We start from the raw sequence: 57671 nt of genomic DNA, 5'->3' as shown, positions 1-57671 counted from the left end.
GTTTCTTCTTTGGCTTCGGCTACCTTTTCTTCCTCGGTGTCCGAAGCGGATGGAGTCTCCGAGTCTGCGTCGGTTTTCGCTTCGGCTTGCTTCTCTTTAGCCTCGTCCTCTTCCTTCTTGTCCTTCTTCTTTTTCTTGGCAATTTCTTCGTCGGCAAGCAGAGCAAGGCTCCAGTTCATGCGGGCAATTGCCAGATCAAGATTCTTGCCACTGGCGGCCATGCACAATCCGTTCTTTTGGCTGACTTGGCCGAACAGACCGTCGTATTCATCGTCGCCCAACAGCGATGCATCGGCTTGAGCCATGGCGTAACCGGCCATCGGACCACGTGCCTGGCGGGCGTGCTCGATTTGCAAACGTGCACTGTCTTCGGGACGAGCAAAGCGAATGCGTGGATCCCAGTTCGGATGTTTCGCTAGCCACGCAAGCGTTTCGGGGCTGGTTCCTTCCATCGCCAATTTCGGCATCAGATCGTGATAGTTGAAATTGAAGTGACGAATCCAACCGTCGGTCAAGATAATGTCGGCGTCCAAAATTTGGCCGGTTTCGGGATGCACGCGGCTAGGGCCGATCGCAGTGCCGACGTCGTTGTTCAACCAACGAATGAAGTTGTATCGTACGTCCTCGGGCGCTTTTTCCATGTGCGCGCCGCTTTCGGCGTCTTGATATTCGATCACAATCGCGTCGACCAAACCAACTTTCTCAAACGCCTTGTTCCAATAGTCGACACCGGTCTTGATCCAACGACGGTAACGTACCGGTGTGGTGTGCTCGACGTAAAACCGAATCGGTTCTTTAGGAGGGCTGAGTTTCAGTTTGGGATCGCGTTTTTCCAGATTCCATCGGTTGATGTAACGGACACGTGTGTCGTCGTCTTCGTATTTGCTGAGGTCCGAGAATGCGGTGGTGAAGTACCCAATTCGCTCGTCCGCTTTGCGAGATTTAAACCCTTCCTTGGCGTCGGGAACTTCGCTAAAGGAATAATGAATCGTTTGCAGCTTTCCACCATTGCCGACGATTTCGAAAGCGACTTCGACGTTTTCAGGGAACACCTTGGCGGTGTCAATCTTCTGCAAACGCGAATTAGTGATGCGTACCGATGATCCAAAGAAACGCGTCGCGTTGTTGACCAACAATGAATCCATGTCGATCACGGGACCGCCATTGGGACCGGTCGCTAGGATCGATACATCCAACAGCACTTCGTCGGTGAACAATCGCTTGACCGATGCTTTGGACTCGGCGTCGCCGGTCGCACGAATGTCGAGGTTGGGCGAAATCAACGCCAATCGGTCGCCATAGCGACGCCACTGAACGACCCAGTCGCCCGATTGCAACCCGGCGTAGCGGTCACCGCTGCCGACCGTCAACGCAATAAAGTAACTCTTGCCCGCAAACGCTTTGGGCAGCTCGCACAACAGTTGAGCGTCCTTTTCGCGTTGCCACAGATTGAACAGTCCTTTGGGGTTCTGCTGGTCCGACACCGGCACTGCGGTGTAGCCTTCGCTGACTTTGTCAAACGGGGCTAGGTCAGCATAACTGCTGGGGACAACCGTCACTGCAAAAACGGCGGCTGCAAGATACTGAATTGGTTTCATTCCGATCACTTCGGCTCTCTTTGATTATTGCCAGAAAACAGGAACACTGAAAAAGGAGGGCGAGTGGTTCGTGGAGCCCCAAGTCACTCGATTTTCATCGCAGGTAGGCTGCGTCCGTGCGTAAGGTGAATACGTTCTATCTAGGATAGTTTGCGTAACAGCCTCGTTCGTTCATTATGGGCCAGTCATACCAGATGGTTCATCCAACCGCCCCGCTTTATCCACTTTACCCGATAAATCGATATAGGCTATATGCGAAAAAGCTAGAAATTGCAGCGAGAAACCGTAGAAATGCCCGTGGCGGGGGGACGTGCTATCGCCACTCTCAGGTGCGCCGCACGGCAATGAGGTTGGGGGGCACGTGGACTCGAGACTGCTCTACTGGTCGATCGACCGCGTCGTTTTCGAGTTTTGGGGAATCAACACGCCGTAGATCTCGATCGTCTTTCCGTCGTCGTCAAAAATGGGTTGGCCGCGAACGATCAAGTGACGATAGTGGCCGCTAGAATCCCGGATCCGGATTTGAATCTCGTAGGCGGCGCGATTGACCAGCGCCGTGCCAATCGCCTCTTTCATCTTGCGACGATCCTGCGGATGCAGCATCTCGATAGACTCTGTGCGGCTGGGCACACCCTCGGCAGGATCGCGTCCCGCCAAGCGAAACACTTCGTCGCTCCACGTGACCTGTTTGGTTACGGCATCGTAGGACCACGTCGCCAAGCCGGCGAGTGCCTGCAAATCCTTGAGTCGACGCCGGCTGCGTCGCAGATCATTCTCGGTCTGTTTTCGAATCGAGATGTCACGAATGGACGAAATCAGCATCGTTTCGCCGGCTAGTTTCGTCACACGACCGCTGATCAACACGTCGATCGGATGACCATCTCGATGCCGAAATTGGCCTTCGAAGTTATCAATGCGTTGATTGCGTTGCAGTTCTGCGATCAGTTCGTCGCGTCGTTCGGGGCAAACCCAAAGATTGAGTTCGGTCATCAATTTGCCGACGATTTCATCCTCGTCATACCCCATCAACTCACGGAACGTCCGGTTCGCTTCGACAACACGCGAGGATGACATCCGAATCAGCAGTCCTGCATCGGGCGAGTGCGTGAACAGCGTCGAATAACGGCCTTCACGCTCGACATTGGCATTGCGTTGGTCTCGCAGACGGCGGGTTCGTGCGGCGGCTTCGCTATCGCCATGGCCGGCGGATTCATATAGTGAAATCGCGAGGTCCAAATCGCCTTGATCCGTGGCGGCGCGAGCAAATTCAAGATTCAGCTCTCTCCCCAAGTCGCGTGCACGTCGGTTTTCGGGCCACACCTCCAATGCTTCCATGATCAACGCATCGGCTAAGCGAAACCCCTCGTAGTGGTTCGATGCGTTGGCGGATTTCAAATGCCCTTGCGCCCGTTTGACCAATCGCGCGCTCTCTTCGTGTTCGCGTTGTTGATCGAGTGCCTCTAAGAATTGATCGACCGTCCGGTAGCGATCGTTGGGATTGGTGGCCATTGCGATTTTCGCGATGTCCATCAATTCGCCTTGCACATTGGTCGGACGAATCTTGTTTGTTGCTGCTGCCTGGATGCACTCCAACAACGTTTCGCCGTGATGCGGCGGATAGCCCGTCAAAATTTGAAAAAGGGTCGCGCCCAACAAGTAAACGTCGGTTGCAAATGAAACGTGTCGATGGTCCCCGGTCGCCAATTCAGGAGCCATGTACGCCGGAGTGCCGCCGATCGTGTGATCGATATTCTCGGCCGACTCTTTGGGATCATGGCTGATCGCAAGCCCCCAATCGGCCAACAAGACTTCGCCGAAGCGACCGAGCATCACGTTTTCGGGTTTGATGTCGCGATGAATCAACCCACGTGAATGCGCGTAGCGAATCGCGTCGCCGACTCGCATCAAGGTTTGCACGTTGTCCGACAGCGACATCTCTTTGATCTGCTGGTCCCAACTTGTCCCGTCGATCCGTTTCATCGAATAGAACAATCCGCCGTCTTGGTCGATGCAGACTTCGTGCAGTGCGATGACGTTGGGGTGGTCCAGTCCCCCGATGACCCTCGCTTCGGTCAAAAAGCGATTACGCGACGTGGCGTCTTGTGAAAGGTTTTTACGCAAGACTTTGATCGCGACTTCGCGGTCAACCGCGCGTTGATGCGCCTGGTAGACAATGCCCGTACCGCCGGCGCCGAGTTCACCGACCAAGCGATAGTCGGCGTCACAAACCTTGCCGCCGCCGATCATTGCGACGCCACGCAGAGGAACGAATCCTGAATCCATGCGATCCACCGGCGCAGCGGCTGCCGCCGGTAACGCAATCGTGTCCATGTCGGCGCTCGGCGGAGTGTCGCGTGCTGCATGGAATCCTTCGGAATCCCATTCTTTCCACGCGGGATGGGCCAACTGAGTGGCGTTTTCTTCGTTCGACAAGACCACGGTCTTCTCGTCGGCTGGCATCGCGGCCAAACGAGATTTTAGACGTGCATTGGTCAACACAGCTGTAATCAAGTTATGGTCACTCGAAATGACGTTGGCAGCAGCGGTGGCAGATTTCAGTGCCATAGATCTCGATTGCACAATGAAGAACGGACTCGGTACCAGTCGCCGGTTGGAGCGAGTCGAAGACGAAATTTCGTCCCCGCTTCCACCAAGCGGACCACACATCATCTTAGCCGAATCGGCAATCCCGACGAGCCGATTGACGGACCACTGCGGCTTTGTGCGGCATATTCTTCCGACAGCTTGGGGCCTTTGTGACGGATGTACCAATAACCACCCAGGGTGCGGCTTTCGTGGTGCTCGCGATGCTCCGCTATCAATGCCACCCGTTTGGGAGATCGTGCCGGTTGGATCGTGACGAAACCGTGGCGAGCGCCAAAACGAGGACGCTGTGAATCATTTTCTCGTAACTACCTTCGCCAAAAGTCGTAGCTACCTTCGCTAGAAGGTGGTGATTCGTATTGGCCGGCAACCATCCACACTCTGGCGAGCGTCGCTACACCTAGAAAATGCTTCACCGCGTTGCCCAAAACGACTAGCGAGATCAGCGATCCACAGATGGGGGGCAGCCTAGCGATCGCTCTGAGCCGCCAGCCACTTTCGGGCGTCCATCAAGACCAATCCGTTGCTCTCCGCCACAATCGCATTGTCCTGAACGTGAGACGCCAGCGGGGTTTGCCGCGAAACCAGGATGTAGCGAACCGCATAGCGATCAATCAGTTCACGTTGTTGCTCGATGGCACGTTGTTGTTCGGTGGATTGCGTGGCAAAGAATCGCTCAGTCTCCTCGAGTCGCTCGCGTTGCCCATGGCTGAAGAGTTCGAGATGGTTTGCCGCTACGATACGGCCGCCAAACGAAGGGACGGGCCACCCGGTTGCCATATCACTCAAAACCACCTCGCCTGGTTCTACCCCCGCGAGCACCGTTTGATAGGTGGACCAATTTCGCGGCTGTTTGTCTTCACGCTTCAGCAGCGGAGCGATCAGAGGGCGAGCCAGATAAGGTTCCGACAAGATAGCATGAAACTGCGGCAATGTTCCATACAACAAGGCGACAATGAACAACACCTGAGTCAGCGATTGAGCGTTGCGGCTCGCCGATCGAGACAGCAGTCCGCTCAGCACTTGCGTCGACCAACCTCGCAGCCCCGGTGCTACCGATTTGATCCAGTAACCCACGGCGATACACGCCACCGGAGTGGCCGCCAAAGGCAATCGGGCCAGCGAAGCCGACTGGGCGAGCCAAGAGACGATCCCCAAAACGATCACCACCCCGCTGACCGACAACGACCATCGAACCAGCGGCTCGCTGCGATACGGCAACGCCAACAACGTCGCCAAATAAACCGGAGCACACCACAGGAAAAACATCCGCTTCAAGATGGTTGGATTGAACCAGTACCACGGATCGTGGCCACCGGTGGCGGCATCGATAAACCGGTACCAGGGCCACGCTACGGACAAGGTGAGCGAAAGCACGCCGACGCTGATCACCATCATCAAGACTCTTGTTCGCTGGGACGCGTCCACTGCAATGACCAACAAAATCACCCCGATGGCCCCGAGCACCCCCGTCATGCCGTGGCTGAGTACCGAAAGGGCAAGCGAAACGGCGGCGGCGACGACCGCGATCACCGTCGGCGTGATGCTGGACGATCGGACCCGCCACAACAGCCCCCAGCAGAAAAAATTCAACATCAGCGAAAACGCCGAGGGGTTGACCATGTGCCAAGGCAAATCACTTAGCGCAAAGGAATTGGCATAACCCGGTGCCTCGCCGTATAGTAACACGATGCATAGGCCAGCGGCCAGCGAAATCGACGTCATCGCAAATCCACGCAGGAACCACCAAAACACTGCAAAGAAACCGAGTGTATTGAGCACGGCTGCAATGCTGAGCGCTGTGTAGGGCGTGATGCCGGTTTGCTGACACAAAATCGCCAGTCCGACCGAATAGGGCGAGTAGCGGATCGATGGATCCTTGGTGGCATAGGTCGGATTACCGGGCGTCCACAGGTTGTCGCTCAACGTCAACACCGCAGCGTGATGCTCCCAGGCATCGGCGAGCAACATTTCGGAGCGAAACGGAGTGATGCACGCGACATAGATGGTCAGCACGAGACAAAACGCGGCGTAAGCAAGCAATCCGAATCGTGCATCGCGTGAAGGTGAGTTTTGAAGGGATGTTTTCATTCCGCTCAATCTACCGAAATCTGAAACAGTGGTGGTTGATTCTCGTAGAGTGAGTGGCCGACAAGGCCGTAGTGCGAGGATACTCCAAATTTCATCGACCAGTATCGAGTCGGCAGCCGTGAATGGGATGGCTGTAAACGCTGCAATTGCAATTCGTCGGGATCCATTCGCCGCCAAACTTTGCCGGGCACGTACAGCCATCCGTCATGCAGCAATAACTGGTCAACATAGGGATCAATGGTCGACAGTTTTTGTCGACGAACCGCCGTATTGTCGTCGGCGACAGTGTAGTGCATCAAGCTGTTGCCACCGAGCGAGGCAATCAGATTGCCATTGTGACTGAAGAAGGCTTGGCGGCCGAAGGAGGATGTATTCAAGAAGTTTGAAACCGAAACTTGACGCGTTTGCAAATCAATTTCCAGGGCACCCTTCAATCCGCTACGCCCAACAAACACAGTGTTATTTCCGCCGACAGAATCAAAACGATGAATCCAATTCGGTCGAAACGCGGTTAGCGGATCAGCGGCCGATTCGGCTGCCGGTCGACCTTCCGCCGCCAATTTGGCTTCAAAAAAGATGTCGACCGATGGCTTCCCCTGTGCGTCGATCTCCAGCACGCCACACCACGCCCGACTGTTTTCTCCGAAACTGCCCACCGCCAACGCGCGGCGTGGCGACAACCCAAGTAAACAGACGCCGCGGTCATAGCCCGGCAAATGATCGCGAGCATTGAAGGTGGCCAATCGCTTACCATCGGGTTTGAATGCCACAATTCCCTGGCCATGAGCAAACAACCAGATGCACTCACCGTCCCAGCTGACCTCGCTAAATAACGGATGTTTCCATGTCGCGTCCGTTAGCTTGATTTCTTGCAGCACTCCTGGTTCGTGCATCACAAAGAATTGGTCCTGCGTCCAGAACGCATCACAGTGTTCGCCGCACTGTAGCATGCCTTTAATTTGCGGCGGCGGATTCGAACTTGGTTCACCTTGCACCGTTAGTGTAACAGGATCGAAACGCATCTGTCCCAGTGATGGCTCGACGCCTTTCCACGCGGATGTTGGAACAGCAACGGCTTGATACCGCCTTCGCGTCATCGCAAGGTTGGTTTCCAGCGGTTTCAGCTCGCGATCGTGAATGCGGCCAAGTGACTTGATCTCAGCGAGCTGCGATTCCAGTGCATCGATGATGGGCAAGGGGTTTTGCTTCCCGAGAATCTTCAAACGTCCGTAGTGCCCATACAGCCGGACCACGGCACGATCCGACTCGGTCAGCCGTGCTAAGAACGTCGCCCATTCGCGTTTCGCTTGATCCACATGATGATGGAAATCGTTGGGCGAGACACGGTGAAACTCGTTGTTCGTCGATGCTTTCGTCTGTGGATCGGTGGCTTCGCGGATCGATGTTTGCAGCGATTGCCGGCGGTCCAGGAACTCGGCATGGTCCGCTCGCGTTTCCGACGCAAAGTCGCGACTCATCACCCCCATGACCAACGAGGAAACCTTGGCATCGTCTGGCAGGACATGGCTGATCGTGTCCCACAGCGATTCGAGTGAATCCGGGGTGTAATGATTGAAAATGACGTCGTTACAGGTGTGCAGTACCAGCGGATATTGCCAGCCATAAAACGGGTCGCTTAGGTGGGGCGGAAGCACGCGGCCTGGTTCGAGTTCATTGACGGCTGCGTAGACTTCACGGATGAATCGACGCTGCGCAAGACAAGCGGGTTGCAGTGCACTGTGTCGCGAGACGTCGTCGGGGATCGGCCCCACGGCGCCCTGTTTGTACCACAGCTGTGATTGAAACAACCCAATCGCATCGACACGACTGATCCGTCGATTCTGGATCAAGAACTCGAGGTGATCGAGTGCTCGAACGTAGTCGTCGGCAGCACGCTGCAGAATCGCTTGGCGATGTTCTGCAGCCGACTGTTTCTTGAACCATTGTTGATCGATATCACGAGTGAATTGATATTGCAGTTCACCGATCACAAGTCCACGCTGCAGAGCGTCTTGGGGATCCAGTACAAGCGCCGCTTCGCGAAGCGAGCTCGATCGGTCCCAGTCACCAAGTTCTGCGAACCGCTCTGCATGCCGCACCAAAATCGCTTTCTGTAAATCTGGGGTCAATTCAGAGTCGTTTTTACGTCCCCTCGTGGCTAACTGTTTTGCAAACGTCTTGACTAACCAGTCATCGACGCGTTGGAGTTCGATCGTCTTGTCGATCATCTCCAAATCGGCTGCGTCTTTCGTCAATTCAAGATGCAAGATGACTTTGCGTGGGCGGTCCGGCTTCGTCTGCTGGATGGTGTAGCTGCCTTTGACGATCATCGCGATCGGTCGCCGCAGTCCGCCGGAAAGTGTCACTTGTTGCTCCTGCAAAATCGCGTTGGCTTCTTCGATCTCGACAACGGCGACGCCTGGGTAGGTTGCCAGCGAATCGCTTAGCAGGTTGCTGAAACGAGATTGCAGATAGGCAAATCGTTGGCTGAAGTCTTCGGACAGAAACGCAGGCACCGCGACGATCGTGTGGATTCCGCCCATGAACCGCTGGTCGATCTCGTCAACACTTGCCGCCAAGCGCTCGGTCAATTGCGAAAGGTTCTCCGAGAAAGCAAACGTTTGATGAGCCAATCGCACGCCCAAATTGGCATCACAAACGACGACTCGCAGCATTGGTTTGCCTTGTTCCTGCAGCATCGAGAGCAACAACAATCGGTCTGCGTTTAACGTTTTTCCCAACTGCAAGCGGAGTTGGGGATGATCGGCTTGCAGGATCTTGGCGAACTGCAGTTCCCGAGTCGCATCGCGGAGTCGTTCGCGATCGACCAAAACAATCGATTCATTTTTGGATAGATCAACGTTCAGAAAATCGGCCAAACCACTCTTGAGCACCTCGCCCGATGCAATCACAGCCCATCGCGAACGCGTGTTGGAGGCAGGATCGTTGGGCGATGTTTCCGCAAACACGCTGGTCAGGAAGACCAAATTCGCAGCGACCGCTATCAGACCATTTAAATATTTCACGCTTTTACCCCCGCTCGGAACATTCTCGACCATTTTAGCCGAGCCAGCAAGCAAAATGCGGTGTAACCAGACGTGTTAAGAATTTGGGGCTTTCGGACGCAATGACGCTTGGGGCTTGTTGCCGCAAACGAAATGCAAAATGCTGCAATCGTGGGCTATCAGGCAGCGAGTCATGCGTGGAACCCGTCCGCTTCCGCGACAGCGACTGACTAAATCAACACAGGCCAATGACGCCGGTAAACGCAATGCAGGTGATGACCTGTGCTTCAGGGCATCAGCGGATCCATCGGATCAATCGTTTTTCGACGAGTTCATAGCAGCTGATGCCACCAAGAACCGCAATGAAGCTGATGCAGCAGAGTGTCATGGTCAGATGGTTTGTACAAAGACTGGGCATGTACCGTTTGGTAAGTTTGACAAGATGAAAGATTGCCGATGAATGGACCAAGTAGATCGAATACGACGCGTCGCCGAGATAAACAAGCAACCGTGGCACTCGTAGATTCATCGTTCTTTCGGACCAGATGCAAAGGCCCACCATCGCGGCTAATCCAAGCGACATGGTTAAATGAAAGCTGAGTTCATCCACTGCGTCTCCGAGGATGCCGACGACGACCGCCGTAGCAATCAGCAGGCCAAACAGGCTTCCAGCAAACTTTTGTGCAGCAGTGCCGGCCTGCTGCTCCGTTGGGTCGGTCAACAAACATGCCAAGCCAAGGCCACTAATGAAGTACCATTTCTGAGTCGCGAAAATCCAACCGTAGATCGACTCGCTTGGCCCCGTTGTCCACTGTGTGTAGATCGCAATCAATGCAAAACAAGTGACCAACCACATGCCGAATTTTCGTCCGCCCACGATCGCGATGCCAAACAGGACGTAAAAGAATGCTTCGTGGACGAGCGTCCAGCCGACATTGACGATCGGTTTCACTTGCAAAAACAACAAACTCGAAACGATCTCGGCGCCACTGACTTGGTTGCTTCCAATCACGAACAGCACGCCGCAGTTAGCCAACGTGATCAATGCATAAAGCGGCCATACTCGCGAAAAGCGTCTCCACGTGTAGCGACGTGCCTGTTCGGGTAGTCCCAAGTCTTTGGCGTGAATATAAAAGATGATGAAACCACTCAGCACAAAGAAGAGGTTGACTCCCAAGTCGCCCAGGTGCATCAAGATGAAGTGCGGCGTTTCTGTCAACTTCAGAATGTAAGCAATGTCGTTGGCATGGAAAACAACCACGCACAAGGCTGCAACCGCTCTTAAAACCTGCAGCGTTTCAAGCTTTGGTTTTATCGTTGGGGGGATGGGCTCGCCCGCTGTATTCAGATGCCCGGAAAGTTGCAAGTTGCATGCGAGTGTCAATGTAGGAAGCTCCCCCTAAAATCGTCCAAGCAAGTCTTATGGAACGATGGGAATTGTAGTCCGAAGATTTTTGAAGGAGTAACTTTTCAGTAGGAATCGTGGGAAGGCGGCGCCCATGGACTATCAGCAGATCAAATTGATGGCAGTTTGTGGCCCACTGGGTCACACCTCGCCGGAGGGCGATCGGATCAGCTGCAAGCCGATTGCTGAAAAGTTCGGACTTGGAATCCGCTTCGCGACGCGTAACTTCATCCATCCGCCAAACAAAGGTGAAGACACCCAAGGTTCAACAAGACTGAAAAATGCTCATCCCGAAATGCGGCATGATCATTTTCCTGTCAACCATTTTCCTGTATTCCTCTGACTGCGTGACAAATCAGTATCATGAGTAACGCCTCAATTGAATGCGTCTGAAGCATTGGGTTGCAACCCGCGTCTCGAGTTCGAAGACATCAACCAAAGTGGTTCTAGCGATCCCGCCGCATCTCGCCCCGTAGCGACTCACCTAAAACATGGGCTTGGGCGTCGACTCGACTACGCTTGGGCTTCAATTTTGGCGAGTACCTTACGCGCCATCTCACGAACCGATTGGTTGCGATCATTTGTGGCCGCCGTGATGACGGCGATGGTCGCGTCGTCCGTCGCGTTTGACGTACCGAGACCGCGAATGGCGATACGTCTGATTTTTCCCTTGGAATGCGATGCGAAACGATGGAAGCATCGGATGGCAGTCGTTGACCCATTTGCGAGATCAACGAGGGCCAGCAATGCAGCATCAAGCAGTGTTTCATCGTCGCAGGCACGTATCAAAGCAAGAACGGAGCATTCGGTGTCATGTGAGCCGATGCAATGAAGTGCCCCAATCGCAACTCGCCGGATCAATTCATCGTCCGATGAGACATGTTTCGCGACCAACGGGACAAGTTCAGCCAATGCGTCTGTTTCGTCGAACGCGCCGCGAATCCGTCCCGCAGCGTTCATGCCGCGATGCAGTACCTTCACGTCAGGATTAGTCAACAATTCCTTGAGCAAGGCCAGGACCGAGTGACGGTGTTCTGCATCGTGGCGACACCGATACAGTGCGTCCCCGTTATCGGCTTCGAGAGCGTCGAGTGATTCGGTCGGATTCATGTTTGACCTGCGGCGAACCACGTAGGATATGCGACTGGGGGTCCCGCCCAAGGGACGCGAGGCTCCACGCTGAAAACTCGCTTCTGATTGCCCCGATTCTATTCCAATGTTGCTGGCAAGGTACTGTGGGGGGCTAAACAGTTCAGTATGTCGGAGTTGGCTTCGGGATACATCGCATCAACGATCAATCAAGCAAAGGTGGATTTACAGGAAGATGAAGGACAGGAAAATAGTCAGCCCCGAAATGCAGCATGATCATTTTTCTGTCACCCATTTTCCTGTATTCCTCTGGATGCAGCACTTCATCCCGGGCACTGCGATGCATCGAGTTGCACTCCCCACTAGCGTTCGGTAGTGACAAACGACGTCGCTTTAACGATCCAGCCGCCTCCCGCCACGAACCGGCTCGCGCTGAACCTGGGTTGGGGATCAGGCTCGTCCCTCGCTGCTCCCAAGCTCTAAGAAGTTGTCCGCCGCTACGCGCCGGGACGTCACCATGCGATCACATCGCTGCTTGTGGCGATGACCAACGAACGTCCGGTGGTCGAAAAGCCAAAAGCTCGCAACTCCGATTCGGCGCCAAGTTTCCAAAGTTGGCCATTGATATCGTACGGCCATGAAAACGGGCCGTTGAGAAGCAAAGTGTGGTGTGGCCATTCGAGTGTGAAATCATCGACAGTCCATCCGTCCGAAGTGCCGCCGGATAGACCACCGCCATTGAGGCCTGCCATCGGCACCGAGATGCCATCTAGCGTGCCAATTCCATCGGCGAGCAGACGCGATGCATCATGGAAGTCCGTTTCAACGTCACCATCACGTGCGACGCGTTCACCAGTGGTGCAGTCAAAGAGGCCGCGGCCTCGCGAGGAGACGACGAGTAGCAAATCGGTGTCGGGGCCGAAACCGACGTCGGTTAGCCCACCAATCCCGAATTGCACTGTGAGACGCCACGGTGAAGGCGGAGGAGAAACGGCCAACGCCTCAATGCGTTTGACGACAGGAATCAAGTGCTCTGGTAAAGCCATGAGTGATCTGCGGCGGACAACGGAAGATTTCTACGCCCCCCCTAAACGTAGCGAGCGAGTCTGAATTACGACAGATTGTACCAACGCCAGCCCGCGTGACCAACCAACGAAGGTGTGCCGAGGGCCTAGCGTAAAAACCATGTTGTCCGCCCCGGGGCGTTACTGGGAAAGTTGGTGATCGGCCATGAAAGCCCAAGCTTCTGCGTTGTGTTGAGTTGACCATTCGTGACCAAGCCCGCGCACGATAATCAACTCGGCATCATGTCCAGCGGTCCGATAGTAGTCGAGGTTGGATTGCATTGAACCAGACGCGAAATCGTCGCTTCCTACGATCAACAGAATCGGAAACGTATGTTTAGCATCGTTGAGAGCACGAGGCCTTGGGCCGGAACATGCGACAACCGCTGCAACATCAGCCGATCGAGCGTTGGCGAGAAGTTGGGCGAACGACGCACCGTTGGACATTCCCGTCAGGTAGATGCGTTTGCGGTCAATCGCATGTTGCGCAGCGACGTTCTCGAGGATGGTATCGAAAAACCGAACGTCACGGTTATCATCAAGCGTGTCAGGATCGACGTCAATCGCGGTCCACATCGCGTTGAGTCCTGCTGGATAGACCAAGAGGCAGCCATGATCGGACGCCAAGCGATCCAGTTGAGAGTACGTTGCCATCGAATCGGGAGAATCGCCAATGCCGTGAAACGCGAAAATGACGGGTGCGGTCTCAGGAAGTTCATGTGGCAATGCGATGCGGTAAGAACGTTCAATGTTGTCTACGACGATGGCATGTGTTGTAACGTTGACAGCCGGTGGTGCGGGTGACAGCATGAAATACGCAGCTGTTCCGAGAACGGCGACCAAAGCGAGAGCGGTGATGAGACGGCGATTCAAACGGTGGCAACTCGACGACGGGCGGACAACGGAACGCATGGTCGACGCCGCCCCTGAACGAAGCGAACTACATCGGCCAAGCAGACGATTATACAACGAGTGCCCGCGTGGATTGAAGAAGGAAGGCGTTTGCGGCATGGAAGCCGCAACTCAGCGGCCACACATTGTTGGGCGGCCAACGTAGGATTCAACGCGACCTTTTGACTGCATTGAAAACTTCCACTTCGCTTTCGGGGCACTTCTCAACGCAGATGCGGCAGTAGTCAATGTCAATTGAGATGTTGCCGCAATCACATTCGTCGTACTTGGAGCGATCAACGAAGTATCCACAAAGCGGGCATTTGTAATACTGTCCGATCCAGCCGCGATCGGTAGGTCCCTTGCTGACCAATTTGAGATCGTAGTCACGCAGAAGGACGTCTTGGTCAGTCTTGTCTGCCACGGGTAAGCCGAGTTCGCCCAACGGAAGGTTTTTACGACACCGCCCTGAACGAAGCGGACGATGCCCGAATTACGAGAATTGTACCAAGGCCAAGGCCCGTTGCCAAAGAGCCAAGGTGTGCCGCAGGCCTAGCGTAAAAACCATGTTGGGTGAGTCTGCGCTACGAAGTCGCGTTGCCCCACGCTAAGTCAAAATCTGCCTGCGAAAGGGATTCCCACGTATCTTGACGCATGAATTCGAGCGGGTGCAGCCACATGGAGATCGGATGATCCCAACGTGGAGTTGCACGGCCGTTGGGGTGCGATTTACCAATGGTCACGTACCGGGCAAGCCAATCGGAGCGGAATTCAAGCAGGTAAGCGTCAGTTTGATAGGGCAGAATAAAAAACCGTTTTGCACGCCTCGGAGGAATGCGAAAGCAGGCGATGCGGTCAGCGCGAAGGCCGTATTCGGCGTCACGATCAAATGCAGCGTCAAACGAATTGCAAAGGTATTCGTAGTGTTCGTCACACCATCCACCAGTGTAAGGGAGGTGGTCGGGGTGATGGCACGAATGACCGGGAGAACCGCAGATCAGGCAAGTGCTACAGAAACCAGCTGGAACGCGGCGAGTCGGTTTCCGATCGGGGCGGCAATAGCAATTGCGTTGTTCTACGTGCAAACTTGAGTCGCCCAACGGGTTGTGTGGCCGACGCCGCCCCGGACCGAAGCGAAAAACGTTGGCCAACCGAATGATTATACAACGAGAGCCCGCGTGGAATGAAGAAGGAAGGCGTTTGCGGCATGGATGCCGCAACTCAGCGGCCACACATTGTTAGGCGACCGGTCAATACCATTTGATTTTGCCTGAGAGTTCCCCCGTCCGCGCCAATTCGATAAACGCATCCATAGCAGCGTCGTACTCGATACAGTGCGAGAGCGGAAAATCGTCAAGCTGGCCATTTTCGAGAACGAATGGCGCGAATTCGTCCTCGGAGTTTTCGGGGTTGTGCGACCATGCACCATCTGAGTCGCGGTAAACACAGGCGTGCTCGCCGTTGTGGAAGAAGGCACCAATCATTTCGTCGTCGATGAAAAGCCAGTTGGTTGCCTCGGCTATAGATTCGACCGCGTCGCGCAGGTGATCAACCGATTCAACGTCGTGGAATCCAGCAATCGTTTGCAGTCGAATTGCCAAAACGGTAGGTCGCCTAACGTAAGGTTTTTACGACACCGCCCTGAACGAAGCGAGCGATGCCTGAACTACAGAAATTGTACCAAGGCGAGGCAACGTCGCCAAACAGGCAAGGTGTGCCGAAGGCCTAGCGTAAAAACCATGTTGGCCGTCACCAGACCCAGAATTGCCACCATTTTCTACGATAACGCCGTTCTAGCCGGATGAAGTTTTGAACGCTCGAATATCGTTTGATAAATGGAAATTGTGGTTTCGATTCCGTGTGCCAAGTGAAGTGCACAAGAACCACGGGCGCATCGGGGATATCGGTCAAAAACAAGAATTCCTTGGGGCAGTTAGCATCGTATGCAATCGGAGTGCATTCGCGTCCGTAAAGCGGGTGTTCGTCGCATATTTCGCGGTGCAATTCACCGAGAACGGTGTCGGCAATTGGTTGTTTGCCCCATCGACGGCCAAAGGCCAGCGCTTCGTATTCGTCTTCAATTGGGCGCCAAGGCGACGGCCACCGAATGGAATCAATGGTTGAGCTACCCATACGCGGTGACGGCCAACGGGTTGTGTGGCCGACGCCGCCCCTGATCGAAGCGAAAGACGTTAGCCTACGAGAAGATTATACAACGAGAGCCCGCGTGGAATGAAGAAGGAAGGCGTTTGCGGCATGGATGCCGCAACTCTGCGGCCACACATTGTTGTGTGTCTCTACGCTGGGTTTGATTTCGACAACACCGGTGGGGTGTCAGGATTGTCAGGAGAGAAGTGGTAGTAGTTCCCGTCTGCGGCCTCTACCGTCAGTCGCCCGCATTCGGGGCAATGCCAGATGTCGCGGAAAAATGGAACAGTGTCGTAGATCGCGTACTGTTGAGCGGTGCCCGTGTTGTCGTGAGCAGCGACAGCGTTTTCAATCGCGCCACAGAAATCATCAGTGGATTGGTCAGGCAAGATTTCAGCTTTGAATGGCCGGTTGTCTAGGAAGTCGCTCATGACATGTCCACAGGGGCATTCAATGCGGATGGCCATGGGATAACTCGGAGACACACAACGGGTTGTGTGGCCGACGCCGCCCCTGATCGAAGCGAAAGACGTTGGCCAGCCAAATGATTATACAACGCGAGCACGCGTGGAATGAAGAGGAAGGCGTTTGCGGCATGGATGCCGCAACTCCGCGGCCACACATTGTTGTGTGACGCTGAACTACGAGATCGCGTGCCACCAGTGTGAGCACCCTCCGTTCACCTGGCACAGTTCGTATCGTTCGGACTCGTTGATAGCGAAAAAGGCCGCCGCCAGCTGAAACGCATCTAATTGATGGGCCGCATTCAGTGAGGGCAACCACGGGAACAGTTTAGTGAAAAGGCCGTCCCATTTGTCGCTGCGTAGTGACCAGATGTAAGTGGCGACCTCCGAGTCGGGCGCAAGACCGACAGCATCCAGAACGTCGCCCCATCGTGAACCGTCGTTGTATTCTGTGCCGAAGCGAAAGAGCCAGTCGGTCAATGCATGTCGATCGCGAGTGTTGAGTTCGGCATGCCATTCGAGGAAACCGTCGACAGACGGAGCAAGGCGCGCGAGTAGATTGGCGCGGATCGTCTCATCTCGATCGAGGCGAAAGCAAGGATAAGGCTCTTCGTGAGACCATTCCATTCAATTAGCCCGCGTCACACAACGGAAGGTTTTTACGACACCGCCCTGAACGAAGCGGACGATGCCCGAATTACGAGAATTGTACCAAGGCCAAGGCCCGTTGCCAAAGAGCCAAGGTGTGCCGCAGGCCTAGCGTAAAAACCATGTTGGGTGAGTCTGCGCTACGAAGTCGCGTTGCCCCACGCTAAGTCAAAATCTGCCTGCGAAAGGGATTCCCACGTATCTTGACGCATGAATTCGAGCGGGTGCAGCCACATGGAGATCGGATGATCCCAACGTGGAGTTGCACGGCCGTTGGGGTGCGATTTACCAATGGTCACGTACCGGGCAAGCCAATCAAAGCGGAATTCAAGCAGGTAAGCGTCAGTTTGATAGGGCAGAATAAAAAACCGTTTTGCACGCCTCGGAGGAATGCGAAAGCAGGCGATGCGGTCAGCGCGAAGGCCGTATTCGGCGTCACGATCAAATGCAGCGTCAAACGAATTGCAAAGGCATTCGTAGTGTTCGTCACACCATCCACCAGTGTAAGGGAGGTGGCCGGGGTGATGGCACGAATGACCGGGAGAACCGCAGATCAGGCAAGTGCTACAGAAACCAGCTGGAACGCGGCGAGTCGGTTTCCGATCGGGGCGGCAATAGCAATTGCGTTGTTCTACGTGCAAACTTGAGTCGCCCAACGGAAGGTTTTTACGACACCGCCCTAAACGAAGCGAGCGATGCCCGAACTGCCAGAAATTGTACCAAGGCCAGCCCGCGTTGACAAAAATGGAAGGTGTGCCCGAAGGGCCTCAGCGTAACAACCATGTTGGGCGTCACTTTGAGTTGGCCCAGCGGAGGAAATCGTCGATCATCGTTGTGAGCATCAACGCGCCGCCAGCAGCATGATATTCGTTGTCGGCAACCCATCGCACGTGCCACCCGTCGTCAGTGTCATGGTCACCGACTGAAGTACGTTCAAGCGCCCGCCCTTCACAGGGCGTGCCGGTAAGCTCGATTTTCAGCGACCAGCCCGGATTGTCGAGCGTGGCAATAGACACACCGTATCTGTGTTCCCAGTCACCATTGCAATTGGCCAGATACCATTGCTGTAGTTGTGTGAGAGAATCGGTCACCTGTGACGCCCAACGGGAAGATTTTACGTCGCCGTTCTCAACCGAAGAGAACGACATTGAAGTAAGAATGATTCTAACAACACCAACGCCCGTCGCCAAACAGCGAAGGCGATCGCGGGCTGGCGTTAGACGGAACGCGACCGAAGTGACGGACCGTTGCGCACCAAAAGATTCCCCAGCTACGACAACCGCGACTTTGCGTAAAAACCATGTTGTGTGACCCGATGAAGCAGGGTCAAAGTTGACCATCTCGAATCTGTTCGAGCACAACCGCCCACCAGTTCTCTGGGGCAACCAAGCACTCGGGATCAATTTTGAGAATTGCGTCAGCGAAGGTTGCAGCCGCCACGCCACCATCATCGACAGCCACGGATTCAGCATAGGCCCGATGGGCGTGTATGCACGATTGCAATTGAGCAATGGATGAGTTCACGAAACGCAGAGGGAATTCACCATCGTGGTCATGCGACACAATGCGCTCGCCAGCCATTTCGAGTCGACCACCGGCATCGCTGCCGATCAGGGTTGCGCCGTCAACGACGCGAGGTTCGTGAAAAGTGAGCAGCAGCGGTTCGTAATCGTCAGGGATCAATTCGGCAGGGTCACACAACGGGTTGTGTGGCCGACGCCGCCCCTGATCGAAGCGAAAGGCGCTGACCAACGAGACGATTATACAACGAAAGCCTGCTCTGAAAGAAGAAGGAAGGCGTTTGCGGCATGGATGCCGCAACTCTGCGGCCACACATTGTTGGCAGATACTGACTCGTCCTTACGCGTCAGAATCTTGAAAGTGGACGTAAGCCGCGGCTTCGAGTTCACCATCGCCCGAGATTCTGTCACCGGTTTCGTCGCGCAGGTCGTAATCTTGCTGGACGCCGTCCAGGGACGCCGCGCCATCGATGGCAAGGAGTAGCGTGTACCACGCGTCGGTTAAAACGCCATTGACGATCTCGCGGAGCACACCGCATTCTTCGTCGGAAAGGGAAAGTGACCGGATACGCGAACCGACGGCCGTCTCCTCAGTGGCATCGAAGTACGTCCGGACGAGCGAGTCTTTCTCAGCACGGCACAGCCGAGCGAATTCGTCTGCGTTCATGTTCGATCTGTGTCTGCCAACGGAAGGTTTTTACGACACCGCCATGAACGAAGCGAACGATGCCTGAACTACTGGTAATTGTACCAAGGCCGGCCCGCGTTGACAAAGTTGGAAGGTGTGCCGGAGGCCTAGCGTAAAAACCATGTTGGCCGACCTATGATTCGCCGAGTGAACCGATCCATTTGTCAAAGAATGCACGCTGGTCAGCCACCGAAACAGGTTCAATATCATCACCAGTGTCGAACATGTGAATCAGGTCGTCCATCAGAGCCTGTTTGCCGAGCGTTAGACGGTAAAGTTTGACGCCACCGCCCATGCTGCGAGACATGCCGGACGGAAATGCGCGACGATGAGCGGCGTAGCATTGCGGTAGCAAGCCAAGCGGTTCGAGTTGTTCGCGGATTTGGCAGAACGCGTCAAACAAGTCATCACCAATGCCAGTGAAGGCATTGCCATCAAAAGACAGCTCGATGAGTGAGTCGTCAGAATCGTCATGAAGGCGGACAGCGCCGATCTGCGGCGAGCGAGTGTCCGAAACGAGCATGACCTTGTAGTGTTCCATTTGTAAACGCTAGGTCGGCCAACGGAAGGTTTTTACGTCGCCCGTCCACAACGAAGCGGACGATTCAAGTGCCGCCGAACATCTTACCAACAGTTCGCCGCTTGAACAAAGAGCGAGGGTGTCCGCGGGCTGGCATCAGAAGGCTCGTCAACGAAGCGATCGACGTTCACCTCCAAAAGACTTTCCAACGACGACAGCCGCGGCATTGCTTAAAAAACATGTTGGGCGACCGACCACGCTACGAGCCCGTGAGCAGTGAGGCCATGTGTGACACTGCGTCCGCCATTGAACCGGCGAAAGGCGTCACGGAAAAATCCGCAGCGAGACATTCAAACGTTGAATCGTGAAACGGAAAGATGAAGTGGCGAAGGTGAGCGAACAATGCATCCGAGTGTTGACGATGAACGCGATTCATTGCAATGCGAGCGTCGAGCCAAGACGAATTGTGAACCTCGGCCGCGGTGTAATGTCGAAGGCCGCGTTTCGCCAAAGGATGCGCGCCGAAGGATTCGTCGTTTGGCGGGCCGAACATATGAGTCGAACACCGAGCGAAGGTGATGATGGTGACGGTTTCATCAGAGCAGAGAAACGCCAATAGAACGGTGTGTTCGTCAGCAACGACGGTAGGCATCGGCGCGCCAGCATCGCAAAGCGGTGCAGTGGTCAGTTTCGTAACGCGATCACGTGGGCCAACGGTGTACATCAGCGAAAACTTAGGTCGCCCAACGGAAAGTTTTTACGACACCCGTCCTAAACGAAGCGAGCGATGTTTGAACTACGAGAAATTGTACCAAGGCCATGGCCAATTGCCATACAGCCGAGGTGTGCCGAAGGCCCTTGCGTAAAAACCATGTTATGTGACCGTTGTGGCTACTTGCGGCCCCGAATGAAGTACGGCGAATCAGGGGCAACCGGTAGCAATTCGATGAAGTTGTGCGCACGATCCATCGCGACCAAAACGTATCGTGGAGGTTTGACGCGAACATTTGGTGCGGAATAGAAGACAGCTACAACGTACCGTTGAGCCTCGTCGGCGCGGAGTGACGCCAAGCCAGTGAAGACATCCCAGTCAGGATGAAGCGAACACACCGCAGCAACGGCGGATTGGCAGGCGGGGTGACGCGAAGCGAGCGAGGTGAATGCGAGAACACACAGTCCAGTGCCGACGATCCATGCGGTTACGGACAGGATGATCGACGTTAACAACGTATAAGCGATGACACCCGCGAAGACGCCAACGATCAAGCAAACTGGCGTTGCGATTCGATTCATGGAGGTCATATAACGGAAGGTTTTTACGGCACCGCACCGAACGAAGCGAGCGACGTCTGATCTACGAGAAATTGTACCAATGCCAGCCTGCGTGACCAACCAAAAAAGGTGAGCCGAAAGCCTAGCGTAAAAACCATGTTAGCGGACACGGCCCATCATCAATCATCGTTTGGTCCACGATAGATGTCATGTGCATTGGCGTCCCAATCGGAAGATGCCAAGCCAACGTCTACAAGGTCACGGATGCTGGCATCGTAGTCATCCACAAACCACACTAGATGGAGCCAAGAACCAAAGCTGTCCGGATCATGGAGTGGCGTCGAGTTGAAGCCAGCAACACAGATGTATTGGAGCCACGTGTCGCCAATGACGTGAAAGTCACCAACCGGAAAGACACGGCGAACAGCCGGCAGCACTTTGTCGGCAAGCGATTTGTGGGAATGGTCGACCCATGAGTTGGTTTCACCGGTGAAGAAGCCAGTGAGAACGACTTCACGGCCAGTTGAGAGCTTGAATTCCAATATGCTAGTGTCCGCTAACGGAAGGTTTTTACGACACCGCCCTGAACGAAGCAGACGATGGCTGAACTGTAAGAAATTATACCAAGGGCATGGTCCGTTGCCAAAGAGCCAGGGTGTTTCCGAAGGGCGTCAGCGTAAAAACCATGTTGGCCGACCTACGCCCGGTAGAAAATGTCAGATCGAAGGACATATTTGCGGCCTGAGATTAGTGCAGAACCTTCGTGTCAGCGTTCGTGACGGAAGAGCAATGCGGAACCAGTGACAAGCGTGATGACATGTTCGATTTTACGCCGTGAGTCCCCCCTGCCGTCATAGTCGCGAAACGTGGTTGAGCCGCCGTCAAAGTCACCATTGAGGTAGATCAGGTAGGATAGTTTGCTGACGTGGCCATCGTCGTTGGTCACGGAACCATCTTTGTGGCGTTTGAATTCCTGGCCGGGTTCGTATCGGTAGAAACGTAGGTGGGAGTCAACGCCGACCGCGTGCTGATCGTGGAGCGACGGTAAGACGTGCGAAATACGAGCCCACATCATAGCGGCGAGTTCGGGATCATCGAGGTTGACACGATCGTTGTTGCGAATGTTGGTCATCATTTTCGGGCCGGAGTGTGTGCGCACAGATGCGGCATCAAAACCGATGGACTCTGCGCGATCGATCAACGCGGAACACTCGGCGACGGAGAAAACGCCCGCTACGGTGAAAATGTCCGGATCAACGAATTCGGCAACCAATGGCATGGTCTAGGTCGTCTAACGGAGTTATGTACGACTCGATGTCGTACTTTTTGGAGAGGTGACTCCACGCTGGAGTCTCGCTTCTAATTGCCCCGATTCTATTCCAATGTTGCTGGCAATGTACTGTGGGGGGCTAAACAGTTCAGTATGTCGGAATTGGCTTAGGGATGCATCGCTTCATCGATCAATCAAGCAAAGGTGGATTTACAGGAAGATGAAGGACAGGAAAATGGTCAGCCCCACGGTGCAGCATCTTCATTTTTCTGTCACCCATTTTCCTGTATTCCTCTGGTTGCAGCATTTCATCCCGGGCACTGCGATGCATCGAGTTGCACTCCCCACTAGCGTTCGGTAGTGACAAACGACGTCGCTTTAACGATCCCGCCGCCTCTCGCCACGAACCGGCTCGCGTTGAACCTGGGTTGGGGATCAGGCTCGTCCCTCGCTGCCCTCAACCTCTAAGTCGTTAGACGCCGATTGCAGCGGATTATTGTCCACCATCACGCAACGCTTTCCGGGTCTCCATCAGGAGCTTACCAAGCATGCTTTGCCCACCACCGAGTTGACCGCAGCCCCAAAAGTAATCGGTAGGCGCGTTCTCGATGAGCTCTTCGTCTCCGGTGTCGAGCAAGGCGTCACGTAAATTAGCATGGGTTGTGAATTTGGCCATCAGTGCCGAACGCCAATCAGATCGCCCCAATCCCCGAGCGGAATTGCACAGACGGGACACAGCGGATCGCGGATGTTGCAACCGCACGTCAAGCCCGTTTCATGTGACGAAGAAAGCTCGATTTGCACAAAGTTTCTGCTGTCTTGTGGCGGCAGTTCAGTAAGACCGTCGTCAGTCGTTTTGAGTTCGATGACGTCGTGCGTGCGGTTAAAACGGATCAGGTCAAAGAACGAAGCGCCGGGACGAAAACGGATATCGCCGAAGTAGTCGAATTCGTCACCGAGAAAGTTGAGAATGCGCAGTTGGTCTGCAAAATCGGGTGGCGGAGAGAAGTCGGGGGCAGCCGGATGCAGAGACAACGCGTGAATCGACATGATCTCGGAGCGGCTAACGGAAGGTTTTTACGACACCGCCCTGAACGAAGCGGTTGACTCTGAGTTACGAGAGATTGTACCAATGCGATCGCCCGTTGCCAAAAGGCGAAGGTGATCGCGGGGTGGCAGCGGTGAACACGCCACCGAAGCGATAGACTTTGCCCGACAAACGATTCTCCAATGACGAAGCCGCGACTAGCGTAAAAACCATGTTAGCCGCCGCTTGAATCGCCGGTGCGGTCAACAACTTTGTCACGGTATGCCTGAAATCGTGACCAACTCTCCGCGTCGGGGGAATCAAGGTCGATGAAATCACCAGACGAGCAATCGACCGCCATCCAACCAAAGTGTCGGCACATCTGGACGAGTGGAGTGACCGCATCGCCGCCGCCACGAACATGGAGCATGAAAGTCTCAACGGGGCCAGATGCCGAGAAGTTGAATTCGTATGAGAAATATTCGCAACCGAAGATGCCCCAAGCAGGGTCAGACCAGTCGATTTGGTCAGCGAAAAACTGCGAAAGCTGAGGACGCAGTTCGTCGGCGTCACCGAGCGGCTCCGGCTGGTAATCCTTCGGCATGTCGTGGATGGCGGTCTTGCCATCGGTTTTCATGATGAGGACGTCCCAGCTCATATCGACTAGCGGCGGCTAACGTGGTTATGTACGACAACGTGTCGTACTTTATGGGTAGGAGGCGCCACGGTGGAGCCTCACTTAATGGGATTGCTGATTTTAATCGCTTTTTGCTCTTGGGGTACAGCTCGTTGCTGCAAAAGTTTTCGGTCTGTCGTGGGCGTTTTGCATTCCGGGACGCCAAACATGCGAAAGCTCAGCGACGTTCCTGGCGGAATTGACGTTTTTGACTGAAGCGTTTGCTGGGTAACGCCCCGTTGCGGCGGGTTACTCCGGCTGGCGTCGGGGGAGTTTTAGGTAGCGGCCGGTGATCTGCATTTGCAACATTTTGAAAAAACTGGCGGTGGCAAACCGCTCTTGCTGCTCTCGTGTGAGCCAGCGGAGTGATTCGCTCCACTGCTCCTCAGGCGGAATCGAGAGGGTCACAAATCCTGGTCGCTCCATCGTTGCGATGACGCCGGTGAAATAGATCGGACGATCTCCGTTCTGCACGGCGATTGTGACTCGGCTCGACAACAATTCGCCTGCCGAATCGTACTCGGGTTTGAAATGCTGAGTCGCGGAGAACGTTGGCGGGGTGGCCGGTCACTTTCTCTTGAAAGGAACGGATCCAAGGCGATTTCACAGCCGAATAAAAGACAGACGAATCGTCAATCTGAATTTATCCGTCTGTTCATATTCGCCTGGCAAAAATTGCTCGTTGCTGCCTGCACTCGCGCACGGTCAACGACCGGTCGCCGATCACACCTGTTGGTTTCCAAGACGTTAAGGAGCGAGTATTGATGAAGCTATTTGCTGCGAGTGAAGGACCGCAATCGGCTTGGAAAGCCGAGCGACAATGGGCTGTTCAAATCTTGTTTTGATTCTTGGTTGCGATAGCGACGCCAGCAAGTCATGCTCGCTGCTGCCGTCGCTATCGCGACTTGGGATCAGGGCAGGGGGACGTTACTGCGGGCTAACGCCCGCAGCTAGGTGCTTTCGTCGCGATCGCGACTGAGATGGCGGGGTGAGGACAAGGGCAGGCGAATTGTTCCTCTGAGTTCATTCGTCTGTTCCAACATTCGTCTGTCAGAAATTGCTCGTCGCTGACTACACTCTTGCACGGTCAACGACCGGTCGCCGGGCACACCTGTTAATTCTCAAGTGGTTATGGAGCGATTATTGATGAAGCTATTTGCTGCGAATCAATGAACGCTATCGGCTTGGAAAGCCGAGCGACAATGGCTGACGCCGGTGCTCTGGTCCTTGGGCAAGTAATTCGTAGGCTTAGTCCCGCCTGCTCTCGCTCCTTTTGACTGGAAGACCGTCGGAGAAGATTAGGATTAAGAGTACGATTAAGAAGCAGGCAAAGCCTGGACGTTCTGAAATGAATCAGGCTGAGACGCGCCGTTACTTGACCTTCAATACAACTCGCCTGCCAGATCGTGCTTGGATTTAATGGTCAAAGATCAAGAGTGGACGCAGCTCTCGTATTCCACCGCAACTCGAATTGCGGTAGGCCCTACTACGCAACTCTAGGTTTTGATGGTTCGCTGTAGGTGCTGTTTTAAGAACGTTTTCAGCTTCCGGCTCCTGGCGTGTTTTAGTTCCGTCAACCGCAACGTCACTTCGGCTTGTTCGGTTGCCGCCGGCTGTACGGCACCGTTGAACCCAAGTGCGCTGAGCTGATCCATGTCGACCGCTTCGTGGGGGCCCGCCAGCGTGACCTTGAGTGATTCGGGAGCCTTGGTCTCGACCTCGGCCCAATTTCTTTGCTGGCCCTGCGGACGCACGACGACTCGATCGGGAGCGTCAAATCGCAGTGAATTATCACCGGCGACATTCTCGAGCAACTTTAAGATCATGTCGGCCAACTCGATTGGCCACTCAGGTTCGGTGTCGGCCGGGAATCCTTTGCCCAACGAGTGCCAGCGGCGTCCGAGCACCTTCCACGGATGAACACTGTCGTTGGTCTCCGTCGCACTCACCTCGTCTCGCTCGACCTCGCCATTGGTCGCCGATTTTTCCGCAGCTGGTTTGCTGGATTTTTTCTTCGCCGTCGCTTTCTTCTTCGTGGCTGTTTTTTTCGTCGCCTTCGGCAACGCTTTTCGTTTCGCACTGGCGGGCACTTTGTGCCCCAAGACCTCGGCCAAAAACGGAGCGGTCGACGAGACGACGGCGCCTCGTTTTTTGTTCGTGCAAGTAGCCGCTAACGCTTCGGGCGTTCCTTCGAAAACGATCTGGCCCCCTTCGACTCCCGCGCCCGGCCCCATGTCGATAATCCAGTCGGCGCATTTGATTACATCCAGGTTGTGCTCGATCACGACGACGGTGTTACCCATTTCGACCAATCGCTGCAGTACCCCCAACAACTTTTCAATGTCGTCAAAGTGCAAACCGGTTGTCGGTTCGTCCAGGATATACAGCGTTCGCCCGGTCATCGGGCGTGCGAGTTCTGCCGCCAATTTAACACGTTGCGCTTCACCGCCTGAGAGGGTCGGTGCCGATTGACCGAGTGTGACATATTCGAGTCCGACGTCACAAATGGTCTGCAGGATCCGCGAGATCTTGTCATGTTCGGCGAACAATTCGAGCGCTTCGCCGCACTGCATCTCTAGCACGTCGGCGATCGAGGCGCCGTGGTATTTGACCTCCAGTACATCCGGATGGTAACGGCGTGAATCGCATTCCTCGCAAGGCACCCAGACATCGGGTAAAAAGTGCATTTCGATCTTCAATTGACCGCTGCCTTCACACGTGTCACAGCGACCGCCAGCCACGTTGAAACTAAATGTCCGCGCAGTGAAACGTCGCTCGATGGCTTCGGGAAGCTCGGCAAAGACTTGGCGAATCAAGTCAAACACGCCAGTGTAGGTTGCCGGGTTACTGGTCGGACTATTGCCCAGCGGCGACTGGTCAACCTGGATCACTTTGTCGATAAAGCGAACGCCTTCGAGTTTTTCATAGCGACCGGGACGAACGCGAGCGCGATGCAGTCGTCGAGCCAATGCGGGGTACAGGACGCCTTCGATCAACGAACTTTTGCCGCTGCCGCTCGGACCGGTAATCGCGGTGAGCACGCCTAGCGGAAGCTGCACATCCACGCCGCTGAGATTGTTCTCTCTGGCTCCGGTGATCTTTAACACTTGCACGTACGCCGAGCCATTCGGACCAAAGGTGGGACGGCGGTTCGCTGGGACCGCGATCGATTTGGTGCCGTTGATGTAACCGGCGGTGACCGATTGATCGACCGGCAGCACCTTGGTTGGTTCGCCGCGAGCAACGATGCGTCCGCCATAGCGGCCTGCGCGGGGGCCAAAGTCCGCCAAGTAATCGCTGCTGGCAATCACGTCATGGTCATGCTCGACCACCAACAGCGTGTTGCCAAGATCACGCAATCGATGCAGTGCCCCGATCAGTCGTTGGTTATCGCGTGGATGCAGCCCGATCGTCGGTTCGTCCAGCACATACAACACGCCACACAGACCGCTGCCCAATTGAGCTGCCAAGCGAATCCGCTGCGCTTCGCCGCCCGAGAGCGTTGCGGCGCCTCGGTGCAGCGTCAAGTAATCGAGCCCGACGTCCAGCAGGAAATGGATTCGCGAGGTGATCTCACGCACCAATTCGCCGGCGATTTTGCGTTCTCGTTTGTCCAATTTCCAAGTTGCGATTTGTTCGGCGAGGCGAACCAGTGGCATGTGGACAATATCGGCAATCGTGTGTCCCCGCCAACGTACCGCTGCGGCGTCTTCTTGCAACCGAGATCCATCGCACGCACTGCAATCGATTTCGTCGACAAATTGTTCCAACTTGCCTCGTAGTCCTGGTGTCAAACGCGCCGCTTCGGCAAGCGCGGGATAAAAGCCTTTGAATTGGTATCGGAACACCACGACGTCTTGCTTCGAGGCCGTTTTCGCAGCCGCTTCGCGATCGCTTTCACGCACTTCGATCCAACGTTCGCCAGTCCCATGGAACAAGATCCGGCGTTGGCTGACGGTGAGATTGTCAAACGGCACGTCCATTGGAATTCGCGTTTGACGAGAAAACGCACGCATCATCCACCGGGACACCGATTGGTCGACCGACGGCCACAGCAGCGACGCCCCCTCGAGCAGCGTTGCCGTGGGTGAGGTGATCAGCGCCGCCGGATTGGTTCCCGTTTGCGTGCCAAGTCCTTCGCACTGAGGACACCAGCCGACCGCTGAGTTGAACGAGAAATGGTGCGGCGTCAAATTGTTGAATGAACGCCCGCAATCGCCACACACCAAGTGTTGGCTATGCGTGACCACTTTCCACAACTTTTCTTCGACGTCGGCTTCGGCAAACCCGACTTGCAACACTCCGATGCCGAGCGACAAGGCTTGTTCGATACTGTCACTGATTCGTGATCGATCCGATTCTTGGACCACGATGCGGTCGACCACCACTTGGACTTCATGACGCTGTCTCGCGTCGAGCATCGGGGCGGTGTCCAGCGATGTGGTCACCCCATCGATTCGCACCCGTTGGTATCCGGTGCTGCGAAGGGATTGCCAGGTGTCTTCGGATGCCGGCCCCGACTGCACTTCGATTGGCGCCATCAACATGGCCCGCGTTCCCTCGGGAAGTGCCATGATCTTGTCGACGATTTGGTCGGGCGTCTGAGTGCCCACGGGCACCTGGCAATCGGGACAATACATCGTCCCAAGCCGAGCCATCAAGATTCGCAAGTAATCGTAAATCTCGGTCACCGTGCCGACGGTACTTCGCGGCGAATGACCCAAATTCTTTTGCTCAAGTGCCACCGCAGGCGAAAGCCCTTCGATCCGTTCGACTTTGGGTTTCTGCACTTGGCCAATGAATTGTCGAGCGTACGAGGACAGCGACTCGACGTAACGCCGTTGTCCTTCGGCGTAGATCGTGTCCATCGCCAACGAGCTTTTGCCGCTACCGCTCGGGCCACAGAACACCGTCATCGCGTCGCGAGGAATCTCGACGTCGACCGATTTCAAGTTGTGCTCGGTCGCACCTTCGACCAACACATGCGTGTTTGTACTGGCCGTCGTCGTGATGATGCTCGATAGGATGTTTTCGCTCGGTTTGGCTGCCGTTTTTCGCGGTTTCATGCCGAGCGATTTGGCAATCGCCGCACCGGTGTAACTGCCGGCGACCTTGGCAACGTCTGCGGGACGACCTTCGGCCACGACCATTCCGCCACCGGCGCCCCCTTCGGGACCCAAGTCGATGACCCAGTCGGCGGTTTTGATCACGTCGGTGTTGTGCTCGACGATCACGATCGTGTTGCCGCGATCGGCCAGTCCGTGGATGACCTTTAACAGCAGTTCAATATCGGCAAAGTGCAATCCCGTTGTCGGTTCATCCAACACGTACAACGTGCGTCCGGTTTCCCGTTTGCTGAGTTCACGCGAAAGCTTGATTCGTTGTGCTTCGCCACCAGAGAGCGTTGGCGAGGGTTGCCCCAGTTTCAGGTATTCCAATCCAACGTCGACCAGCGTTTGCAGCTTTTCGGCAATCTTGGGAATGTCTTTGAACAACGCCAACGATTGCGAGATGTCCATCTCCAACACATCGGCAATTGATTTGCCTTTGAATTGCACCGACAACGTTTCGCGGTTGTAACGGCGTCCCTGGCAAACAGGACAGGTCACCCAGATGTCGGCAAGGAAGTCCATTTCCAGTTTATTCGCGCCGTTGCCATCACATCCCGCGCAGCGACCGCCATCGACATTGAAACTGAACCGGCTGGCGGTGTAACCGCGAGTTTTCGCTTCAGGCAATTTGGCATACAGATTGCGAATTTCGTCAAAGACTTTGACGTACGTCGCCGGGTTGCTACGTGGCGTACGTCCGATCGGCGATTGATCGATCGCGATGGTTTTGTCGAGATGCTCGAGTCCTTCGATCGTATCATGTTCGCCACTTTCACATTCCGCCCCGTTCAGTGCGACTCGCAATGCCGGTTCCACGATCCCGCCGATCAGCGAACTCTTGCCACTGCCGGAGACCCCGGTGACACAGGTGACCGTCGCCAGCGGGATCGAGACATCGATGTCGCGAAGGTTGTGAAAGCGAGCTCCTTTGACGGTCAACTGCAAATTCGGGTCGATGGGACGCAGCGTTTGCGGCGGATTGATGCTGCGTTTGCCCGACAAAAATTGTCCCGTCACGCTTTTGGCCGTGTTGGAAACGGTTTCCGCGTCGCCGGCCGCGACAACGCGTCCACCTTTGACCCCGGGGCCCGGCCCAAAGTCGACGACCATGTCCGAGGCCCGCATCGTGTCTTCATCGTGCTCGACCACGATCAACGTGTTGCCGCGATCACGCAGTCGGACCAGCGTTTCGATCAAACGGTCGTTATCACGAGGATGCAATCCGATCGAGGGCTCGTCCAAGATATACAGCACGCCAACCAGCCCACTGCCGATTTGACCCGCCAAGCGAATTCGCTGCGATTCGCCTCCGGAAAGCGTCGGCGCGGTGCGTCCGAGGGTGAGGTAGTCGAGTCCGACGCCCAACAGAAACCCTAGCCGCGTACGGATCTCTTTGAGTGCTTCTGATGCAATGGTTGCATCAGTGTCGCTGAGCTGGATGTCGCTGAAAAACTCGATCAATTCATCGATTGGTAATTCACACAGCGTAGGAAGCGAGGCTTTGTCCGTACCGGCCGCTGCAATGTGTTTTTGGCTTTTTGTGGTCAGCGTGACCGCACAGGCTTGCGGATTCAGCCGCTGTGAATGGCAATCGACGCACTCGATCGTGTTCATGTACTTTTCGAACTGACGCTGTTGCATCTTGTTCTTGTTCGTACGGTAACGAGCCAGTAGTTCGGGGATGAAACCGTCGAATGAATCCGAGTACGTCTTGGCGCGGCTATTGCCTTTCCAAGTGAACTCAAGCGAATCGTCGCTGCCCCACAACCAAACGTGCTTGGCTTGTTCCGGCAAATCTTGCCACGGTCCTTCGAGCATCGTGCCGTCTTTTAGCTCGAGCATCTCGTCCATCGCCTTGGCAACGCCTTGATAGACGTGACGGCGGTATCGCCCCATATCGCTCCAAGATCCGAGCAGTTCGATCGCTCCCTTGCGAACCGATTTGGTTGGGTCGGGGACCAACAACTCAGGCACAAACGTGTACAACCGGCCCAGCCCGTCACAGGCTTCGCACATGCCTTGAGGGCTGTTGAAACTGAACAGTTGCGGCGTGGGCGGTTTGAAGCTTTGGCCACACGAACCGCATGAGTAACGCGACGAGTAAAGCAGGTCATCGGACGGTTTGCCGGCGTCGCGATCATTCGCTTCGGACAGCGAAACGACCACACTGGATTCCCCCAGCTTCAATCCGGTTTCGATCGCTTCGGTGATCCGGCCGCGATCGCGTGAATCGGGATCAATGCGGTCGACTACGACTTCGACATCGTGGCGGTGTTGGCGATCGAGATGCGGTGGATCGCTCAGCCGGATCGTCTCGCCATCGACGCGGGCGAGCGAGAACCCATGCTTGCGCAGGTCCTCGAACAGATCGCGGAACTCCCCTTTTTGCCCGCGGATCAGCGGCGCCATCACCCACAACGTTGCTTCGCCAGGCAGTGACAAAATCCGCGAAACGATCGCGTCACGCGACTGGGCCGTGATTTCGCATTGGCACTTGGGGCAATGTCCGGTGCCGACCCGGGCAAACAAGACTCGCAGAAAATCGTAGATTTCGGTGATCGTGCCGACGGTACTTCGCGGATTATTTCCGGTCGATTTTTGGCTGATCGAAATCGATGGACTTAGCCCGCCGACAAAATCGACATCGGGCTTGGGCATTTGGCCCATAAATTGCCGAGCGTAATTGCTCAGACTCTCGACGTACCGCCGTTGACCCTCGGCGTAGAGCGTGTCAAATGCTAGCGAAGACTTTCCGCTTCCCGAAACACCTGAAAAACAGATCAATTGGCCTCGCGGCAGGCTCAGATTTACATCGCGAAGATTATGCTCTCGAGCACCTTTGACTGTGATTTCCTTCGTCGTCATGCTCGTTCAGGTGCCTCTTAGAACAAGGAATTTCCGTGTGAATCATCAACGCTATGACCATTCTCACGCAAGGGAAAGGGGGTAGTGTATCGGTTTTCACCGGGATTGTCCCGAGCGGCTCGTTTTGGGGTCGGGACACGGTTTGCCAGCGGCATGGTTGGGCGGCGGCCCATGATTTTAGGTGGTTTGGGATAGGTTGGTGCCGGTGTTGCCAACCACGTGTACCCTCGTGAATGATCCCATGCTGAGTTAAAACAGTGGATTACTTACAGCTAGAGACGGGGATTGAGATCGAAATGGCAAAAGGATTGTTCACTCAGGGGATGTGCGTCCTGCTCCGTGAGCCGGTTTCGATCGCCGAATTAGAAGAGCGGCTAAAGTGTTTCGAGCTGGTCGGACGCCACGAATCGATCGAGGATGACGACGCCCCGGAAACGTTGGTGATGAAATATCGCGAGGACGTGGGCGGTCATTTGTTGGTCACCCCTTCGCAGAGTACTTGGCCCGATGATATGGGGGACCCCGACGAGTCGCCCGAACGCTTTGTCGCTTGGTCGCTAGGCCAATTTGGGCCGCTTGCCTTTCCGGGATGTTTGCAGCGGGCGGCCGAACAAACATGGGGCTGGGAAGATGGCGCCAGCGCGGTCAAAGAGCATACCGCCCATATCCGCATTCTGATCAGCTATGTGCTCGGCGTCGAAGAAACGGGGGGCGAAGAAGACGAAGACATTCCGTTGGTGCCTGAGGACTACGACGCGGTGCACGAGATGCAGTTCGTCACGCGAGCGGTGACCGAATTGCTGCAATTGCCGCAAGCGATTTGTTATTTCAATCCGGGCGGCGAAGTGCTGCGGGACGAGACCGGGCTGCGTCAGGGGTTGAACTATGCGTGGAGCCACGAATTGCCGCCGCTGGACATGTGGACGAACGTGCGGATTTTCAAAGCCGATGATGCCTGGACGCTGATGGACACCGTCGGCAACGGCCAATTGGATCTGCCGGATTTGGAAGCGGTTTATCAAGCCGATAAGTTCGAGCCGGCCGACATTGAGCGATTCTTGCGAAACGCGTCGCTGTACATGTTGACGTCCGACGAAGAGATCGAGGATGGCGATACCGCCGACGGACCTGGCAATTTGACTTGGCAAGCGCTCGAATGCGAACAAGCGTTGTCGGATCCACCGCGACCGACAATTCGCTGGATCCCCCAAGACGGTGGCGAGCCACCGGAAGAGTTTTTGGATCGGGGCGAAGCGGAAGACGAGTTTGACGAAGACGAACTTGACGACGACTTTCTCGATGAAGACGAAGACGATCTTTAACAGCGTCCCGTAGCGAAACTCGCCAATGGCTTGTTGATTTGATCCAAATGGAAATCGCAATGGTGAGCCGTGGGCCGTAAGGCACCGGGTATCTCTCGCGTTGACCTGAAAATGGGCGAGATTCCATCCACCCGCGTGGGACCCGGCCGCTGACGCGTCACGGCTCACTAAATCAACAAGCCGCCAAGAGTTTCCGGCCGCGATGATTTTGTTTTCCACATGGCTCGACCGGGCGTGAATTGCGGCGAACCCTGCGCGGTGGAATCATTCTTCTTATAATGCGCTCGCCCACGTCTGCTTGCCCCGCTTTTTCTAATTGCCACGTCGATTTCGTTCTGCAAGGAGGACCATCGTTATGCCGCTATTGATACAGGGCACAGCGATTGTGATCCGCAACGATGCACTGGATCGGTGTTTGCCGGGCGGGGCTGCTGATTTTGTTTCAATCGCTCCGAACGCGATGAGCTACAGTGACGACCTGTTGTCGCAAGCAAGTTTTATGTCGCCATTAGACGCGCATCGTTTTGCCGAGCAGCTTGAATTGTATGGACTCGATCGAACCAATGAGGTGGTCGATTTTGTGATGGTCCATTCGCATGATCAAACCGCTGAACCCGACAACGATTGGCTTGTCTTGTTCGAATACGAGGGCGGCTTGATCGCAACGATGCGAGGGAGCGAGAGTCGAAAAATCGTCGCGCCCAAATCATGGACACCGGGCGAGCAGCCTGCGCTACAACATCTGTCGGGCGAAGAGGTGCAATCGCGATTAGAGTTCGTTCGCCGCGAAGGCAAAATCGATGTGTATCGCGATAAGGAAACGGGGCAATTGCTCTATCACACTCGGCTGCATGAAACCGACGAAGAGATTTATGAACAAGCCGTGGCGGTGGTGTGGCAACACAATCGCAATCCAGGCGATCCGCCGGTGGACGCCAGCCGTCAGGAAGCGTTGCGAAACGCGATCGGCCAATTGCAGCACTTGATCGCGAAACAGCCTGCCGCATGGGGCGCCCACGTGATGTTGGGGAAAGCTTGGTTTGCGGTGGACGAGCTCAAACGAGCTCGTGATTGTTTGCAACGTGCGGCGGATCTTGAACCCGACAATACGATGGTGCTCAAAGAACTTGCCGGCATCTGTTTGGAACAAGCGGACACCAAGCAGGCGTGTCAGGTAGGCGAACATGCCGTCGCCGTCTCACCCGACGATCCCGAATTGCTTGGTAATTTGGCCGTCGCCTATTTGATTGATGGGCAAACTGCGAAAGCTGAAAAGACGATCGCCCACGCGAAACGGATCAAACCCGAGGATGCGGTCAATCAACACATTGGCAATCTGGTGTCCGACGTGATTCAGGGGCGTCGAGAATCGCCGCGCACGTTGCAGCAGATGATGAGTCCGGCAAAGCCAGCGTCGTGGTACGACCGAGCCCGCCGCTGGTTCGGACGATCCGAGTAGATTGCTGCGGACACGGATTGGCGATGCGAATCAAAACCCCGATCTTGGTTGTTAAGATCGACGTCGAAACTCGCTGCCTTTCAGGTTGCTGATTTAGCACCCCGTCGCGGAGCGACGTTCTGTGGCGAACGATCAAGTCACAAAACGTCCCGTTGGGACTCGATTGATACTGGCGAAAATCCTCGGACTGAAGTCCGAGGCTATCGAAATATGTCGCTCCGCGACAGCAAATATCTCAACTTCAAAATGTGTCTGTGAGGGACCGAGTCATGAGCGAGATTCCCTCGATGACGAGCTTTGAAATTGCGTTCTTCGACGTTCTCCGGGCCGCGGGCTCAGCAATTTGCCTGGCCGGCCTTAGTAGATCCGAGTAAACGGCCGGGCCGTCGGCCCTACAATTCATTCGTTTTCTTTGCCCCAGCCCGTTGGGCTGGGCTAGGTAAACGTCTGGGGCTTTGCCCCTAAAAACAAACGCACAACATCAATACTTACGCGTTCGGGGGCGGTGCGTTCCCAGGGAGAGCCGAGGAACGAGGGGGCGAATCGAAAAGAGCCTGCGGCGAGCGCTGTTACGCGGCCTTCAATTCGTCTTGGATTTGGCTCGATACGCGGGCCGACAGCGGCGCGTTTTCGCGACGGATTCCGTCGCTGCCGTAATAGATGATCGTGTTCTTGGTGAAATCGCAAATCGCGGTCAGTTTGACACTACGAGGCCCATGCAAGCAAAAGTAGATGCCACAGGGTTTTCCGCCTCGAATCACTTCCCGCTGAGTCATCGGGAACTGTTTGGATTCAAGATGCCCGAGTTCGCAAAGCCGGCGTTCGACGTTGGCACAAAGTGTTTGGTAGTCGACACGGGTAGGCGTGATGCAGATCATGAGGTGCAGAGCTCGGGGGGGAAACGCCCAATGTTTCACACGGCCTAGCGACTGGGTGTTGGTGCCGCGAGGCAGGGTTCGGTATCGGCGCCCCGTCGGCTCGAAAATTAGCGGTCCGAGCTCAAGTTTGGCTGTAAGTTCGGCATTTGCTGTTAAGAGATATCGATTGTGCCGATCCCATTCGGGATGACACATTTCAATAAAAATAGTGATGCCAAGACGGTCAGTTGCGATCCGGCTGAGTGATACGACCGAAAATATCTCGCAAAATTACCTGCTCTAGCGAGGCGTCACGACCGAGCGGGATCCAGCCGAGGGTTTGCGGAGTGTCGTCGATGCGGTTTTGTTCACGTATCAACGTGCCATCATGCCGTTTGTTGGACGCCGATTCGGTCGCGTATTGATTTCGATCGGTGTCCTCGAGGTCCTTTTGCACGACGACTTCGATCACGTACCCGGCGCCTTGCGGGCGAACGGTCACGATCGCCCGACGACGGATCGATTGCAGGGTCGATTGCAAGCGTTCAAAGCCAGGCGTGCTGTCCTTTTTCCAAGGCTCCATCAGCGAGGCGCCGATTTGATAAGTCGTCTCCAGCCGACCATCCAATACGATCCCGTCGGAATTCTGGACCGGTTGTTCCCTAGCGATGCGAAAGTAATCATCCATCGCGTCGACGACTTGCGACCAAACGAATGCATCCGGAGCTGGCGGCAATTCCAATGGGTTGGGAATAAACGTTTCCGGAACGTTGGTGGTCAAACGATGGGCTAATTGGCCACAGCCCGCTAGCAGCAGCGCAAGCGAAACGCACATCGCGTAGTGAGCCATTCGCTTGATCATGGTGGCGGTCTCGGGATGCGTAAACGTGGGACGCTTGGCTTTTTAAAACCAAGATTGATTCGGTGGCAAAATCGCGGTAGCTGGTGGAGGCGTTTGCGTGGTCGAAACGCTATCGGTAGCGTGTGATGCGGCTAAGAAGACTCTCGCAACTGTGAGCTGCGATCCGTTAGAAGCGATTCGGATAGGTTGTGGAATCATCCGGACGCCGTGCAATGCTTTGGGGCAACGGTTTCGCACCCTCGATGTCTTCGGGAAACAGACTCCACACTTGCACTCGTTTCTGCATGTCCTTCATCACGTTCTTTTGCGAATCGGCGATCTTCTGTTCGCGAATTTTGGCGCGTATCTCATCCTGCACTTCGCTTAGTGGCGCGTACCCTGCCTCGCGTCGATCCAGTACCCGCAAGATGTGGTAACCCGTCTCGTCTTGAATGATCTCGCTCATGGCGTTGAGCGGCAGAGTAAAAATCTGTTGGTCCAGCACATCCGATGCAAGCGATCCTTTGGCGGTCCAGTCATGAAGGCCTCCGGAACTTGCAAATGGCTCTTGGCTTTTGGCTCGTGCGACCGCTTGCAGGTTGCCACCAAAATAGGCTTCGCGTCCCATGTCCGAGATTGCCTTCATCGCTTCTTCGCGCGAAGCAAAATTGCTGAACAGCACGGTCAGTTGTTCCCACGTCGCTTCGGCCGGATGGCGGTAGTCATCGAGATGGTCGTTGTAGTATTGATTGATGTCGGCAATCGAAACGTTGGGGTCCTTCTCGACTTTGCTGCGGATATAGAGGTGACCGAGCATGGCATCCGTAAAGTCGCGTTGTCGCGACGCGAGCGAACTGCCCTTTTCGCGAAGCAACGCGTCGAGTTCAGCGATGTCGGTGACCTTGTATTGCTTTTTCAGCTGCGGCAGTTCCGATTCAAAAAACATCTGCCGTGCGCGGGCGGCAAGGGTTGCATCGGCTTCTGCACGTTTGTCGGCGGATTGCGTGCCCACTTGATCGAGTAGAAAACTCTCACGCATCATCTTGTTCTGGATCGCCTGCGTCAGCATGCCCCGGGTTAGATTGATGCGAGCGTATCGCAGTTGTTCCTCGGGGACTTGTTGTTTTGATTTCGCCAACACTTCGTTGATTCGAGCATCGACTTTCGGCGAGACTTCGCCGTAATAGATCGGGCTTTGCCCGACCACCGCGATGATGGCTGCGGGATCATCGGGCAGCACGACGTTCTGGGCCGCTTCGACCTCGTCCCGGGTAGGGATTTGTCCATGACATTCGGACCCAACGCAGATCAATGCGATCAGGACCACGAAGGCGTCAACGAGCCGATAGGGGGCGAGCGGTTGCATTCCTTGCTCTACGCTGAATAAGTGAAGGGGCCAGATAATCCTATGGCTTGTAGCCCAGTCATCGAATTCAATGCAAGGTCAGAACCGAATGCCCGCAAAAAGAAAATGACCCCAAAGGCCATGACCCAGAAAGCATTTAGGGGGTTCCGGTAACCCTGTCAAACCTAGTCGCTAAACCAATTCGCTAAACCAAGTCGCTAAACTAAGTCACCCGGGATTCGCTCGCCTCGGTCATGCACCTGCGGCATCGGATGGTTGATTTCACCAGGCCGCAAGTGAGTTTTCTCGGTCAATAATCGCATGCTTTGGGCATGATAGAGTTGTGGAATCGTGGTGTCGCCGCGTCGCAGCCGGTACAAGATGCAGCCTTTGCGGCGAACGTAATACATCCCATACACCTCGGCCACGAACAATTCTCGCTCCATGCCAACGCCGACCGTTTCGACCGAATCTCCGATGTCGATACCGTCGGATTTGACCGCCAACCACAAACAAGGGCGAAGCCGAAAGCGGACCTTGCCGTATTGATAGTGGTAATAAGTGCCGTCGAACTTGTGACGGCGAAACACACGCTCGCTGGGAATGCGGCGGGTCACAATGGCCACGTCATTGGGGTGAATGAAATCTTGCCCATTTTCAGGCCAACGCGGGAAACAGCCGTAAACAGGTGCACTAGGCTCGAGCATGATCAATCCGAATTTGGAGGCATTGGGATCCAAACCGATTGTAAGACGAGGGCCATCGTCGTCCAACTGCTTTTGCTAGCGGAGCCGCCGTTACGACAAGGGCGATGGCGGGGAAAGCGGGCCGATGGTCCGCATCCACTTTTTGACTCGCTGTTTGAATGGCAGGTGGCGAGCTAATTGATGGGTTTGATGCTGCAGCCGATGCCACGCGTGATAGGGGGTCGATGGTGAGGTGACCCCATACAAAACACGACTTTGGGTGTCGGTTTGTTTGCGTTTGTACGTGGGTTCGCCGTATCCCATGTCGATCGTGCGGATGCCGTAGTTGGTTGCGCTATGCACGATGCTCTTGAACAACGCGGTGCCTGGCGAGTAGATCGCAAAGCGAGGGTCGTACACAGGAAACCAATAATGCAGCAGGTCGCCTTCGCGAACGCCGTAATGGGCTGCCACCAAGTGATCGCCCGCTCGCAGGACCGACAACATCCCATACGCTCCGCAGCGTGGTTTGTCGAACAAATGACGCAGCATGACGTGGGACCAGGGCGAGGCAAACACATCAAGTGGCTTGGTGCGGAGGTATTGTTCTCGTTTCAGCTGGATCGTGCGGTCAAGCAGATCGGCGTCGCGACAATCAAGTTCGAGCGAGATTTCCCCCAGCTCGCGTGCCATTTTTCGCGTTTTCTGATGCTGTTTTTTTAGCGTCGTGTGGACCTGTTCCAAACGGCGAAGCGCCGCCGGCGAATCATCGCCCAACTGCAACGAGAACGCCGCAATCGTTTCAAAGCAATCTTGCTCGGCCAACCCGTCGGCAGGACCGACAAGCGAATGGAAATGGAACGCCTTTAGATTCAATTCTTTTAACAACCACCGCCAATCGATTGCCACAGTATTAGATGCGATAATGTTGTGCGCGTCGTTGAAGCAGCGACCGACCGGCCAGGCAACGCCGCGAATTCGGTGAAACGCCCACAATCCGACCAATTGATCGCCGCGGCGGATGCGGGCGATTTCCACATCGCCACCCCGTGCTGTATCCGTGGCTGCCGCGAACGAAGGCGAGAAAAATGGGCTAGCAAATTCAGCACGTGAGCCGCGCAAACGCTCCCAATCTTGCAGATCCGCCTCGTCCAAATGGGAAAAGGGGACGCAATCAACTAGCAGGTCTGTGGAGGGGGAGACGGTGGGAGCTGAACGCATCAACAGGGTGTTTGCAACGTTTTCGATCGAGGGAGATTCATGGACTTGATGATCATCGGTGGCCAAAGCGGACCTAGGGAACGTAGCAGGGGTTGCGGCAGAGGATTCAGTAGACGTCGACACAACAATCGTTCGCTATACGGCGGCGCACCGCGACGCTCCCATCGAGACAGTGGCGACACAAGAGAAGGCGTTTTCAGGACAACGCGGTCGCTCGAGAGATCTAGTCTAGTTGCGGACCCAGCAGCGTCAATCAATCACTGCCCCCCAATGCCGTCGATTTTGATGCCAAACGGGTGGTTCTCGTAGCGGAGCGGCGCGAGCCGCCCAGTCAAAATCGAACTTTTACTCGCTGCAACCGAGCGGGCCTCGCGCCGCACCGCTACCCAAAATTAGATGGCGTTGACTGCAAGGCACCGGGTACTGCGTGGGACCAAGTCGCTGACGCGTTCTGATGTTGCGAGTTTAAACGTTCTTCGGGCCAAAGGCCCAGCAATTTGCCTAGCCGCCCTCATTGAGTCCCTGCAAACGGCCGGACCGTTGGCCCTACAATTCATTGGTTTTCTTGGTCCCAGCCCGTTGGGCTGGGCTAGGTAAACGTCCGGGGCTTTGCCCCTCAATACAAAAACGCAACCTCAAAACTGACGCGTTGCGGCTCGGTAAATCAACTAGCCGTTGGTGAGTTTCGGTATCCCGAAATTCAAGACGGGATCCGGTCTTACGCGGCGTCGTTGAACAATTGGCCGCCGCCGCGTTCTCGTTCTTCCCCTGAACCGGATCGGCGATAGGTGCGTGGCGTGTCCAGTCCAGCCAACAACCGCAGGATCTCCTGTGAATGGCTGGCCAAATGGTACTGGCATACAAACAGCGACACTGCGGCTTGATGAGTGGTGGCGATGATGTGAGCGACCGATTGGCTGCGATCTGCCAGATCGATCTCGCCCGACTGACGCAGTTTTTCGATTAGCGTGGTGCCCGATGCGGGAGCTTGAGCGTCCGACAACAACTGCTCACGCTGCTCGACCATGGTTTCGAGACGTCCGACCGCTTCGAGTAATTCCAAGCCGGATTCGGCGACTTCGCTGGCGGCAGACGCTTTGGTTTGAATCCGCGAATTGGCTACCAATTGCTGGACGTTGGTGGCCACGACTTCCAATTCGTCGACGTAGTCCGCGACACGGTTTGCCCACGTTTTGTTTGTTTGCATGATACTACGCGCTACGGCTCATTTGAAATAATTGGTACATCGGATCGGCAATCGAGCTTGCCGAGGCTTCGGTCAAATCCTCGACAATCAATTGATCCATCTGCTGTTGGAACACTTCCTCGGTCCGGCCGCCGTGCATGTAGGCAGGCTTGCCCACGGTTTTCCGCATTGAATCGAGCATGCTGCCAAACAGCGTTTGACCGACAAACTCGGTGAACGCTTCTTGGGTCTCGTTGACAGGAGCCTCGGGCTGTTTGGATATCGCGTGTTGATCAAACGACGAAGCGGATGACGCCAAGGGGGATGTCGATGGGATGTTCATAAGATCACGCGTGTTCCGATTGGGAGCGTTTAGTATCGAGTCGACTTGGTTGGTTATTGAAAGACGACTTCGCCGTACAAGTCACCTTTGGCTTTGAGCGTCTTGATGATGGCGATCAAGTCGGATGTCGGGACATCGAGCGCATTGAGGGCATCGGCCAAATTTTTCAGCTTTGCCGTATCACGCTCATCCATCTTGTCGTCGACGCCGACCAATCCGCCCACACCACCGGCTTCGATTCGCAGATTGCGGTGCGTGACCAGTACCGGGGCGACTTCGACGTCCTTGCCGATCACCACGATCCCTTCGCGTTCATTGATCACAACGCGTGAAGAATGGCTGGCGATTTGGATCGGCAGATTCAGTAGCAGTGAGATAAATTTGATCGGGTTCTCTTGATACAGCTCGGGGATTTGAACTTGGACATGCAGTTGGTCGATCGCTTGAGCGCGAGGACGATTATTGCGTGATCCCGATCCGCTGCCCGATCGACTCGAATCGCCCAGCGTCAGTGCCGACAAACTGTTGACCTCGTCTTCGATTCGCTGTGTGTTGTCAAAACTGGCAAAATCACGTTCCAAGATCAGCGTGATCATGCCGTCTTTTTGAAACGACGCGGGCACGGTGGCTTCCATTTTGGCGCCACCTTGGACCGTACCGGTGGTGGCGGGGCCGTCGATGCTAACCTTCACGCGGCCTTGCGCGACCGCATACACCGTCGGGTTGTCGGCGCGTGGACCCAGCATCGGCGTCAGCATCAAATAGCCGCCTTCGAGACTTTTGGCGTTGATGGCGTTGACGGTGACATCGATTTGGTCGCCGGTGTGCGAGCCGACGGCGGGGATGCGTGCGGTAACAAAAACCATCGCAACATTCTTTGCCTCGGCAACATCCTTCAAATCGAGTTGTCCAAGCGAATCAACGGCCATTGACCCGCCCATCAATTGCATCATCCGCGATAACGCTCGCGCCGTCGGAGCCGCATCGTTATCGCCGGTCCCTCGCAGTCCGACGACCAACCCCAACCCTTGCAGCGTGTTGATTTCTTGGCCTTTCAATCGGCACATATCGCCAAGCCGAAGCGTCGCGGCATCCGCCGGCGATGTGACCACGCAGAGGACGATCGTGATGATGATAGAAGCGATAGATTTCATCGGAGGCCTGTTGCGTTTGGATTCATGACGATGGACAGCCAGTGCAGTCTGTTTAAAACGGTTGGACGCGATCAAACCAACGACTAAACCAACCTCGTTTGTACCCGTCCCGCAAATGTCCCTGATCTTCTTTGCGTATTTCAAGATCAATCAGGTCACGGCTCAGGATCACGTTGTCCGGTGCGATGTCTTGCGCCCGGCAGATTCCCGACAGCGATGTTTCCCAGAGGTTGTCGTTGATGCGAATCGTCTTGCGAGCCTCGACGACCAAATTTCCATTGGGGCGAATATCGACGACCGTCGCGGCGATGTTGAACGTCATCGCTTCGCGTGATTTCAGTGACGCTTGGCTGCGAAATTGAGATTCCGATTCGCCTGCCACTGCCGGATCGCCGTTGGCTTGCGGGTCGGGTCGTAGCCGAAAATCGGTCAAGCGGATCCAATCGGACAGCACCGCTTCGTACAACGTTTTTTTGCGGTTTTCGGCGGCACCGGTCGCAGTCACACTGGCGATTTCGTCGACTCGAATCGTGACGATGTCATTTTTTTGAAACGTTCGCAAACGAGGCGCAGGCTGATACGTCCAACTGACGTTGCTCAGCAGTGCCGGCGCCCCGGGGGCTGCCGCATAGGGTGCTTGCGATGCGCCGGGATGCGATGCGCCGGGATAGTAGCCCGGATTTTGATGAGGCATCGGCAGCGGTTGCAACGATGCATTCGGGCCGGCCGCGGCCGCCGGCGGCCCCGGTTGTCGCAACAGCGAACTTTCCTGGGCGTCCGCATTTGCGCACAGCAGTCCAACAGCCAGCAGCGAAATCGAACAAGCGAAAACGTCACGCCAGCGAATCGTCAAGGATCGAAAGGGCATCGTGTGGATCATTGGATTTTCAATAAGGCTATTGAGCTTGGGGAGCACGGGTGACAATTTCAACGACGCTGCTGTTGACGACGCGTGCGACCAACCGTTTACGTGGTTCGAGCGTTTCAATTTCAACCAGCTCGGATTCGGCACCGTCACCGAGTGCTTTCGCATTGGTGGTCACACTGATCGCGCCATTGACCACCCGCACTTCGACCAGGTCACCGCGACGAATAAGCATCGGTTTGCCTACCTGGCTTCGCAGGATCGGTTCGTGGCTGCGTAGATTGCTGCGAGTTTCCATGCCCACCAATTCGATCGGATCGGTACAGTAGGATTCGTCCCATTGGTCAATCGGGATCGGTCGTTCGGTTAAATCAGCGCGTCCAATTCGATTGCCCGAACGAATGCTTTTGATTGGCACGATGGCGACCGGATTCTTTTCGAGGGTCACGATCAATTCTGTTTCGATGCTGCCTTCGAGTCCGTTGGAAACGACTCGCAGTAAGCCTGGGCCCGGCTTGACGGTATTCACAAACTCGGCGGATTGAACGCCTCGTGCTAGTTCGAGTTGTTGCATCGCGGGTTGGTGACGATCGATTTGCATGTCGTACCGCTCCAACAGCGACGCGTCACTTCGCGAGATGGCAAGCGTGATCCACTGGATCAAACGCTCAGCAAATTGTGGATCCAAATTGGCACGCTGCGGGATCGGATCGGTCGTCTGTTTCATCGCGGTGTGTCCAGCGACTTGCTGATTCAGCCTAGCTGGTCCATGATCTGCCGGTCCGTGATAGTTGGCGTGCTGGATCGAAGAACCCGCGACCAATGAAGACGGGGCAACCGATGAAGACGGGGGCGCGGGTTTGGCCGCGACTACGTACGTCACCTCGGTCGTGTCGGGACCGATCCAATAGAGTCGCTTCGGTGTCGCCTCGGCATTCAAAATCACTTCGGTCAACCGCTGGCGATCCACTCGCATCGCTTTGCCGTTGACGGGAACCAGCCCCACGGCGGATCGACTCATGCGTGGCCACCCCGGAATGTTCGGGTCCAGCGGCACCACAACGTCTCCTAGACGTACGATCGGTGAATTCACAACCGATTCGCTCTTCATACGAAACGTCCAATTCGTCGTCGCGTCGATCGTGGTGTTGGGCGATGGGGCAGGACGAGATTTGCGAACCGGGACAAACGCCCCGGTTTGCGCACACGCATCCGATACGCCTGCGATCAACGCAAACGTTAGCACTGTGTTTCGGATGAATGTCGCGAATTTCATATTCACCATGAAGCTAGCGGAAACTAGAACCGACGAAGGTTCGAGATGTTTTGCATGATCTGGTCACCAGCCTGGATCGCTTGACTGTTGAGTTCAAAGGCGCGTTGGGTGGTGATCAAGTCGATCAGTTCTTGGACCGGTTCGACGTTCGAGGCTTCGAGGTTGCCTTGGACGAGGCTTCCGAGTCCTTCTTCGCCTGGATTGCCGGCTTGTTCCGGTCCCGACGCATCGGTTTCCATGTACATGTTTTCGCCGACCTTTAGCAATCCATCCGGGTTGATGAATTGTGCCAGTTGAATTTGACCGACGGTGGCCAATTCGACTTGTCCTGGTTGTTGGACCATCACTTCGCCGTTGCCATTGATCACCATCGCGGTGGCATCGTTAGGAATGTTCACCGGCGGATCGAGCAGTCGCCCGGTTTGGGCCGAACCGACAACCAGCTGGCCGTTGGCGTTGATGTCGAGGTTGCCCGCCCGAGTGAACATGGTGTCTTGGGTTGACGGGTCCACGACACGCAAGAATCCGCTGCCTCGAATGGCAACGTCCAAATCACGTCCGGTCTGTTGCAGCGTGCCTTGACGTTGGTCAGTTTGCGTGCTGGTGATTCGCACCCCAAGCCCGACTTGCGTGCCCACGGCGGTCGGGTTCCCGGTGGTATCTTTTACGCCCGGGTACACCTCGGTGCGATAGAGCAGGTCTTCGAAATTGGCACGGTCTTTTTTGAACCCGGTGGTATTGATGTTCGCCAAATTGTTCGCGATGACGTCCAACTTGGTTTCCATTGCCCCCATGCCGGTGGCTGCGGTGTACAGCGATTGAACGCTCATCGGGAACTCCGTTTCAAGAATTGATTTGGGATTGGCGCACCCGTTCCGGGGAGCGCAAGGGGGCCAAAGGTAAAGGTTGAGTGTTTAAGTGTTGGTATTGGTTTCAGGTTTACGGTTGCAGCACGCGACTGATCAGCGATCCCATCACGTTGTCTTGGTTTTTGATCATCTGCACATTCGCTTCGTACATCCGACCGGTTTCAATCAGTTCCATCATCGCCATCGTCGGTTTGACCGAAGATTGTTCGAGCTGTCCCGCCACGACCTGACGCTCGGTGGGCGGCACAAGGTCGATGTCAGCGAGCGGTTTAAACAGGTTGCCTCCGACGTGGGACAAATCGCCTTGGCTGCGTGGTTTGGCCAGCATGATTTCATAGCGATTTTGGCCTTGTTGAATGCGTCCTTGCGGCCCCACTTGGTAGGGCTGCGTCGGGTCGAGTTGAATGTTTTTGCCGTCGCTGCCGATGACTTGGTCCCCTGCCGGATTGATCATCCGACCTTGATTGTCGAACAGGAAATCACCCGCTCGAGTCATCAAGCGTTCGTCGCCCCGCTGGACCACAAAAAAGGATTCAGAGTCATTGATGGCAAAGTCGGTGGTCCGCCCGGTTTCTTTCATCGGGCCTTGATCGAATTGAGTTTTTGAACGCTGGATGGTCACGCCGCCGCCAATATCGTCGGCACCACCGAGTCCGGGCGAAACTTCGCCCTCTTCGATCATTTCCGCGAAACGCGCCTGCAAAATCGTTTGCTGCGGTTTGTAACCAGGCGTTTGCACGTTCGCCAAGTTATTGCTGAGCACCTCTAGCCGATGGCTTTGCGCATTCGCGCCAGCCGCGGACAGATAGACACCGTAGGGCATACGTCACCAAACCTTCCTTGCATTGAAGAACATCCCCTTTGCGATAACACTTGGCGAATCCACGATGCAAGCCCAACCCACCGGCGAGACGAAAAACTTGAGCGAATCCGGCCAAGAAAGGCAAATAATTTTGCCCTGCCGACTCCGTAGGGCAGGATCGATCCATGGGGGCTCGTCGATTTTTGACAACGTGCGTAGACTTAAATGCATCGGTTGCTAATCCATTTCCATCCTCGCCACGTCACTTCTAGAGCCTCATGTCGCCGAGCGAACACGATATTTACGAAGAACACGTCCTCGATCACTACGAAGATCCGTACCATCGCGGGCCGCTTGAACACGCAACCCACTCCGACGAGGGGAATAATCCGTTGTGTGGCGACGTGATCCATATCGACTTGAAATTGACCGACGACGGCAAAGTCCAAGAGGCTTGGTTTGACGGCGATGGATGTGTGATCAGCCAAGCGTCCGCGTCGATGCTGGTCGAGCAGATGGAAGGCAAAACGCTCGAAGAGCTCAAAAATTTTTCTGCCGATGAGATGCTGGCATTGTTTGGGCCCAAGCTGACTCCGAATCGCCAAAAATGTTGTCTGCTCTCTTGGCGAGTTTTGCAGAGTGCAGTGCATTCACCCATCAATGGAGATGCCGATACCGACGACAACGACGGGCCGCACTTTGGTGGCCCAAGCTTAGGCGAAGAATCCTGATGAATATGCCCATTGAAACGCAGTCCCCGACCGCATTGGATGTTGTGAAATATCGCGGCGATTTTCCGATCCTTGATCGCATCGTTGCTGACGAAAAACCGCTGGCGTTTCTCGACAATGCTGCCAGCAGCCAACGTCCGCAGGCGGTGATCGATGCGATGTCGGATTGCTATCAGCGGTATTACGCCAACGTCCATCGTGGCATCCATACGCTCAGCGAAGAGTCGACCGATCGCTACGAGCAGGCGCGTCGCGGAGTGGCCCAATTTATTGGTGCCGCTGAATCGCACGAGGTGATCTTTACCGCTGGCACGACGGCGGCGATCAACACGGTCGCTCGTTCGTGGGGAGATGCGAATGTCAAATCGGGCGATACGATCCTGTTAACGATCGCCGAGCATCATGCCAATATCGTTCCGTGGCACCAATTGGCAGCGCGAACGGGATGCAAAATCGAATTCCTGCCGCTGGATGAAAATTTCACGATCACCGACGAAGTTGTCGCAGAGTATCTGCAGCGGCTGCGACCGAAAATGTTTGCGTTCACCGCAGCAAGCAACACGCTCGGAGTGGAGTTTCCAGTCCAGCGGTGGACGGCAATGGCTCATGAGATCGATTGCCGTGTGTTGGTGGACGCTGCCCAAGCGGCGCCGCATCAAGTGCTCGACGTCCAAGCATTGGACGTCGATTTTCTCGCGTTCAGCGGTCACAAGACATGCGGGCCTACTGGGATCGGCGTGTTGTATGGCAAGTCAGCATTGCTGGATGCGATGCCGCCGTTTTTAAGTGGCGGTGGGATGATCAACGAAGTCACGACCACCGGGTTCACCAGTGCGGCATTGCCGGACAAGTTCGAAGCGGGAACACCGCCGATCGTCGAAGCGATCGGATTGCACGCCGCCACCGAGTACTTAACGTCGGTCGGGCTCGATGAAATTCACGCGTATGAAAAAGAGTTGGGCAGCTACGCGGATCGCGGACTTCGCGAGATCGACGGTGTGCGAATCATCGGGCCAGAGCCTGATTTGAAGGCCGGGATTGTTAGTTTCGTCGTCAAAGGCGTTCACGCGCACGACATGTCTCAGACGCTTGATGCGTACGGGATTGCGGTTCGCGCAGGACATCATTGCACGATGCCGCTGCACAAATCGCTCGGTTTGTCCGCCTCGACTCGCGCTAGTTTCTACTTCTACAACACGTATGAAGAAGCAGATCGTTTGATCGCTGCGGTATCGGAGATTCGCAAACGTTTCGCCCCGAGCGGCCGCAAACGCCGCCCGCGAAACCTCTAGCCGCTTCACCTCCCCCAAAAGCTTTGCTTTAGGGGAGGTTCGGTGGGGCCTTCAGGCGACATCCGGGCGGGGCTTGTCTCATGCTCGATCGAATGTCGCCAAGACTGACACCGTGTTGTTTACTGCGTTAAACTGGTGCCAATCAAAGCTAGTCGAACCGAGCATTCTCATCTGGATTCTTCCTATGCACGCGAAGCGGATTCTTTTCTTCATTCTCTGTTGGGCTTGTAGCATTGGGGCCTACGTGCAAAGCGAGACGAAGGAAACTGCGTCTCAAGAATCCAAGTCGACCGAGGCTGTCACGTGTTCCGTGCAAGGAAAGGTGGTAATGCCGGATCAGGTGTCCGCAGGGATCAATACGGACGGTCTCTCTCTTGATCAGGTCGTGGTCACGTTGGAAGGCAGCTACAGGCACCCGCGTATGCCGTTCCCCCAAGAGTGGAGCACGATGAAGCCTGAGGAGCGTTCCCAATGGCGTCAAGACTTCATGAAAACAGAGGACTACAAGGACTATCTCCGCGCGGTCGAAGAAGCGCGTGGAAAGCGAGCAACCTACACGACGCAACTTGCCGAAGATGGTTCCTTTGTTTTCGAAAACATCAAACCCGCTTGGTACCAGCTTACCGCGTCGATCATGCACCCCGCTGCCGGTGCGGAGCGTTCACAGACTCTCGCGCGTGCTTATGCCATGCGGCAGTTTATCATCAAAAACGTCGATAAACCGTTTCCGGCCAATTTGACGCTGAAAATCAAGAACGTGCTGATGCCGGGAGACCCGGCTGCCGACTGGACAGCGACCGCGTATGACGACAGCGAGTTCCAATTGTCGGACTTCCGTGGCAAATTCGTACTAATGGATTTCTGGGCGACTTGGTGCGGACCTTGCCGAGCCGAGTTCCCTAATTTGGAATCGGTCTACGAGGACTTCGGTGGCGAGCGTCTCGAGATGATTGGTCTAAGCGTGGATCAATCGTTCGACCTTCCCCAAGCATTGCTCGACGAAACTCCCGCGGCCTACCGCCAGGGCTGGGTGGGTGACCCAGAGCGGCACGAAAAAATCTTTGAAGCCTATGGCATTCAATCGATCCCATCGATCTGGTTGATCGGTCCCGACGGCAAGATCGTTGCCCGTGATCTCCGCGGTGAAGCGTTGCGTGATGCGGTAAAGACCGCACTCGCAGCGGATGCCGACCCAAATCGATAGCGGCGTTAAGCCAACGCGGTGAAGCATTTTCAGATGGCGGAACGCGTCAAACGGCTTGTTGATTTAGTCGTACGATGGACTTCCTAGTCCGTCGAATGCGCCACTGACGGACTAGAAAGTCCATCATACACCCCTTGCCGCAGGAAACTTCATTAAATCAACAAGCCGTCAACGGCTTGTTGATTTATTGAGCCGCGACGCGTCAGCGGCCGGGTCCCACGCACGACCCGGTGCCTTACGGCCCACGGCTCACCGTTGCGATTTGCATTTGGACTAAATCAACAGCCCGTCAACCGTTTCGAGGGCCACGCGCCATAGAACGAACGTCGCGAGATTTCCGCTACGCCAAAACCACACGCCCCGATCGTCGCCCATGAATTGGGCGAATCGAGCAAATGAATGGTGGCTTGTTTTAGCCCAAGCGTTTGGGGGTGGGGAATTCGAGGACAAATTTAGTTCCCCGGCCGATCTCGCTTTGCACGCTGATGCGGCCGCCGTGGGCCTCGATGATTTTACGTGCCGTTGGCAGTCCCAGTCCCGAGCCGCCTTCTTTGGTGCTGTAAAACGGCTCGAACATATGCAGCACGGTGTTGTCGTCCACGCCGCTGCCGGTATCGATTAAATCCAACGCGACCCCGGTGCGCGTCGGGTAGGTGCGTGCCCATATCTGGCCTCCCTCTTCCATTGCTTCCAACGCGTTTTTGACCAGATTCATCAACGCGGCTTGCAGCGAGTCGCTGTGCAACATGATCGCGGGCAGATCGGGGTCCAGGTATTTTTCGATGTCGATGTCGGCCGCATCCGCTTGCGCCTGGTAAGCCCGCAGTACGGTTTCGATCTGTTCGTTCAAACTGCCGGGGACAAGGTCGATGTCGCGGAGTCGCGCGTAGCGAAGGAAGTCACGCAGCAGGCCTTCCATGCGTTCGCATTGCTGGCGCACGATATCAACACGGTCCACCGAGCGGCGGCTGATCGGCGAGTCGATTTCCGCCAAATCCTCGCTCAACAAATCGATGTTCATGTGGATCACCGAGAGCGGGTTTTTGATTTCATGAGCAAGCGAACCGGCCAATTCCGCCAGCTCTTCGTACTGAGTCCGAATCGAATCGATTTGGGCAGCGTGTTCTTGGGCTGTCGTGTATTCTTGGGACGACATGAAGTGCATCGCTTCGAGTTTTGGATTTCGCGAGTGTGGTCGGTCGAGTTGAATCTCGGTTAAGATAAATAGTCTAACGCGATCCGATGCCAAACACGATGACGCTGGATAAAGATGACCACCCCACCCAGTGTAAACCCGTATGCCGCGACCATTGTCGATGATGAGGTCACGGTTTATGAGGATGAACTTGCTCAGCGAAAACCGTTTTCGTCGCTAAAGGTTTGCATCGATACAACCGTGATGATCGCGATCTCGGGCGGTTTGTTTGGTTGGACCCTCGTCGGCTTTTTCATGCTGTTCAGTTTGTTCACATCGCCTGGGATGTCGTCGGTATCGATGCTGGGGTCGCTGCTTGTCGGTACGCTGTTGTACTTTGGCGTCGGTGCGGTTTTGGCGTTGCTCGCCGCGATTCCGGTGGTGACGTTATCGGGATGGCTGCTTTCGCTGCGCGAGCCTCGCGTGCCGTGGACTCCCTACCGTATCCGGGTCTTTGGCAGCGTGACCGGGGCGCTTAGCGGATTCACGTGTTTGGCGATCCCGGCCCTGCTTTCCGGAGCGGTTGAGATGCTCGCTTTTTCACTGGTTCCGGCGGCATTTGCCGCCGCTGCGGTGCCGTTATTGCTATTTCGCACCGTCCGGCAATGTCGCGACGATTTGGATTGGCGAGTGATGCATGAAAATCGCGGCGGCACGGCAGCACCGTTTTCATTGCCCCCTGTCGATTCAGGCTTGGGAAAATTACCCTAAGGGGCGTCGCTCGAGGTTGCGGTGGCGGGCGAGCGATTCACGCTGCGACCGCTCACACAACCCGTGCTCTTGGTTTCTCACTCGTTTTCTCTGAAACAGATAAGTATGTCGACCGTTTCCACTGAAAAAAGCTCTGCGGACCCTTACTTCCAATCTCTGTTTGCCGACCGCATCGGCGGTGCGAACTACGGCAAAGACACCGAGATCTACAAGTTCGAAAAGATCAAACGAGCGAAACGCAAAGCGCTGGCGGAACACCCCGATCGAAAATTGTTGGACTTCGGGATCGGTGAAAACGATTCGATGGCTGACGAGTCGATTCGCAAAGTGATGAACGACGAAGTCAACAAGCCTGAAAACCGTGGCTATTCCGACAACGGCATCGCGGAATACAAGGAAGCGGCGGCGCGGTTCATGAAGCGGCATTTTGACGTCACGCTCGATCCGCAGACGCAAATCAATCACTGTATCGGCAGCAAGCCAGCCTATGCGATGTTGCCGGCGTGTTTCATCAATCCCGGCGACGTCACGTTGATGACCGTGCCCGGATACCCGGTCGCGGGAACTCACACCCGCTACTACGGCGGCGAAGTTTTCAAGCTGCCGCTATTGGCCGAAAACGGCTTCCTGCCCGATTTTGATGCTGTGCCTGATGACATCTATCGGCGAACCAAGTTGTTGGTGCTGAATTACCCCAACTCGCCCACCGGACGCACGACGACCCCCGAGTTTTATGAGAAGGTGGTCGCGCTGGCGAAAGAAAAAGAGTTCGTGGTCGTCCAAGATGCCGCGCACATCATGTTGACGTTTGACGGAAAACCCCTGAGTTTTCTGCAAACCCCCGGGGCGATGGATGTCGGCGTCGAAGTCCACTCGATGAGCAAGGGCTACGACATGATTGGTTGGCGAATGGGATTTGTGTGTGGTCACCCCCGCATCGTTTCCGCCTTTGCCGACGTCAAAGACAACAGCGACAGCGGTCAATTCATGGCGACTCAGAAGGCCGCTGCTGCTGCCTTGGACGACGATTCGATTCCCGAGCGAATCAACGCCAAGTACCGTCGCAGGCTTGAAAAATTGGTTGCGACGCTCAATGAGTGTGGTTTCGAGTGCGAGATGCCAGGCGGCACCTATTTCCTCTACACCAAAGCGCCCAGCGGAACAAAATCGGGCGAAACGTTTGCCAAGGCCGAGGATGCGACTCGCCACCTGATCGAGCAGTTCGGGATCGTCACCGTGCCTTGGGACGATGCCGGATCGTTCTTGCGATTCAGCGTCACCTACGTTGCTGGAACCGAAGCCGAAGAAGATGCATTGATGCAAGAGACCAAAAAACGGCTCGGCGACGCCGGTTTGGTTTGGAAGTAGTATTCCAGAATAATAGATACCGAAGCCGCAGAATCGTCATGATCTGCGGCATCGGTGCGATGAAAAAACGAAAAAAGCCACCGACATTGAAATGTGGGTGGCTTTTTCCGTTGATTCGTTTGCAGTCGATCGGGCTTGTTCGGGCGACGTGTTCGGCGCAGCCGGAAACGATCGACCTTGATCCGTAGCGGAGCAAGCCGTCCGGTCTAATTCGAACGTTTTACTCGCTGCAATCGGACGGCTTGCGCCATGCCGCTACCTAAAGTAGATGGCATTGGGCTAGCGCCGTCGGCTTGCAATGGGCAATCCGATCACACCAAGGTGATCGCTTTACGCTTTGGCGCCAGCAGCTTTGACGAGCTTGCTCAGACGGCTCTTGGTGCGTGCCGCTGCGTTGCGGTGGATTACGTTCTTGCTCGCAGCACGATCCAGCTTTTTGACTGCCAATCGGAAAGCCGCTTGTGCCTTTTCGCCATCGCCTGACTCAGCCGCTTCGCGGACGCTGCGGATGGTTGAACGCATGTTGCTCTTAATCGCACGGTTATGTACGCGTTGTTTTGCGTTTTGGCGAAGGCGTTTCTTTGAACTTTCGGTGTTTGGCATCTTCGGTTTATCGCGCTCTCGTGGGCGTCCATCATCGGAAAGAAGGGAATTGAAGGCTCGGTAGTATGCCAAGCTGTCTGCCATCTGTCCATAGTCAACTTTTCAGGTGAAAATCAAACTATGAACAGCATGGTGTATTTGATCGGTGCCGGCCCAGGCGATCCAGGGCTTTTGACGTTGCGGGGGGCGGAGCTCCTGTCTCGCTGTGACGTCGTTTTGTATGACGGGCTCAGCAACGTCGAACTGCTTTCGCATGCTCCTACCGCCGAGCACATTTGCGTCGGAAAGCATGGCCAGCAAAGGATTTGGCGTCAGGAAGAGATCATCGACGAGATGCTCAAGCACGCTCGTAACGGCCGCGTCGTCGCCCGGCTCAAAGGAGGGGATCCGGCGGTTTTTGCCCGCACGGCCGAAGAGGTTGATGCATTGTCCGAGGCGGGGATTTCTTATGAAATTGTTCCTGGAATCACCGCCGCCCTGGCCGCGGGATCGTACGCCGGAATCCCAATTACCCACCGAAAACTCGCTTCGGCGGTCGCGTTGGTGACCGGACACGAGGAACCGGGAAAGTCCGAGTCGGCGCTCGATTGGAACGCGCTGGCCCGTTTTCCAGGGACCCTGGTCATCTATATGGGGGTTACGACGGCAGAGGTGTGGACGCGATCGCTGATCGAAAATGGCAAGTCCCCCGACACGCCGGTGGCGATCGTTCGTCGCTGTAGCCACCATGACCAGCAAACGTTTCGCTGTCGTTTGGACGAGGTGGCGGACCGATTGAGCCCGGCCAACAAGATCCGCCCGCCCGTGATCGTGATCATCGGTCCAGTCGCGGAATTGACCGAAACGCGAAATTGGCTCGAGCAACGGCCGCTGTTTGGTCAAACCGTGCTCGTTACGCGGCCGATCGATCAAGCCGATGAACTCGCGAACCCGCTGCGTGACCTCGGCGCGACGGTGTTGGTTCAGCCCGCGATCCAGATCGGGCCACCCCAGGATTGGACGGCGGTGGACGCGGCGATCGAGTCGCTTGCCGATCAAGACTTGGTGATTTTCTGCAGCCGCAATGGTGTCCAGTACTTTTTGGATCGCGTGCTCGAATTAGGACACGACATGCGGTTGTTTGCTGGGACTCAGTTGGCATGTGTGGGAAAACAAACGGCTGCCGCGCTCGCCGAGTTCCATCTGCGTGCCGATCGGATTCCCCAAGATTTTCGTGCCGAATCGTTGGTCGATGAATTACGTGGTCATGTGTCGGGTAAACGCATCACCTTGGTTCGCGCCAGCCGCGGTCGCGACATTCTCGATGAATCACTCACTCGCGAGGGTGCCAATGTCACCCAGGTCGTGGCCTATTCGCACACCGATGTGACCACACCCGATCCCAAGATTTTGCAAGCAGCACAACAGGGGCGGATTGATTGGATCACGTTGACCAGCAGTGCTACCGCTGAAAGCGTGTATCGCATGTTGGGCGAATCGATGAAGCAGGCGAAGATTGCAAGTCTCAGCCCAATCACGTCGCAAACCGTGCGTGATCTCGGCTGTACGGTCACGTGCGAGGCGGATCCGTATACGATGGACTCGCTTGTCCAATCGCTGTTGAAGTTCAATTTATCTTAGTCTAGGGGAAGGCGAGTCGATGATTCCAAAGCCGTACAAGCAGATGCATAAGAGTTATCCCGAGTACATGCAGGCGTATGAATCGTTTGGCGAAGAGGCTCGGAACGCCGGTCCGTTGTCACCACGCGACGTGGCACTCGTCAAACTGGCGATCTCGCTGGGCGCTGGACTCGAAGGGGCCGCGCATTCACACACCCGCAAGGCACTCGAAGCCGGGTGTACGCCCGAGGAACTGCGTCACGTCGCGCTCGTCTCGGCCCCCACCATCGGTTTTCCGACGATGATGCGTGCTCGAACTTGGGTCGAAGATGTGCTGGAAAAGCACGACGAATCCGCGAGCTAGTTCATTGAATGCTTCGGACTGCGAACGATCGATTCAGCGGCTACTTGGGGTGGTACTGTGTGGCGGGCAATCGCTGCGTATGGGGCGTGACAAGGCGGCACTGGTCCACGCCGATGGCGTTTCTTTTTTGCAGCATGCGATCGATCGCCTATCGAATTTGTGTGACCGCGTCGTGGTCAGCGGACGCACGTCGATCGATCATTCCGTCGAAATGATCGAGGACCCGGTCACAAATCGTGGTCCGGCCACTGGAATCGCCGCGGCATTGCAGTACGCCGATCGTCATGGTTTCGCCGCATGTTTGGTGACGCCGGTGGATATGCCGCGGTTGACGGTGGATCATTTAAGCGGCTTGGTCGATGACTGGCAATCGGCAGACGAGATCACGGTGGCGGAATCCGATCGGGTGCAGCCGCTTGTTGGGATTTATCCCGTTCGCTTCGCGGATCCGCTGCAGCGGTTGGCTCAATCCGAGGATCGTAGTTTGTTTCGTTGGCTTGGTTTACAAGATCATCATCGTGTGACGTTGCCCACGAGTGATTGTCACAATGTTAATACCCCTGAAGATTTGACGGATGTCCGCTAAGAAATTTGCATTTGATTCGCCCGAGGAGGCGATTGCCGCGATCGCCGATCGATTGAAGGTTGTTGGGGGCGATGACGAGTGTCCGTCATGCCTCGGCCGCGTGTTGGCGAAACCGGTGACCGCCGATCGCGACAGCCCCGCTGCGGATGTTTCTGCGATGGATGGTTACGCAATCCGGTTGTCCGATCTGCGTCCCGGCGAAACAATCCCCGTCCACGGCGAAAGTGTCCCTGGTTCGCCTCCGCCGACGATGAACGCAGGCTCGCTCGTTCGTATCTTCACCGGGGCCATCGTTCCCGCCGCAGCCGACGCGGTGGTCAAACGCGAAGACACCGAGGAACTCGAAAACGCGATTCGCTTCCGCGACGTGGCGTTGTCGACCCAGGTGGGCGAGAACATCCGTCGCGCCGGTGAGAATGCAAAATCGGGTAGCACGGTGTTGCCCGCAGGCGTTTTGGTCAACGCCGCTCATCGTGCGACGATGGTCAATTTCGGTTGTTACCAAGCGAGCGTGTATTCGCCTGTCCGTGTTACTGTGATCACGACCGGTGATGAAGTCGGTGTGTTTGCCGATGAAGCTCCTCAGCCTTGGCAGCTTCGCAACAGCAACCAAGTGGCGCTCACGTCGCTAATCGAACCGAACCCGTGGATTGCCATTCAAGCGGTTCAGCATGCGCGGGACGATCGCGAAACGCTGCAGCAATCGTTGGCCGCAGCACTTGATCAATCCGACGCGATTCTGATGACTGGTGGCGTGTCGATGGGCGATTATGACTATGTGCCCGAGGTGGTCCGCGAGGTTGGCGGGGATGTGGTCTTTCATGGGCTGCCGATTCGTCCGGGCAAGCCGATTCTTGGGGCCGCAACCGGCGACGGAAAGTTGATCCTTGGTTTGCCTGGTAACCCGGTCAGCGCGGCGGTAGGGTGTCGCCGATTTGCGTTGCCGCTTTTGGCCAAACAAAGTGGGCAAACGGAGTGGTGTCCGCCGGCGATGCAGGTACGGCTACAAGCGGCAGGTTCGAAAACATTGCCGCTGCATTGGATGCGGATCGTCAAAATGGTTGCCGACGGCGTGGCTGAACCGGTTTTCAGCCAGGGCTCGGGAGACCTCGTGTCACTAGGACAAAGTTCCGGCTTTGTCGAGGTTCCCGTCGGCGAATCGGGGGAAGGACCATGGAGGTATTACCCGTGGTAGGCAAGCTACTGCCCCCGAATGTTGACTTGGCTGCGTGTGGGGTTCTGTGATGAACGACAATGTGAATCCGTATCAACCGGCTGCAACGTCACCGGACGCGGGCGACGCCGCACTCGCCGATGGCGATGTTCATTTTGCAGCAAGTCAATCACAGTTGCGATTTGCCGAGTCGCAGTACTTGCTGCGTCAACATTCGTTTCGCTTGTTCTTTGGTTCGCTTGCAATGATCGCGTGCAGCATGTTTGCGATCGCGTTGATCTTGTGGCGATTTCCGAATCCGTTCAGCTTTGTTGCCTCGCTCATCGGAGCGATGGTCGTTTCGAGTTGCCTGTATCTGGCGATGGTGCACCGCACCAAGATGAAGATTCGCGAGCAATTGCGAAGCCATGGCTTGGTGCAAGATTACCAGTGCACGATTCGTTTGGACCCCGATCAAGTGGTGCTGACGTCTCCGCTTGGGGTTTACGCATGGCGAAACGAGAACGTGAGGGTGTATCGGACTCGGAAAGGCGTGCTGTTGTGTCCGGAACCCTTGCTGTTTGTGTTTGTCCCCAAGACAAGTGATTTTGTCGACGCCAGTTACAACGAATTTCGCAAGCGACTGTTTGGTCGCAGTGCGACCCTTCCCTCTGCGTCACATG

The 57671-nt window shown here is 55.6% G+C and carries 53 protein-coding genes (2 of these 53 running past the window's edge); 15 read left to right on the top strand and 38 right to left on the bottom strand.

What is annotated here, in order from left to right:
• From ABEA92_RS22440 to ABEA92_RS22420, 5 genes are all read right to left on the bottom strand, one after another.
• Positions 1 to 1598 carry the 5' portion of a zinc-dependent metalloprotease gene (locus ABEA92_RS22440; protein ID WP_345686392.1) on the bottom strand. It extends 1384 nt beyond the left edge of the window, so the window shows 1598 of its 2982 coding nt (coding positions 1-1598); its start codon is at positions 1596 to 1598; the stop codon falls past the left edge of the window.
• A gap of 378 nt (positions 1599 to 1976) precedes the next feature.
• Entirely contained in the window at positions 1977 to 4163 is a 2187-nt protein-coding gene (locus ABEA92_RS22435; protein ID WP_345686390.1) for a protein kinase domain-containing protein, read from the bottom strand.
• Positions 4164 to 4670: 507 nt separating this feature from the next.
• Complete coding sequence (locus tag ABEA92_RS22430) at positions 4671 to 6293, bottom strand: hypothetical protein (RefSeq protein ID WP_345686388.1); 1623 nt, start codon at positions 6291 to 6293, stop codon at positions 4671 to 4673.
• A gap of 5 nt (positions 6294 to 6298) precedes the next feature.
• Positions 6299 to 9319 carry a hypothetical protein gene (locus ABEA92_RS22425; RefSeq protein ID WP_345686386.1) on the bottom strand — a complete coding sequence of 1007 codons (3021 nt, stop codon included), beginning with the start codon at positions 9317 to 9319 and terminating at the stop codon, positions 6299 to 6301.
• A 274-nt stretch (positions 9320 to 9593) separates the two neighbouring features.
• Positions 9594 to 10664, bottom strand: coding sequence for an acyltransferase family protein (locus ABEA92_RS22420; RefSeq protein WP_345686498.1), 1071 nt, complete (start codon positions 10662 to 10664; stop codon positions 9594 to 9596).
• A 133-nt stretch (positions 10665 to 10797) separates the two neighbouring features.
• Between ABEA92_RS22420 and ABEA92_RS22415 the strand changes: the two genes are divergently transcribed.
• Positions 10798 to 11046 carry a hypothetical protein gene (locus tag ABEA92_RS22415; RefSeq protein ID WP_345686384.1) on the top strand — a complete coding sequence of 83 codons (249 nt, stop codon included), beginning with the start codon at positions 10798 to 10800 and terminating at the stop codon, positions 11044 to 11046.
• A gap of 170 nt (positions 11047 to 11216) precedes the next feature.
• Here ABEA92_RS22415 and ABEA92_RS22410 read toward each other — a convergent pair whose 3' ends face one another.
• The 3 genes from ABEA92_RS22410 to ABEA92_RS22400 all read right to left on the bottom strand — a co-directional run bounded on the left by ABEA92_RS22410 (position 11217) and on the right by ABEA92_RS22400 (position 13666).
• A complete protein-coding gene (locus ABEA92_RS22410) occupies positions 11217 to 11813 on the bottom strand; it encodes a HEAT repeat domain-containing protein (RefSeq protein ID WP_345686382.1) in 597 nt (198 codons plus the stop codon).
• Positions 11814 to 12304: 491 nt separating this feature from the next.
• Positions 12305 to 12838 (bottom strand): hypothetical protein, encoded by a 534-nt coding sequence (locus ABEA92_RS22405; protein ID WP_345686380.1) that lies wholly within the window; start codon positions 12836 to 12838, stop codon positions 12305 to 12307.
• A gap of 159 nt (positions 12839 to 12997) precedes the next feature.
• Positions 12998 to 13666 (bottom strand): CE1 family esterase, encoded by a 669-nt coding sequence (locus ABEA92_RS22400; RefSeq protein WP_345686378.1) that lies wholly within the window; start codon positions 13664 to 13666, stop codon positions 12998 to 13000.
• A 728-nt stretch (positions 13667 to 14394) separates the two neighbouring features.
• Between ABEA92_RS22400 and ABEA92_RS22395 the strand changes: the two genes are divergently transcribed.
• A complete protein-coding gene (locus ABEA92_RS22395) occupies positions 14395 to 14838 on the top strand; it encodes a hypothetical protein (protein ID WP_345686376.1) in 444 nt (147 codons plus the stop codon).
• 159 nt (positions 14839 to 14997) lie between these two features.
• On the opposite strand, the gene ABEA92_RS22390 is transcribed toward ABEA92_RS22395, so the two are convergent.
• The 3 genes from ABEA92_RS22390 to ABEA92_RS22380 form a co-directional block, all read right to left on the bottom strand.
• Positions 14998 to 15348 (bottom strand): hypothetical protein, encoded by a 351-nt coding sequence (locus ABEA92_RS22390; protein WP_345686374.1) that lies wholly within the window; start codon positions 15346 to 15348, stop codon positions 14998 to 15000.
• A 696-nt stretch (positions 15349 to 16044) separates the two neighbouring features.
• A complete protein-coding gene (locus tag ABEA92_RS22385) occupies positions 16045 to 16326 on the bottom strand; it encodes a hypothetical protein (RefSeq protein WP_345686372.1) in 282 nt (93 codons plus the stop codon).
• A gap of 210 nt (positions 16327 to 16536) precedes the next feature.
• Entirely contained in the window at positions 16537 to 16986 is a 450-nt protein-coding gene (locus tag ABEA92_RS22380; protein WP_345686370.1) for a DUF5958 family protein, read from the bottom strand.
• A gap of 224 nt (positions 16987 to 17210) precedes the next feature.
• Here ABEA92_RS22380 and ABEA92_RS22375 point away from each other — a divergent pair, with 224 nt between their 5' ends.
• On the top strand, positions 17211 to 17654 hold the full coding sequence (locus tag ABEA92_RS22375; RefSeq protein ID WP_345686368.1) for a hypothetical protein: 444 nt from the start codon (positions 17211 to 17213) through the stop codon (positions 17652 to 17654).
• 144 nt (positions 17655 to 17798) lie between these two features.
• On the opposite strand, the gene ABEA92_RS22370 is transcribed toward ABEA92_RS22375, so the two are convergent.
• From ABEA92_RS22370 to uvrA, 13 genes are all read right to left on the bottom strand, one after another.
• The gene (locus ABEA92_RS22370) at positions 17799 to 18155 is read right to left on the bottom strand and encodes an immunity 53 family protein (protein ID WP_345686366.1); all 357 of its coding nucleotides are present in this window, start codon (positions 18153 to 18155) and stop codon (positions 17799 to 17801) included.
• Between the two features lie 178 nt (positions 18156 to 18333).
• The gene (locus ABEA92_RS22365; RefSeq protein ID WP_345686364.1) at positions 18334 to 18840 is read right to left on the bottom strand and encodes an SUKH-4 family immunity protein; all 507 of its coding nucleotides are present in this window, start codon (positions 18838 to 18840) and stop codon (positions 18334 to 18336) included.
• A 27-nt stretch (positions 18841 to 18867) separates the two neighbouring features.
• The gene (locus ABEA92_RS22360; protein ID WP_345686362.1) at positions 18868 to 19194 is read right to left on the bottom strand and encodes a hypothetical protein; all 327 of its coding nucleotides are present in this window, start codon (positions 19192 to 19194) and stop codon (positions 18868 to 18870) included.
• A 154-nt stretch (positions 19195 to 19348) separates the two neighbouring features.
• Positions 19349 to 19756 (bottom strand): hypothetical protein, encoded by a 408-nt coding sequence (locus tag ABEA92_RS22355; protein ID WP_345686360.1) that lies wholly within the window; start codon positions 19754 to 19756, stop codon positions 19349 to 19351.
• Positions 19757 to 19994: 238 nt separating this feature from the next.
• The gene (locus tag ABEA92_RS22350) at positions 19995 to 20459 is read right to left on the bottom strand and encodes a hypothetical protein (RefSeq protein WP_345686358.1); all 465 of its coding nucleotides are present in this window, start codon (positions 20457 to 20459) and stop codon (positions 19995 to 19997) included.
• Positions 20460 to 20626: 167 nt separating this feature from the next.
• Positions 20627 to 21028, bottom strand: coding sequence for a hypothetical protein (locus ABEA92_RS22345; protein WP_345686356.1), 402 nt, complete (start codon positions 21026 to 21028; stop codon positions 20627 to 20629).
• A 158-nt stretch (positions 21029 to 21186) separates the two neighbouring features.
• Positions 21187 to 21549, bottom strand: a complete 363-nt coding sequence (locus tag ABEA92_RS22340; RefSeq protein ID WP_345686354.1) for a hypothetical protein — start codon at positions 21547 to 21549, stop codon at positions 21187 to 21189.
• A gap of 224 nt (positions 21550 to 21773) precedes the next feature.
• Positions 21774 to 22286, bottom strand: a complete 513-nt coding sequence (locus ABEA92_RS22335) for a 2OG-Fe(II) oxygenase (RefSeq protein WP_345686352.1) — start codon at positions 22284 to 22286, stop codon at positions 21774 to 21776.
• A 484-nt stretch (positions 22287 to 22770) separates the two neighbouring features.
• Complete coding sequence (locus tag ABEA92_RS22330; protein WP_345686350.1) at positions 22771 to 22953, bottom strand: NADAR domain-containing protein; 183 nt, start codon at positions 22951 to 22953, stop codon at positions 22771 to 22773.
• Positions 22953 to 23327, bottom strand: coding sequence for a hypothetical protein (locus tag ABEA92_RS22325; protein ID WP_345686348.1), 375 nt, complete (start codon positions 23325 to 23327; stop codon positions 22953 to 22955). Before ABEA92_RS22325 ends, ABEA92_RS22330 begins: the two co-directional genes overlap by 1 nt.
• A gap of 212 nt (positions 23328 to 23539) precedes the next feature.
• Positions 23540 to 23941, bottom strand: coding sequence for a hypothetical protein (locus ABEA92_RS22320; RefSeq protein ID WP_345686346.1), 402 nt, complete (start codon positions 23939 to 23941; stop codon positions 23540 to 23542).
• Between the two features lie 288 nt (positions 23942 to 24229).
• Entirely contained in the window at positions 24230 to 24454 is a 225-nt protein-coding gene (locus ABEA92_RS22315; RefSeq protein ID WP_345686344.1) for a hypothetical protein, read from the bottom strand.
• A gap of 1022 nt (positions 24455 to 25476) precedes the next feature.
• Positions 25477 to 31956, bottom strand: a complete 6480-nt coding sequence (gene uvrA / locus ABEA92_RS22310) for an excinuclease ABC subunit UvrA (protein WP_345686342.1) — start codon at positions 31954 to 31956, stop codon at positions 25477 to 25479.
• A gap of 296 nt (positions 31957 to 32252) precedes the next feature.
• On the opposite strand from uvrA, the gene ABEA92_RS22305 reads away from it, so the two are divergent.
• Together ABEA92_RS22305 and ABEA92_RS22300 are read left to right on the top strand one after the other, a co-directional pair.
• Complete coding sequence (locus ABEA92_RS22305) at positions 32253 to 33278, top strand: DUF4261 domain-containing protein (RefSeq protein WP_425572480.1); 1026 nt, start codon at positions 32253 to 32255, stop codon at positions 33276 to 33278.
• Positions 33279 to 33633: 355 nt separating this feature from the next.
• Positions 33634 to 34737 (top strand): tetratricopeptide repeat protein, encoded by a 1104-nt coding sequence (locus ABEA92_RS22300; protein ID WP_345686338.1) that lies wholly within the window; start codon positions 33634 to 33636, stop codon positions 34735 to 34737.
• Positions 34738 to 35306: 569 nt separating this feature from the next.
• Here ABEA92_RS22300 and ABEA92_RS22295 read toward each other — a convergent pair.
• The 12 genes from ABEA92_RS22295 to ABEA92_RS22240 form a co-directional block, all read right to left on the bottom strand.
• The gene (locus ABEA92_RS22295; protein WP_345686336.1) at positions 35307 to 35615 is read right to left on the bottom strand and encodes a hypothetical protein; all 309 of its coding nucleotides are present in this window, start codon (positions 35613 to 35615) and stop codon (positions 35307 to 35309) included.
• Between the two features lie 223 nt (positions 35616 to 35838).
• The gene (locus ABEA92_RS22290) at positions 35839 to 36456 is read right to left on the bottom strand and encodes a hypothetical protein (RefSeq protein ID WP_345686334.1); all 618 of its coding nucleotides are present in this window, start codon (positions 36454 to 36456) and stop codon (positions 35839 to 35841) included.
• Positions 36457 to 36622: 166 nt separating this feature from the next.
• Positions 36623 to 37801, bottom strand: coding sequence for a peptidylprolyl isomerase (locus ABEA92_RS22285; protein WP_345686332.1), 1179 nt, complete (start codon positions 37799 to 37801; stop codon positions 36623 to 36625).
• 197 nt (positions 37802 to 37998) lie between these two features.
• Positions 37999 to 38487 carry a hypothetical protein gene (locus ABEA92_RS22280; RefSeq protein WP_345686330.1) on the bottom strand — a complete coding sequence of 163 codons (489 nt, stop codon included), beginning with the start codon at positions 38485 to 38487 and terminating at the stop codon, positions 37999 to 38001.
• A 90-nt stretch (positions 38488 to 38577) separates the two neighbouring features.
• Positions 38578 to 39810 (bottom strand): GNAT family N-acetyltransferase, encoded by a 1233-nt coding sequence (locus ABEA92_RS22275; RefSeq protein WP_345686328.1) that lies wholly within the window; start codon positions 39808 to 39810, stop codon positions 38578 to 38580.
• Positions 39811 to 40405: 595 nt separating this feature from the next.
• On the bottom strand, positions 40406 to 40894 hold the full coding sequence (locus ABEA92_RS22270) for a hypothetical protein (protein ID WP_345686326.1): 489 nt from the start codon (positions 40892 to 40894) through the stop codon (positions 40406 to 40408).
• A 4-nt stretch (positions 40895 to 40898) separates the two neighbouring features.
• On the bottom strand, positions 40899 to 41216 hold the full coding sequence (locus ABEA92_RS22265) for a rod-binding protein (RefSeq protein ID WP_345686324.1): 318 nt from the start codon (positions 41214 to 41216) through the stop codon (positions 40899 to 40901).
• Between the two features lie 53 nt (positions 41217 to 41269).
• Positions 41270 to 42370 carry a flagellar basal body P-ring protein FlgI gene (locus tag ABEA92_RS22260; RefSeq protein ID WP_345686322.1) on the bottom strand — a complete coding sequence of 367 codons (1101 nt, stop codon included), beginning with the start codon at positions 42368 to 42370 and terminating at the stop codon, positions 41270 to 41272.
• A 52-nt stretch (positions 42371 to 42422) separates the two neighbouring features.
• The gene (locus ABEA92_RS22255; protein ID WP_345686320.1) at positions 42423 to 43238 is read right to left on the bottom strand and encodes a flagellar basal body L-ring protein FlgH; all 816 of its coding nucleotides are present in this window, start codon (positions 43236 to 43238) and stop codon (positions 42423 to 42425) included.
• Between the two features lie 28 nt (positions 43239 to 43266).
• Positions 43267 to 44511 carry a flagellar basal body P-ring formation chaperone FlgA gene (gene flgA, locus ABEA92_RS22250; RefSeq protein WP_345686318.1) on the bottom strand — a complete coding sequence of 415 codons (1245 nt, stop codon included), beginning with the start codon at positions 44509 to 44511 and terminating at the stop codon, positions 43267 to 43269.
• 23 nt (positions 44512 to 44534) lie between these two features.
• Complete coding sequence (flgG, locus tag ABEA92_RS22245; protein WP_345686316.1) at positions 44535 to 45341, bottom strand: flagellar basal-body rod protein FlgG; 807 nt, start codon at positions 45339 to 45341, stop codon at positions 44535 to 44537.
• A 109-nt stretch (positions 45342 to 45450) separates the two neighbouring features.
• Positions 45451 to 46203, bottom strand: a complete 753-nt coding sequence (locus tag ABEA92_RS22240; protein WP_345686314.1) for a flagellar hook-basal body protein — start codon at positions 46201 to 46203, stop codon at positions 45451 to 45453.
• Between the two features lie 257 nt (positions 46204 to 46460).
• On the opposite strand from ABEA92_RS22240, the gene sufU reads away from it, so the two are divergent.
• The 3 genes from sufU to ABEA92_RS22225 all read left to right on the top strand — a co-directional run bounded on the left by sufU (position 46461) and on the right by ABEA92_RS22225 (position 49409).
• Complete coding sequence (gene sufU, locus ABEA92_RS22235) at positions 46461 to 46913, top strand: Fe-S cluster assembly sulfur transfer protein SufU (protein ID WP_345686312.1); 453 nt, start codon at positions 46461 to 46463, stop codon at positions 46911 to 46913.
• The gene (locus ABEA92_RS22230; protein WP_345686310.1) at positions 46913 to 48205 is read left to right on the top strand and encodes an aminotransferase class V-fold PLP-dependent enzyme; all 1293 of its coding nucleotides are present in this window, start codon (positions 46913 to 46915) and stop codon (positions 48203 to 48205) included. The genes sufU and ABEA92_RS22230 overlap by 1 nt, the downstream gene beginning before the upstream one ends.
• Positions 48206 to 48533: 328 nt before the next feature.
• Positions 48534 to 49409, top strand: a complete 876-nt coding sequence (locus ABEA92_RS22225; RefSeq protein ID WP_345686307.1) for a TlpA family protein disulfide reductase — start codon at positions 48534 to 48536, stop codon at positions 49407 to 49409.
• A gap of 412 nt (positions 49410 to 49821) precedes the next feature.
• On the opposite strand, the gene ABEA92_RS22220 is transcribed toward ABEA92_RS22225, so the two are convergent.
• Positions 49822 to 50565: a sensor histidine kinase gene (locus ABEA92_RS22220; protein WP_345686305.1), complete on the bottom strand. Its 744-nt coding sequence runs from the start codon at positions 50563 to 50565 to the stop codon at positions 49822 to 49824.
• 114 nt (positions 50566 to 50679) lie between these two features.
• On the opposite strand from ABEA92_RS22220, the gene ABEA92_RS22215 reads away from it, so the two are divergent.
• Positions 50680 to 51315 (top strand): hypothetical protein, encoded by a 636-nt coding sequence (locus ABEA92_RS22215; RefSeq protein WP_345686303.1) that lies wholly within the window; start codon positions 50680 to 50682, stop codon positions 51313 to 51315.
• A gap of 105 nt (positions 51316 to 51420) precedes the next feature.
• Positions 51421 to 52683, top strand: a complete 1263-nt coding sequence (locus tag ABEA92_RS22210; RefSeq protein WP_345686301.1) for an LL-diaminopimelate aminotransferase — start codon at positions 51421 to 51423, stop codon at positions 52681 to 52683.
• 330 nt (positions 52684 to 53013) lie between these two features.
• Here the strand turns inward: ABEA92_RS22210 and rpsT are convergent, their stop codons facing one another.
• Complete coding sequence (rpsT, locus tag ABEA92_RS22205; protein WP_008690500.1) at positions 53014 to 53286, bottom strand: 30S ribosomal protein S20; 273 nt, start codon at positions 53284 to 53286, stop codon at positions 53014 to 53016.
• Positions 53287 to 53406: 120 nt separating this feature from the next.
• Between rpsT and cobA the strand changes: the two genes are divergently transcribed.
• The 5 genes in view from cobA to ABEA92_RS22180 are tightly spaced (at most 49 nt apart) and all read left to right on the top strand, a layout consistent with a single transcriptional unit that may run on beyond the window.
• A complete protein-coding gene (gene cobA, locus ABEA92_RS22200) occupies positions 53407 to 54906 on the top strand; it encodes a uroporphyrinogen-III C-methyltransferase (RefSeq protein ID WP_345686296.1) in 1500 nt (499 codons plus the stop codon).
• A 19-nt stretch (positions 54907 to 54925) separates the two neighbouring features.
• Positions 54926 to 55249: a carboxymuconolactone decarboxylase family protein gene (locus tag ABEA92_RS22195; protein WP_345686294.1), complete on the top strand. Its 324-nt coding sequence runs from the start codon at positions 54926 to 54928 to the stop codon at positions 55247 to 55249.
• A gap of 4 nt (positions 55250 to 55253) precedes the next feature.
• Positions 55254 to 55835 carry a molybdenum cofactor guanylyltransferase gene (locus ABEA92_RS22190; protein WP_345686292.1) on the top strand — a complete coding sequence of 194 codons (582 nt, stop codon included), beginning with the start codon at positions 55254 to 55256 and terminating at the stop codon, positions 55833 to 55835.
• Positions 55825 to 57030, top strand: a complete 1206-nt coding sequence (locus ABEA92_RS22185) for a molybdopterin molybdotransferase MoeA (protein ID WP_345686290.1) — start codon at positions 55825 to 55827, stop codon at positions 57028 to 57030. Before ABEA92_RS22190 ends, ABEA92_RS22185 begins: the two co-directional genes overlap by 11 nt.
• Positions 57031 to 57079: 49 nt before the next feature.
• Positions 57080 to 57671: the 5' portion of a hypothetical protein gene (locus tag ABEA92_RS22180; protein ID WP_345686288.1), read on the top strand. 11 nt of this gene lie beyond the right edge of the window; only the first 592 of its 603 coding nucleotides appear in the window; its start codon is at positions 57080 to 57082; its stop codon lies beyond the right edge, outside the window.

It is taken from the genome of Novipirellula caenicola (genome assembly GCF_039545035.1).
GTDB classification, from domain to species: Bacteria; Planctomycetota; Planctomycetia; order Pirellulales; family Pirellulaceae; genus Novipirellula; species Novipirellula caenicola.
This window is presented reverse-complemented; position numbering and strand designations above follow the sequence as displayed.

What these genes read in the sequence shown, in the direction of transcription:
- ABEA92_RS22400 (WP_345686378.1), bottom strand. Translation starts at nt 13,666, where the DNA reads ATGCTGTCACCCGCACCACCGGCTGTCAACGTTACAACACATGCCATC.
- ABEA92_RS22220 (WP_345686305.1), bottom strand. Translation starts at nt 50,565, where the DNA reads ATGTCGTCCCAAGAATACACGACAGCCCAAGAACACGCTGCCCAAATC.
- ABEA92_RS22355 (WP_345686360.1), bottom strand. Translation starts at nt 19,756, where the DNA reads ATGGAACACTACAAGGTCATGCTCGTTTCGGACACTCGCTCGCCGCAG.
- rpsT (WP_008690500.1), bottom strand. Translation starts at nt 53,286, where the DNA reads ATGCCAAACACCGAAAGTTCAAAGAAACGCCTTCGCCAAAACGCAAAA.
- ABEA92_RS22345 (WP_345686356.1), bottom strand. Translation starts at nt 21,028, where the DNA reads ATGAATCGAATCGCAACGCCAGTTTGCTTGATCGTTGGCGTCTTCGCG.
- ABEA92_RS22430 (WP_345686388.1), bottom strand. Translation starts at nt 6,293, where the DNA reads ATGAAAACATCCCTTCAAAACTCACCTTCACGCGATGCACGATTCGGA.
- ABEA92_RS22255 (WP_345686320.1), bottom strand. Translation starts at nt 43,238, where the DNA reads ATGCCCTTTCGATCCTTGACGATTCGCTGGCGTGACGTTTTCGCTTGT.
- ABEA92_RS22370 (WP_345686366.1), bottom strand. Translation starts at nt 18,155, where the DNA reads ATGTCGTTCTCTTCGGTTGAGAACGGCGACGTAAAATCTTCCCGTTGG.
- cobA (WP_345686296.1), top strand. Translation starts at nt 53,407, where the DNA reads ATGAACAGCATGGTGTATTTGATCGGTGCCGGCCCAGGCGATCCAGGG.
- ABEA92_RS22360 (WP_345686362.1), bottom strand. Translation starts at nt 19,194, where the DNA reads ATGAACGCAGACGAATTCGCTCGGCTGTGCCGTGCTGAGAAAGACTCG.
- flgA (WP_345686318.1), bottom strand. Translation starts at nt 44,511, where the DNA reads ATGAAATTCGCGACATTCATCCGAAACACAGTGCTAACGTTTGCGTTG.
- ABEA92_RS22415 (WP_345686384.1), top strand. Translation starts at nt 10,798, where the DNA reads ATGGACTATCAGCAGATCAAATTGATGGCAGTTTGTGGCCCACTGGGT.
- ABEA92_RS22335 (WP_345686352.1), bottom strand. Translation starts at nt 22,286, where the DNA reads ATGCCATTGGTTGCCGAATTCGTTGATCCGGACATTTTCACCGTAGCG.
- ABEA92_RS22320 (WP_345686346.1), bottom strand. Translation starts at nt 23,941, where the DNA reads ATGAAAACCGATGGCAAGACCGCCATCCACGACATGCCGAAGGATTAC.
- ABEA92_RS22405 (WP_345686380.1), bottom strand. Translation starts at nt 12,838, where the DNA reads ATGGCTTTACCAGAGCACTTGATTCCTGTCGTCAAACGCATTGAGGCG.
- ABEA92_RS22230 (WP_345686310.1), top strand. Translation starts at nt 46,913, where the DNA reads ATGAATATGCCCATTGAAACGCAGTCCCCGACCGCATTGGATGTTGTG.
- ABEA92_RS22210 (WP_345686301.1), top strand. Translation starts at nt 51,421, where the DNA reads ATGTCGACCGTTTCCACTGAAAAAAGCTCTGCGGACCCTTACTTCCAA.
- ABEA92_RS22270 (WP_345686326.1), bottom strand. Translation starts at nt 40,894, where the DNA reads ATGCAAACAAACAAAACGTGGGCAAACCGTGTCGCGGACTACGTCGAC.
- ABEA92_RS22350 (WP_345686358.1), bottom strand. Translation starts at nt 20,459, where the DNA reads ATGTACACCGTTGGCCCACGTGATCGCGTTACGAAACTGACCACTGCA.
- ABEA92_RS22325 (WP_345686348.1), bottom strand. Translation starts at nt 23,327, where the DNA reads ATGTCGATTCACGCGTTGTCTCTGCATCCGGCTGCCCCCGACTTCTCT.
- ABEA92_RS22280 (WP_345686330.1), bottom strand. Translation starts at nt 38,487, where the DNA reads ATGCTCGAGCCTAGTGCACCTGTTTACGGCTGTTTCCCGCGTTGGCCT.
- sufU (WP_345686312.1), top strand. Translation starts at nt 46,461, where the DNA reads ATGTCGCCGAGCGAACACGATATTTACGAAGAACACGTCCTCGATCAC.
- ABEA92_RS22385 (WP_345686372.1), bottom strand. Translation starts at nt 16,326, where the DNA reads ATGAGCGACTTCCTAGACAACCGGCCATTCAAAGCTGAAATCTTGCCT.
- ABEA92_RS22290 (WP_345686334.1), bottom strand. Translation starts at nt 36,456, where the DNA reads ATGATCAAGCGAATGGCTCACTACGCGATGTGCGTTTCGCTTGCGCTG.
- ABEA92_RS22195 (WP_345686294.1), top strand. Translation starts at nt 54,926, where the DNA reads ATGATTCCAAAGCCGTACAAGCAGATGCATAAGAGTTATCCCGAGTAC.
- ABEA92_RS22285 (WP_345686332.1), bottom strand. Translation starts at nt 37,801, where the DNA reads ATGCAACCGCTCGCCCCCTATCGGCTCGTTGACGCCTTCGTGGTCCTG.
- ABEA92_RS22225 (WP_345686307.1), top strand. Translation starts at nt 48,534, where the DNA reads ATGCCGGATCAGGTGTCCGCAGGGATCAATACGGACGGTCTCTCTCTT.
- ABEA92_RS22410 (WP_345686382.1), bottom strand. Translation starts at nt 11,813, where the DNA reads ATGAATCCGACCGAATCACTCGACGCTCTCGAAGCCGATAACGGGGAC.
- ABEA92_RS22435 (WP_345686390.1), bottom strand. Translation starts at nt 4,163, where the DNA reads ATGGCACTGAAATCTGCCACCGCTGCTGCCAACGTCATTTCGAGTGAC.
- ABEA92_RS22330 (WP_345686350.1), bottom strand. Translation starts at nt 22,953, where the DNA reads ATGGCCAAATTCACAACCCATGCTAATTTACGTGACGCCTTGCTCGAC.
- flgG (WP_345686316.1), bottom strand. Translation starts at nt 45,341, where the DNA reads ATGAGCGTTCAATCGCTGTACACCGCAGCCACCGGCATGGGGGCAATG.
- ABEA92_RS22240 (WP_345686314.1), bottom strand. Translation starts at nt 46,203, where the DNA reads ATGCCCTACGGTGTCTATCTGTCCGCGGCTGGCGCGAATGCGCAAAGC.
- ABEA92_RS22300 (WP_345686338.1), top strand. Translation starts at nt 33,634, where the DNA reads ATGCCGCTATTGATACAGGGCACAGCGATTGTGATCCGCAACGATGCA.
- ABEA92_RS22265 (WP_345686324.1), bottom strand. Translation starts at nt 41,216, where the DNA reads ATGAACATCCCATCGACATCCCCCTTGGCGTCATCCGCTTCGTCGTTT.
- ABEA92_RS22305 (WP_425572480.1), top strand. Translation starts at nt 32,253, where the DNA reads ATGGCAAAAGGATTGTTCACTCAGGGGATGTGCGTCCTGCTCCGTGAG.
- ABEA92_RS22380 (WP_345686370.1), bottom strand. Translation starts at nt 16,986, where the DNA reads ATGGAATGGTCTCACGAAGAGCCTTATCCTTGCTTTCGCCTCGATCGA.
- ABEA92_RS22185 (WP_345686290.1), top strand. Translation starts at nt 55,825, where the DNA reads ATGTCCGCTAAGAAATTTGCATTTGATTCGCCCGAGGAGGCGATTGCC.
- uvrA (WP_345686342.1), bottom strand. Translation starts at nt 31,956, where the DNA reads ATGACGACGAAGGAAATCACAGTCAAAGGTGCTCGAGAGCATAATCTT.
- ABEA92_RS22215 (WP_345686303.1), top strand. Translation starts at nt 50,680, where the DNA reads ATGACCACCCCACCCAGTGTAAACCCGTATGCCGCGACCATTGTCGAT.
- ABEA92_RS22260 (WP_345686322.1), bottom strand. Translation starts at nt 42,370, where the DNA reads ATGAAATCTATCGCTTCTATCATCATCACGATCGTCCTCTGCGTGGTC.
- ABEA92_RS22295 (WP_345686336.1), bottom strand. Translation starts at nt 35,615, where the DNA reads ATGATCTGCATCACGCCTACCCGTGTCGACTACCAAACACTTTGTGCC.